Source organism: Marinitoga lauensis (assembly GCF_004135675.1).
Lineage (GTDB): Bacteria > Thermotogota > Thermotogae > Petrotogales > Petrotogaceae > Marinitoga > Marinitoga lauensis.
Genome location: NZ_QHLX01000006.1, coordinates 1 through 57,671 on the forward strand (window position 1 = coordinate 1; position 57,671 = coordinate 57,671).

Below are 57,671 nucleotides of genomic sequence, written 5' to 3' on the forward strand. Positions count from 1 at the left end.
AAATCACCTTCTTAATTGAAAATTCCTATTTATATTTATATACTCATTTTAAACATATTTTCTAATATGAAATATATTAAAAATGTTATTAATCCAGAAGAAATAGGTGTATTTACCCATGCACTTAATATTTTTAATAATATTTTTTTATTTGTTAGTTTCGATCCTCTTGCGTATCCAGCACCTATAACAGCTCCCACTGTCGCCTGAGAAACAGAAACAGGAATCCCCAATAAAGCATAAATCCAAACAGTTGTTGCTTCACCTAATACAGCAATAGCTGCTGAGAAATAATCAAGATCTATTATTTGTTTTCCTACTGTCATCATAATTTTCTGACTAAAAGTTAATCCTCCAAAAGCAATTGCCAATCCTCCTACCAATGCTGCTGTACTTACTCCAATCGTTTTTGCAAAAACACCTGTTATATTTGCAACATTGTTTGCCCCTAATGAATAAGCACCATATGCACTTACAATTATTGTAGCTATTTGTATAAATCTTTCTTTAGCATATATTGACTTTATTTTATTAAAGGGATAGAAAGAAACTTATAATATACAAATCCAAATATTATTCCACCAATTGGAGTACCTATCCACGCTAAAATTAATTTTAATATAATTCCCCATTGTACTCCACCTTTAATCAAACCAACAGATATTATAGAACCCACTATTGCTTGAGAAGAAGATACAGGAATACCTATAGATATCATAATTGTCATTGTTAAAGCCGCAGATAATACTGATATAGAGCCCGAAAGCATATTTTGCGTGGTAACACTGCTAATTGTTTCTATTCCTTTTGCTCCCCCCATAACTGCACCTAATAGGATAAAAATCGCAGATATTATTGTAGCTATTCTATATTTAACTATCCTATTTGAAACTGCTGTTCCAAATATATTAGCAGCATCATTTGCTCCTAAGGACCATCCAAAAAATATAGCCGGTAATAAATAAAAAAACATCAAACCACCTTCTTTGCTATGACTCAGAAATATTTATAGTATTATATTTTATAATATTTTTCTCTTTTTAAAAAAGCTGAAAATATTCACTAAGAATAGATTACAAATATTTAAATTTAAATATAGTAGTAATACTTCGTTTTATTAAAAAAAATGAGGAATATAAAAATTCCTCATTTAAATCCTTTAATATCTGGTAATTCTTCTTTTTTATTGAAAAAGTTTTTAAGATTTGTAAGTTCGGTATCCAATATATCCGGGTTAACAATTATCTTAAAACTCAACCCTATCAAAAATGTTTTTATCAATTCAGAATTATCCTCAATATTTTCAAGTCCAATTTCATGCATTTTTAAAAATTCTTTTATAGTATTGGTAAAATTCATATCTAAAAGTCTGGCTTTCCTGGAAACCTCTTTTTGTCTGAAAGGATATGTTAATATTTGAGAAAAAGCGATCATATACTTTGGGGGACTATAAATCCTTCTTATTTTTTCTTCTGCTGTCAATGTTCGTTTTTTAAAAATTTCATTTATCCAATCTTCTAAAATACTTTCTCCTGTGGCAACAAGAGCACCGTCTTTTGAACCAAAATAATAATGTAACGATGCAATTGTTAAATTGGACATTTCTGAAATATGCCTTGTGGTTGCTTCTGCTATTGATTCTTCGGTTATAATTTTTATTATAGAATCCATTAAATTTTCTTTTCTTTTTGCTCTTAAAGTTGGGTTTGGCCTTCTTGCCATAAAAATTAACCTCCTTTTTATCATTTTATAAACAAATTATATCATCATTTTATATCATTGTCAAATCACCCGATATATTTTATCAGTTAATTTTTTGTAACAAAATTTCTTCGCTGCGCGAAAGGGTTTTGGTTTTTTTATTACAATAAAAAAATAACCTTAAATCTTTTATTTATGGACTCTTCAAAAATAGCGTCCAGCAGGAAGTAAAAAAGAGATGAAAGAAGTTAATAACATATTACACGAAGAGATGGGATGGGAAAAATAAAAGAAATTCTGGAGAAATAACAAAAGAAAAAAAGGAAATGTAAGAAAAGGTAAAAAATAAAAAGAAATAGATTGAATTTAAATCAACTCAGCGGATAAAAAATATTAAATTTAATTGTAGTAAAAAATTATAAAATACTGAATAATTAAATTCTAATATAATAAGACTTAGTTTTGCTAACAGAGCCAGTAAATAAAAGAGAATTTTTTTACGAAGCGAAAAAAATCTTCCTCAGAGAGGAAGATTTTAGATTAAATATTATTTAATAATAATTTTTATTCCAAAAACCCTTCACGAAGTGAAGAGTTTTTGCGAAACAAAAGTTGAGGTGCTTTCGCACCTCATTTTATAAATATTATTCAGCTAATTCTTCATTTTCAACCAATAAATTCTTTATTTCTTCAATCATTCTATTATAGGCATCTTCAGCTGTAATTTTATCATATAAGAAATCACTTGTGATTGTTCCCAAAGCATTTCTAATGTCATACCATGCTGCTGGTTTTGGATCAGGAACTGCTGTTTTTAATGAATTTAAGGCTATTGTTGGTTTTTCATCATTTGCAACATATGACTTCCATTGTGAAGTTTCAACTACATCTTTTCTAACCGGTACATATCCTGTGTTTACTGCCCAATAAGCTTGATTTACTTTATCTAATAAGAATTTCATAAACATCCATGCTGCCTGTTTTTGTGCTTTATCTGCCCATGCAAACATTATTAAATCTGTTCCTGCTATTGGTGAATGTGGTACTCCATCTACTGATGGTAATGGAGCCCATGTCCATTCATATTTCCCTTTTATTGATTTTTCCACATATGGTTTTCCTGCTATTGTTCCCATGTACATGGCAATTTGTCCATTACCAAATGGATCATTTAAGTATCCACCTTGAACAAAAGCTACTTCGTCTGCTTTTAATTTGTGCATAAAGTTTAATGTTTTTATTGTTGTTTCTTTATCTAATACAATTTTCCATTTTCCATTTCCTGCATATTCCAATACTTTTCCATTCATTGCATACAAGAATGTTTGGAAGTCATCAACTGTTGTTCTAAAACCTAAACCGTATTGATCAATTTGACCATCACCGTCAATATCTTCTGTTAATTGTTTTGCAACATCATATAATTCATCTAATGTTTTTGGCGGTTCTACTCCGTATAAGTCGAATAAATCTACATTATAATAATTGGTATACACACTTTTATTAAATGGTATTGAATAAATTGTATCTCCCATGTACACATATCTTTAAATACTTTGTATATTTGATTTTCCCATACTTCTTTGAATTCAGAATCACCGTAAATAAACTTATTTAATGGTTCTACTATTCCTTTACTTTGTAAGTATTTTGATGTCCAGTTTGAATATGCTTGTGCTATAACTGGTAAATTATCTCTTGTACCTTCATTATAAGCAACAACTGTACTCAATAATTTTCTCGATAATGCACCATAATTTCCTACATAAACTGGAACAATTTCAACATAAGGATTTTCTCTATTAAATGCTGCTACTAATTCTTCTAATGCCTTTCCATGTCCCCCACCCATGGCATGCCAAAATTCCACTTTAATTTTTTCACCAAAAGAAAAAACCATAACAAACAACAACAATGTTACCAAAAGTAGTTTCTTCACCGATAACACCTCCTGAATAGATTTGTTTAACATAATATTATACTACATAAAATGATGTAAAATCAAATTAAATTTTTTTAAGTATTTTTAATAATTCTTTTTTAATTGCATCTAATCCATTATTATTAACTATTTTAAAGTTATATTTATACTTTATATTCCTTTGAGAATTTATGATATTTTTTGCTTTTTCAAAAGGTATTTTTCGCAATTTTACAAGACGTTCTAACCTTTTCTCTTCTGAGGAATCTATAAAAATAATATAATCACAGATTTCATCCAACCCTATTTTTTCAATTAAGGCACCATCAATAAAAATTATTTCTTCATCCATATTTTCTATTTTTCTTTTCACCCTTTTTTTTATCATTGGATGTAATATTGAATTTAATAATTCTAATTTATTTTTATTTTCAAACACAATTTTTGCTAATTTATCTCTTCTTATTTCATCGTTTTCAAAAATATCCTTACCAAAAAAATTTTCCAATTTATTTTTAGCTTCTTCTTCTTTAAGTATTTCATGCCCCTCAATATCCAAATCTATAACAACATAGCCAACATCCCTGAGAATCCTGGCTATTGTACTTTTTCCACTACCAGCATATCCTGTTATGCCTACTATTTTCATAGTATAAACTTTTCCTTTTTTTCTACTTTTTCTTTTACTTCTTTAGAAAATTCTTCATATCCTTCTCTTCCCATTAAAGCATAAGTAACCTTTTTACCCAATTCTACTCCCGGCTGATCGTATGCATTTATCTCTAATAATTTACCCATTATCGCTGTTTGAAATTCGTATACAAAGAAAAATTGACCAACATTAAAAGCATTAATTTCTGGAAAGATTACTTTCATATTTGGCTTTCCATGCTCTGTTAAAGCATATTCTGTTCCAAATAATTCAGTATTCAACAACTCTGATAACGTCTTTCCACCTAAATAAGATAATGCAGAATACTCTTCATGTATTTTAGGAATTTTTATATCCCTTTCAAACTTTTCTAATTTAATAAATGTAATAATTTTATCATCTGGTCCTTCATTATATAACTGAACTTGAGAATGCTGATCGGTGGCTCCTAATGCTTTTACAGGTGTTTGACCAACATTTACAACTTCTCCATTTATATTGTATTTTTTTCCTAAACTCTCTGCCCATAATTGCCTATACCAATCAGCTAATAATAACAATTTATTGGAATATGGCATCATTACTGATATGTTATAACCTTTTTTATAATAAAGAAAATGAAGTAAAGCATTTAATGCTGCAGGATTTTCATATATATTTTTATTTGATACTTTTTCAAACATGGCTTTTGCACCATTTAATAAATCAATTATATCTATACCACCTGCCAATGCAGATAATAATCCCACCGGAGTTAAAACGCTAAATCTTCCACCTACTTCAGGTGGAATTTCTAAAGTTTCTATTCCCTCTTCCTGAGCAATTTTTCTTAAAATACCATTTTTCGGATCAGTTGTAAATATTATATGCTTTTTAGGATCCAACCCATAACTTTCTATTATACCTCTTGCTATTAAATAATTAGACATAGCTTCTGCTGTCGTTCCAGATTTTGATATAACATTGAACAATGTAGTATGTGGATCTATCTGGTCTAAAACAGATGCAACAAAATCCGGATCCACATTATCCACAATAAATATTTTTGGGGTTTTTCTGCTCTTCGTATAATTATAATTTAAAGGATTTAATGTTGTTTGTAAAGCAATATTGCCTAACGCTGAACCCCTATACCTAACACTACAAAGTTTTCAAACGATTGAATCCATTCCTGAATGTCCAATATTTTATCTAAATATTTTGTATTTTTAAGAAGTTTCAAAAAACCTGGTTCTTCCTCTAAAATTTCAGAGATTATTTTTTCTATCTTTTCTTTATATTCATTTATTTCTTCATATTTTATTCCTTTTTCAATATTGGGATAAAACATATTTGTAAAATCAAATTTTATTCCTTTCATATTACCCCTCCCATTCACTAAAATTTAAAGTGAAAAATTAATATACCAATACACTTTCTACTTTAACTTCAGATAATTTTTCACGTGGATTCAAAAAGCTCAATTCAATTAAACATAAAACGCCAGAAACTTCTGCCTCTAATTTTTTTACTAAAGTTTCTATTGCTTTTATTGTTCCCCTGTGGCTAATACATCATCCACAATTAAAACTTTTTCACCTTTTGCTAATGCATCTTTATGCATTTGTATCTTAGCTTCACCATATTCTAAAGAATAAGATACTTCTACAACATCATAAGGAAGTTTTCCTGGCTTTCTTACTGGAACTAATTTTTTCCCTAATTTATAAGCTAATGCTGAACCAAATAAAAAACCTCTAGCTTCTGGAACTAATATCGTGTCAAAATCTAAATCTTTTACTTTTTCAGCCATAACATCTATTACTTCTCTAAAAGCTTCTGGTGTTGCCAATAAAGGCGTAATATCTTTAAATATAATACCTGGTTTTGGAAAGTCAGGAATATCTCTAATATACTTTTCAAAGTTCATTTTTTTTCCTCCTTCGATTTTATTGACAGGATTATTTTACCATATTTTTTTTAAAAAACAATAACCTATTCTCAAATACAAAAAAACATAATAAAACAAAAAAAGATCCCACTAATATTTTAGTGAGATCTTTTTTTATTAAGATTATATGAATAATTCAAAAATAATACTATTTTTCTTTCTAATTCTACTAATGTTACTTTATTTCCCTCTTTTAGCGTTTCAAATGCAGCTTTCAGCACAAGAACTCTTGGGTATTTATTTAATGTTATTTTAATTGGATCTGTATTATTAAAATTTTCTTTACTTTTAACATCTAATGTTTTCATTTTTTTATCACTCCCTTCAAAAAAACACTTGACAAAAATAAAATTAGATGTTATAATCTAATCGCTTAAGTTGTTTGGGCTCGTAGCTCAGTTGGTGAGAGCTTCCGGCTCATAACCGGGAGGTCGGTGGTTCGAATCCACCCGAGCCCACCAATGCGGGGTATTATTACCCGTTTTTTTATTCTCTTTTAATATTTTAATATATTTTATTTTTTTGTCAAGTTTTTTTGTTTTTAATGTTAAATTTTTAACTCTTCAATCGCACAAATATTCTTGCTTATCTTAATTCACGAATATGTAATTGAATCTTAAATTAAATTTCACTTTCTTCCCCTGCTAATAAATTTAACTTTTGATATTATACTTCATTTTTATATATAGCTATGATATAATATTAATTAATCAGGTGATATATTAATAAAAGGAGGATTAGTATGAAAAAAATATTGATATTTGTTTTACTCCTGATAAACTTAACGATTCTATTTGGAATTAAAATAGTGTCTTTCTCAGACGAAATTTTAAATGGCGAATTTCTTTCAATGAACAATACACAACTTTTTTTTAAGATTGATAAAAAGTTTTCAAATTACCAATTCAGGAGATTAAAAATATTGAATTCAATCAAGATGAAAAAGAAAATATGTTTTTTTCATTAGTAAATAATTATACATTTAAAGGTGCGCTGGAAAAAATAGAACGTGATTATTTTGTTTTTAAAAATTTAGAAAAAATATATAGAATTTCAAAAAAAGATTTAAAGATTATCGTATCAAAAAAAGAATAGAATCAAATATTCTGGCTACTAATTTTGGAAGATTTCATTTTACTCCTCTCGAAATCATTTCTGATAAACTCTGGAAAATAAAAACAGATTATGGTATTTTAACTTTACCTCCAGAAGCTATATTGTCATCTTTTAGGCCAAATATTTCAAGCGAAAATAAAAATATTCTTTATTTAATCAATGGTGATTATTTCTTTTATGATTCTGTATTTATAAAAAATTCTTTATTTAATTTTTATATATATAATTTTTCCATCCAAATTCCAAAAAATAATATTTTATTTTTAAAAAATCATTCTTTTACTCCTTTAAAAATTAAATCAAAAAAAATCTTCAGACTTAATGTTAATAATAAAAACTATTTTTTAGATGATTATGAAATTAAAAATAATAAAATCATCTTAGATAATATAGTTATAGAAGATCCGGATATCAAATTTATTTCAAATTCTATAATAAATTTATTTATTTTATCTGATGTTTTTTACAGTGGAATTTCTGTATATAATGAAAAATTATACGTATCTGGCTATTCCAAAAATTTATATGAACTATCCTATTCTGGAAAAATTATAAATAAATATAATATAGGCTCATATTCATTTGACTTCCCTGTAATTTATAATAATAACATTTATATTTCAACTTTTAGAAAAAATTTAATAATCGTAGATTTAAATTCTAAAAAAATAGGAAAAATTAATATTTCAAATCTCTATTCAGGCATAACTGTTTTAAATAAAAATCAATATTTAATACACTTATGGAGTAATTATCTTCATCTTATGGAAAAAGAAAATATTGTTTCATCCCTTAATACAAAAACATCTAAAAGAAGTCCTTTAATAGATTATGAAGGAAATATTATAGATTTAGATATTAACGGTAACCTAAAAAAATTGGATAGAAATTTTAATATTATTTTTGAAATTTCTTTGAAAGGGAGAACAGATTTTTATAATATAGATATTGATAATAATATATATATTAATGGCCCTAATAAAACTTTCACAGTACTTGATAAAAATGGAAATTTATTATATTCTTATAAAATGAGTGATATTCCATATTCTTTTCCATTAATTGATAACAATACTCGCATTATTTATCTTGCTTCAAAAGATTTATATCTTTACTCTCTAAAAAATGGGAAAGTGCTCTGGAAAACCAAAGTTGGATATGTTCCAGGAGTTGGTATTTTAACAAATAAGTATATTATTCTTAATAACTTAGCACATAAGATTTTATTCATTAATAAAAATACTGGAAAAATAGAAAAAGAATTTCGTCTGGGATATTCAACAAATTTGTCTATGGATAAAAATGGCTTTTTATATAGTGCATCTTCAAATGGTGTAATAACAATTCTCGATGTCGACGACAATCCTATTAACCAATATAAATTTAATGTTCAACATACCGGAAATCCTAATATAAAATAAAAGCTCGCACAGCTGCGAGCTTTTTAAAATATCAATCCACTATTTCCTTTATTATTTGTTTTTTTCATCTGATCCAATTGATTTAATAAATCTGGAGGCGCTACACTAATATCTGGTGTTTCTGCTTGTTGCATCAATTGCTTTAATTGCTCTTCATATTCTTTCATTTTTTTCTTCATTTCTTCTAAATCAATTTTAATCCAGTTTAAAATATCTTTAGACATTTCTTTTGCTTTTTCTTCAGGTAATTCCACCCCTTTTCCTTCCAATTCTGTATGTGCTTTAAATTCATCTTTTATAGCTTCTATTAAATTTTCTTCTGTAAGTAATTCACTCTTGTATAATACCCTTAAAGCTATATTTGTTCTAAACTTTAAATCTTCTACCGACATTTCCAAACCTTCTAATTTTGCCATAATCACATTTATAAGTTGATCCAATGATACTTGCATTTTGTAACCTCCCTTTCTCTTTCTTAGAGAATTATATAAATTGTTTTTTAAATTATAGTTTCATTTATTTCATTAAGAATAACTTTATTTATCTTTTTATGTTATAATTAAGACATACAAAAAACAAATTCAAATTTAAATAAAAAATTTTAGGTTGAAGAAATCTTAGGAGAGTTTTCAAAGAATAATGATATAGAATATAATTTCCCAAATCAAACTATATATTTAAAATAGCCTGGACAAATAATCCAGGCTTATTTTATAATATAACCTAATCCTGCAGATTTGTTTGATTTAATTTTTTTTATCATTTCTTTATAATTTAAATTATGTTTTTCAGATAGTGATAAAAGTGTTTTTTCAAGGTCATAATTATTTTTCTTTAATTCTTGAGATACTTCTGTATAACCTAAAATATCTATTAAAGGTGTAATTATTGTAAATGATTTGAGTAAATTTTCTTCGCATTTATTTATATCTGCTTCTATTAATTTTATATAATTCATTAAAGAATAGGATGCTTTTTTCAAAAAATCTATTGATTTTAACGTGTAATGAATTATCGCAGGAGTAAGATGATTTAACTCAAAATTTCCCTGACTTGATGCATGAGTTATTATATTATCAAATGAAGTTACACTTAAAGAAAGTTGTATTACATATTCTGGAATAACAGGATTTACCTTTCCCGGCATTATAGAACTCCCTGCTTGCAATTTAGGTAATATTATTTCATGAATTGCATTAGAACCAATAATCTAATATCATTAGATATTTTTATTAAATTTACAGCAAGAGATTTCAATAAACCACTAACTTCAGAAAATACATCTAAATTTTGTGTATTATCTATTAAATTCTCTGCTTTAGCTATTCCAATCCTGGTTATTTCTCTGACTTTACTTGCTATTTTTAAAATATATTGTTTTGGAGCTGCAATTCCTGTTCCTATAGCTGTTCCACCTATATTAACACTTCTTATTCTTTCCTCAACTTTATATAATCTCCATCTATCCCTACTCAATGCATCAGCCCATGCACCAAATTCTTGTCCTAACAAAATGGGAACTGCATTCATTAATTGCGTTCTACCAATCTTCTTTATACCGATAAATTCTTTTTCTTTTTTTTGTATTTCATCCTGCAATTTAATTATATTTTCAATTAATTCTCTTAACTCCTTTATAATAGCAATTTTTCCCGCTGTTGGAAATACATCATTTGTCGACTGATGTAAATTGACATGTTCCAATGGTTTAACTATATATTCTGATTTTTTCCCTTCTAAGAATTCAGTAGCTTTATTAGCAACAACTTCATTAACATTCATATTAATTGATGTTCCTGCACCACCACTTAATGGATCCACTACAATTTCCTTTTTTAAAATTTCCCATTCATCACATGCATTTACTATGGCATCACAAATCTTTTTATCAATATATCCTAATTCATAATTCAATAACGCTGCTGATTTCTTTATCATAAACATTGCCCATATAAAACTTTCATTTATGATTTCCCCTGTTTTAGGAAAATTTTTCAATGCCCTATATGTATGTATCCCATAATATACATCATCAGGTAATTTAACTTCACCTATAAAATCTTTTTCTACTCTCATTTTTACACCTTCTTCAACTCCGGAAAAATTTCAAGAGCCCTATCTAATACTCCATGCAAATAAGATATAATTACACCATAATTCACAATAGGTATATTATACATTTTTGATATGTGTATTCTTCTTAACATACTTTTTCTGGTCAATGTGCAACCTCCGCAATGTATAATTAACTTAGCATCTTTTACTATTTCATAATCTGGAAATTCGGTTCCAGCAAAAAAATCTATATTTAATTTTATACCTAAATGGTTTGTCAACCATCTCGGTATTTTAATTCTTCCTATATCTTCAGTTAACGGTCGATGAGAGCATCCTTCCATAATAATAACCTTATCATTTTCTCTTAAATTTTCAATAGCTTTTATTCCGTCAACAAGAACCTGTAGGTCTCCTTTATGACGCGCTTCCAAAATTGAAAACGTAGTTAATGGAATATCAAAATCTATATCTGAAACAACTTTCATAACGCTCTGTGAATCGGTTACAACAAGGTCTGGTTTTTGATTTAACTTTTCTATTGTATGCCTTAACTCCCTTTCTTTAGTAACAATTGCTACTGCTTCCCTATCTAATATCTCCCTAATTGCAGTTACCTGCGGCATTATCAATCTGCCTTTCGGAGCTCCAAGATCTATTGGAACGACTAACATAATCAATTGTCCAGGTTCTATCAGGTCTGCTATTAATGGAATTTCCTCTTCTTTAGGAAGTATTTTTACCATTTTCTCTTTTAATTTCTCAATATTCTTTTTTTCCTTTGCTGAAATTTCTATTATTTCATTTGTATATTCCAAACATGTTTCTTTTATTTTTTCTATATTTTTTATTTCATCAATTTTATTTATGACTATTAGAAATGGAATATCCAATTTTTTAAAATTATTGATTAATTCTCTTTCATAATTGGAAATTATATCTGTTACAACTAACAAGGCTATATCAGCTTTATATAAGGCTTTTGTAGCCTTTTTAATCCTTTTTTCTCCAACTGATCCCTCATCATCTATTCCTGGTGTATCTACAATAGTAACCGGTCCAAATGGAACTAATTCCATTGTTCTATAAACTGGATCCGTTGTAGTTCCAGGCATATTGCTCACAATAGCAATGTCCTGATTCAAAATAGTATTTATTAAAGTTGATTTCCCTACATTCCTTTTTCCTGTTATTGCTATATATTTTCTATAACCTTTCACCGGAGAAGCCATATTATGCCTCCTTAATAAATAAATTTCTCAGTGTATATGGAGGAATTTTTAATCCCATATCCAATATTTTTTGTGCTGTTCCCAATAAATCAACTTTTATTTTTTCATCATATATATTGTAATTTTCCCGATATTCATCAGGCGTTAAATTAACCATAATTACATTACACCCACAATTTAAAGCTTTAAATTGATAATCTCTGTCTATAGTGCCCAGTGCTGTTGTGGCCGGCATTTGCGCAAATGGTATCGTTAACCTTGTTGCTGCATATGCATTTAATGTTAACTCTGCTGAACCATTTTCCAGATTTTCTAAAGGCGTATTATACGTAGAAATAAAAGGACCTATACCTATCATTTTAATATTATGTTCTTTCATAAAGATTATATCTTTCGCTATATCCTCCAATGTTTGATCAGGTAATCCTATTATATTACCAGAACCAGTTATATATCCTAATTTTACAAGATAATCAAGCAATTCTATTCTTAAATCATAATCTTTATCTGGATGTATATTTTCAAATATTTTTCTATTTATTGTCTCGTGTTTTAACAAAACCTTTGAAGCACCTGCTTTTCTAAACCGTTCATATGCTTCTTTACTTCTTTCACCAATAGAAATAGAGACTGCTGTTTTAAGTTCATGATGAATTTTGTATATTAACCTTTCCATATCCTCATCACTATAATAATCGTCTTCACCTGACTGCAAAATTATTGTTGTTAACCCACTCTTCACTCCATTTTTAGCTATTTCAAAAATTTCATCCACAGGTATTCTATACCTTTTTATTTTATCATTTTGAGCCCTGATTCCACAATAATAACAGTTTTTCTTACAATAATTGCTAAATTCAATTACTCCTTTTAAAGTAATAATATCTGTGTTTAATGTTTTGTTTACTACATCTGCTACTTTATATATTTTATCTTTTAATCCCTTTTCATTTAAAGAAAGTATCCATAACACTTTTTCATAATTCAAAGTCATATGTTTTAAAAAATAGTCAATCACTTTATTTATTTCCTCTGGCATTTCTTCTTTTAAGTCAATTAATCTTGCTTTTAATCTCTCTATTCTCTTTGAAATATCTATCACCGCCTAAAAATAAAGATCTCTTTCGCCTTCTTTAACCTTTTTTATTTTTTCAAGTAATTGTTCTTTTAAAGGATTATTATTCATATTTTTCAATTCTTCTTCTATTCTTTTTATACCTATTATTTTTGTCTTTTCTGGTGCATAATCTTCTATATATTCTAAAAATGTCAATATCGCATTAGGTGTACAAAATCTTTTAACAAATCCAGGTATTGCAAATTCCATGAAATGCTCCCCTGTTCTTCCTAATCTATAACATCCTGTACAAAATGATGGTAAATATCCTTCTTCAGCCAATTCTTCAATTATCTGATCCAGAGTTCTATTATCGCCTAACAAAAACTGACTTCTTTTAATTTTTTCATCATCTGTTTCATGGTAACTTCCAACACCAATTGAAGACCCACCATCTATTTGTGAGACCCCAAACTTCATTACTTCATTCCTTATTTCTACAGGTTCTCTTGCTGTTAATATCAAACCCGTATAAGGAACGCTCAATCTTAATATTGCCACTAATTTTTTGAATTCATCATCAGAAACTGCATATGGTGGTCTTTCAGCAAGAGGTGTATCCAATGCAGGTTCCATCCTTGGGAAGGATATTGTATGCGGGCCTACATTAAATCTTTCCTCAAAATGTATTGTGTGATATAATAAACCCATTGCTTCGAATTTCCAATTATATAAACCAAATAATGCACCTATTCCAACATCATCCAATCCAGCTTGAAATGCTCTATCTAATCCATATAATCTCCAATAGTAATTAGACTTTGGACCACTTAAATGATATTTTTTATATGTTTCATAATGATAAGTTTCCTGAAAGATTTGAAATGTTCCTATTCCTACTTCTTTAAATAATTTATAATCTTCTACAGTCTGAGGAGCAGCGTTAACATTAACTCTTCTTATTTCCCTTTACCAGACTTTGTATTATATATAGTTTTAATTGTTTCTGTCATAAATTTCGCATCATATTTCGGGTGTTCTCCAAAAACCACTATCAGTCTTTTATGTCCTTTATTCTCCAATGCTTTCACTTCTTCAACAACTTCATCTAACGATAAACTTCTTCTTTCAATTGTTTTATTTGTAATCCTAAACCCGCAATATTGACAGTTGTTTATACATTCATTACCTATATACAATGGAGCAAATAATACTATTCTATTACCATATATTTTTCTCTTTAGCTCTCTTGCTCCCTCAAAAACTTCTTCGAGTAATTCTTTATCTTCAACATTTAATAATATGGCCATTTCTTCTGGTTCTAATCTATTTTTATCCAAAGACTTTTGTATAATTTCTCTGACTTTTACAGGATCAGGATTTTTTGTTTTTTCTAATAAATCAAATATAGTCTGTTGTGGAATAAAAGATTTTAAATTATCATTATCTTTAATAAAATACATCATAATCTCACCTCATATCTTTAAAGTATTTGTTTTTACTTTGACAGATTCAACCTGACCTAACTTACCTGATAAAGCTCCTAATTCATCAGTTGTCATTTCAACAACTAAAAATATTATTGCTATGCCTTTCTCTTTCATTGGGTATCCTACTCTTAGAAGAATCTTCTTACCATAATCGTGTAAAATATCACTTACTTTTTGGTAAGCTATTTCTCTGTTATAAACCACAATAGAAATAGTGCTAATTTTTTCTTCCATAAAAAAACCCCCTTCCTTTTAATGACCCAAGGAAGGGGAATATCATTATTCCTCATATCTCCCCTCCCTTGATGTCAGGATTTTTCCCTTCACCTCAGGAGAATTTATTCACTTTATTTGTGATTATTATAACATTATCATTTTACAAAAATATTAAAAATTAAAAAATATTAAACGCAATAAAATAAGCGAGCTAATCGCCCGCTTATTTTATTCAACGTCTATTTCTTTTTCTGATTCCCATAAACCGTGTATATTACAATAAGAATGAGCAATTAATGTTCCTTTTTTATCAAGTTTTATATGAGTAATTACATGTGGTTCTGTAACTGATGGACCAAATTCAAATCTTCCTAAATGAATAGTATTTGGATTACCTTCGTAATGAACATATAAATCTATCCAGGCAATATGATGTTCTACAGTGTTAGGATGTGGAATATCCTTTCCTACCTGAACTTCAACCTTAAATAATTCCCCAGATTTCACTTTTTCTGGAGCATCTATTACAGGAACATGTTTCTCATTTTTGAAATCTGCACTTTTAATTACATCTCCTAATTTCATGCTTTCCCTCCTCAAAATTCTTTAAATTTGTCTGCTGGAGCCCCACATACAGGACATTTTTCAGGCACTTCATCAAATGTTGTATACCCACAAATCGCGCATATAAATATTTTTTTATCTTCTAAATCTTCATTTGACTTCAAATATTCTCTTGCATCATTATACATTTTTTCATGAATTTTCTCAGCTTCTAATGCAAAATGTGCACTTCTTACTGCCTCTTTTTCTTCCTGAAATTCAGATGCATTTTTATATACAGGATACATTTCTTCAATTTCGAAATGTTCTCCTGCTGCTGAATCCTCTAAATTAGCATCAACTGCACCTAAATATCCCAATGCTTTAAAATGATTTCTTGCATGAACAAACTCAGCATAAGCTATAGCTTTCCACAATCTTGCTAAATTCTTTTTTCCTTGTGCTTCTGCATCTTCTGCATAAATAGAATATTTCATATGAGCTTTGGATTCCCCACAAAATGCATCTTCTAAAAATTTTCTTGTCATTTCTTTCTTAACCATAGTTCCACCCCCTAAAAAGATTTTAAAATTAGAATTATTACAAAAAAATTCTATAGTTTTTTCTTTAAAATAAAGTTACGAGTATTTTTAATATTTTTTACAAAACAAAATAAAAAATAATGTATGCAAAGATTAATTTGAGATTTTTGTTTTGTATATTATCTACAACAATTATTTATGTTATAATTACTACGGTATTATAAACTTAACTATAAAAGGAGGATATAATGGACAAAAAATACAAGGATTTGCAATTTTATAAATTTTGTGCATATGGATTTTTAAAAAATCTTCGATTTTTTGAACCATTTCTGATATTATTTTTCCTTGAAAAAGGATTAACTTATCTTCAAATAGGAGTTTTATACTCTATTATGAAAGTAGCTACAAATATTTTTGAAATTCCAACAGGAATCATTGCAGATACTATTGGAAGACGGCGTTCTATGGTATTTTCTTTTTCAAATTATATTGTATCTTTCTTTATTTTTTATATTTCAAAAAGTTTTTATTTGTTCGCCTTTTCCATGGTATTATATGCCATAGGCGATGCTTTCAGGTCCGGGACTCATAAAGCTATGATATTAGAATATTTGAAAATTAAAGGCTGGACTAATTTGAAGGTTCATTATTATGGTAATACACGCTCCTGTTCTCAATTGGGATCTGCTATATCATCTTTGTTAGCTGCCGGTATAGTTTTTTATTCTGGAAATTATCAAATTATATTCCTGGCTTCAATAATACCATATATTTTAGATCTTATATTAATGCTTACATATCCAAAAGAATTAGATGGAGAATTAAAAAAACTAAATATGAAAACTCTTAAAAAATCGTTTATTACAGTATTAGGTGAGTTCAAATTAGCTTTTAAAAATCTTAGTTTGTTTCGAAGTATTATGTTAACTACTTCATATAGTGGTTATCATTCAGCAGTTAAAGACTTTCTTCAACCAGTATTAAATTCTTTTGCTTTATCTTTACCTGTTTTTGTTTATTTAGAAAACGAAAAACGTTCAGCTATAGTCATAGGTATTGTTTATTCTATAATTTATTTTTTAACCTCTTTCTTTTCCAGAAACTCTGGAAGGTTTTCAGAGAAATTCAAAAACCATTTTACACCTTTAATAATTACAATGAATTTAGGATTTCTTTTTGGTATAATTAGTGGTTTTTCATATAATCATAACTGGTTAACTGTTTCCATCCTTTTCTATATGGGTATATACTTAATAGAAAACCTAAGGAGACCTATAGGCGTTGCTTATATTTCCGAAAATATTAATAGCAATATTTTAGCCTCAGTTTTATCTGTTGAATCACAATTAAAAACTATTTTAGCAGCTGTTATAGCACCAACTATCGGTTATTTTGCAGATAAATACAATGTTGGTATTGCCATTATAATAATTTCATCCCTTATGCTGCTATTTAACCTTTCTTTTATAACCAGAAATAAGAAAAAATAATTACAAATAATTTCAGCTGAAAGCTAAAATTATAATTTATCATTTATTATTTTTAATATTTTTCCAAATTTTGTTATATCATCGATAAAAAACAAATTAGATTCAACTTTCAAATCTGTAGCTCCAAAACCTTTAATTGATTTAAAATATTTAGATAATAAAACAGATATTTCTTCTTCCATTCTATTTGCACTCGGAAAAAGAAATATCTGTTTTATATTACCTATTTCTAAAAGATTGTCTATATGCCAGTGTTTTTTATATTTTCCATTTTTAAAATTCATATGCCTATTTACTCTTTGAATTAAATTTTTCATTGCAGAACCACAATAGGCATATAGCCCTTTTTCAATATTTGATTTTTTCTTAGAAATACTTAAATTCACACTTTTTTCTATTTCTATTAATAATATATAACTGCCTTTATTCATTAAGTATTCCCAATTTTAAATTTAAATTATTTTTCTTTTTCAATACTTCTACAACTGATGGTTTATATTTTTTCTTAAATACGGTTCTGTCTAAGTAAGCTATAATTCCATATGCTCCACCTAATCCTAAAACTCCGAATAAAAATGCCTGCATATCATTTTTCGTAATAAAATATGCTATTAATAAAAAAACTAAAAAGGATAATAGAGGGAATCCATAAATTATAAAAGAAATTTTAGATGCGGAAAAATCAGGAATCTCAACTATTACATAATCTCCAATCTCAGGTGTTTTCTCAAACTGTTCTATTTCAATTCCCATTACTCTTTCGCTATTACTTCCTGTTAAATTACAAGCACCATTCAACGCACAACTTTCGCAACTTGAACTTCTCGTACTTATCAAACTAACCTTTTTTTCATCTACAGAATTAACAATAAAAACTTCTCTCATATTATTCCTCCATATCTATATCGATAATAATTTTTGAAATTATTGTTTTTTTGCATTTATTAATAATAGCATAACTTTCCTGAGAAAGGAAATATGCTTTTATATATGTTTTATATTTTTCAACTTCCTTTTCTAATGATTTATCTATCTGTTCCATATATTCTCCATCCAGAACTTTATTTAATAAATCATATTTTTTTTCATCAATCATGCGAGGTTCTCCTCCTTTAATAACTTTTGGAACTTTTTTCTTGCATAATGCAAACGACTTTTTACACTTCCTAATGGTTTATTCAATTTTTCTGCAATTTCATCATAACTTAAACCGTCTATATCTCTTAATTTTATTAAAATCCTATCCTCTTCAGACAACCTTTCCATAATTTTAGTTATTTTATCCATTTCCATTTCATCTAACACTTCATTTGAAACATTAACATCTGCCTCAGGCTGTATCCCTATTCCTTCTGTATAATTCTCCGTTAAATCTATATTCTCAACAACATTCTTCTTTTTCTTACGAATATAATCTTTTCCAACATTAATAGTAATCTGATATATCCAGGTAGATAATTTTGAATCTCCTCTAAATGTGTGTATACCCTTAAATATCTTAAAAAAGACCTCTTGTAACGCATCTTCTATTTCACTCAAATCAACAAATCTTTTCAGCGTTACATATATTTTAGGTGCATATTGATTGTATAATTCTTCAAATGCCTCTTTATCTTTCTTTTTTAACTTTTCAATTAATCTTTTTTCATTCAAGAAAAATCACCTCTTTGTGGTTTTTTTTTATTATACCACAAAAGAGGCTGTTACATTGCTTTAGACTGTAATTATTATATTTTGTTCAAATTTATTTAACTTCTAAAATTATGTTTTGTAAATATAAATTTTTTAAATTAGATAGTAATACAGGATTTTGTGGATCTGAAATATCGTATATAAGAAGTCCATTTTCTCCATCTGCAACATACAAATAATTCTCTCTAATATATCCTCCATAACAAAAACCCTTTGTATCAATAGTAGATAACAATATTGGATTCGATTTATCAGATACATCGATCAGGGAAAATCCATTTTCTCCTTCTGAATAAAAAACTATATTATTATCTAGGAAAACCCTTCCCCATTTTGAATTTATATCTAATTTAGAAATCAATTTAGGATGTTTTTTATCTTTCACATTTACTATTTTTAATCCTTTTCCACCATCAGCAAGATAAGCTATATTATCTTTTACAAATACATTATATGCAAATCCTTCTGCATCATAATAACTTAGCAATTTCGGTATTTTAGGGTCTGAAACATCAACTATTACAAAACCATCATATCCCATTGGTACGTATGCATAATTATCCTCAACAAATATTCTTCCAGATGAACCCCTTAATTCAAGATAACTCATAGTCTTTAATGAATAATCTTTATTGATCTTTACAACTTCCATACCAGAATTTCCTTCAAGAATATACGCTATATTATCTTTTACAAAAATAGAATATACTTTTCCAAATGTCTTAAGTTTTGCTATTTTTTCAGGTTTTTTTACATCGCTAACATCAGCAACAACTACTCCATTTATCCAATCAGCTATATATGCATGCTTGTCTCTTACATATAATCCGACAGCCCATCCTTCAGTATATACATGATTTATAATTTTAGGATTTTCAGGATCTGTAACATCTATAATATACATGCCAATTCCACTACCTGTAGTATAAATATATTTTTTATTTGTTTTTATAGTTTCTTCCAAATAAATTGTTGGTGTAATTTCTGTTGTTATTGTAGGCTCTATAGATATAACACTACTTTCAACTGTTAGTTCCGTTGATGGTTCGGAAATTTCTTCCTTTATTAATAATTTTTTTGTAGAGAAATTCCATATAGAGCTTTCTTTCTTTTCATTCCCTGATTTTGCCACTACTTTCCAGTAATAATCTTTCCCATAATCAACTGATATATCATAAAATTGATATCCTAAATTTTGTGCTACTAAAGTCATATCTTTTGGATCAAGTCCAAGATAAATATCAAATAATGCTTCTTTTCCTTCATACTTCCACTCTAAAGTAATTTTTGTTTCTAAATTTGTTGCTCCATTTGTAGGTGTTGGATTAAATGGCTTCCCAAGTTCTTTTACCGATTTTGTTTGAAAAGCCCATATTTCACCATATCTAATTCCGCCGTGCCCATCTTTTGCCACTACTTTCCAATAATATCTTGCATCTTCTTTTAAGTTAACCTCAATAGAAGTTGCTTCCATTCCTGTAGCTATAGGTTTCATAGTATCTATAGAACGTCCTAAATAAACATCATAAAATATCTTATCTCCATCAAGATCTTCACATTGCCAGTTTAATGTTGTTATTAACGGAACATTGATTTCTCCATCTGACGGTTTAGGTGAATGTGGCTTTAATGGTATTGCATTTTCTGTACTAAAAAGCCATATATCACTATCTGTTTTATGTTTTTTATCCTTTGCCACTACTTTCCAATAATAAGTTTTATTGTATTTTAAAATTTTGGTAAAAGAGGTTTCTGTCAAATTCGACGCAATAGGTGTGAGATTATACCTATCTGTGGATAAGTATAAATCATATGTTAATGTATCTCCATCAGGATCTGTTGCATTCCATGTAAATACTGTATTTACAGGAATACCAACAGCTCCATTTTTAGGAGTATATAAATCTGGTATTGATGGCGGTTCATTTTTATATATAATAGGTAAAATGACAACTCCTGTCATTACAACTATAAATGCTGATATTGCAAGTATTATAAATTTTAATTTCAAACCCATCACCTCTGTATTATCTTATTCAATCTGTTATTCTACAAATAAAATTCTCTTTCCTAATTCATATAAAAAAAGCCAACCAAATAAGGTTGGCTTTGGTCGGGCGACTGGACTTGAACCAGCGACCTTTTGCGCCCATGCAAACGCGCTCCCATCTGCGCCACGCCCGAACTGCACATTATTATATCATATTTTATATTATCAGTCAATAGATTATTTATATGATTTGACAATTATTTTTTAACATTATATAATTACGTCAAATGTTGTATTTTTAGTTCTATCAAAAATAAATATTGATTATCACATAACTAAAATTGGAGTGAATAATATGAATGAACGTTCTAATAAAATGAGAATAAAGGCATTGGGATATCTTTTACTTCCCATAATTTTCCTTGTTTTTGTTTATATATCTTATGGTGTAATCATTCAAGGTTTTGTTTCTACAGAACTACAGGACTATTTTAATCTTAATTTAAACATGATATCTTTATTAAATATTCCAATTTTTGCGGGAATGTGTTTTGGTGTATATATTTCACATTATAAAATTAAAAACAAAAAGCTCTTTTATTCATTTCTTTTATTTTCAATTATTGTAAATTTTTTTAATTTTTTTATAAAAAATTATATTTATTTTCTTATTATTAGATTTATTTCAGGAATAGGATTCGGTTATCTTTTTGGATACCTCAGCATTTATTATTATTTTTATAAAACAAAATTAAACATAAAAAATATATCTTTAGAATGGGGAAAGGCGTTCGGTATTTTATTTGCAGCTCTTTTTACTTACTTTTTCGTGCCTTTTTTAGGGTGGAAATTTGCTTTTTTTATTCTTTTATCTGGAGTATTTATTATTATTCTACTCAGTTTTTTACCAGAAATTGAAAATATTTCAAATTTAGAGTTAAAATCACTCTCGAAAGGAAAAAAATCATTGTTATATTTATTCATGTTTATATATTTTATTATTGGAAATAATTATTATATCTTAATGATGAATATAAAAAATTTATTCGCTCATTTTTCCCCAAAATATATCACTGTACATTTTTATTTAATACTGTTCTCAATTACCATAATATTTGGTTATCTTGCATCAATATATTTATATGATAAATTCAATAAAATTTTTTTGATTTTTTCTTTAAATTTACTATTAATATTTATTTCTTTTATAAGCATTTTTGTCTTTTCTGAAATCCAAATAACTTATTTTTTATCGTTAAATATAACCATTCAAATTATAATCTGGAATATCCTTTTAGTATATAGTTTAACTTTTTTTGATTCACAAAATTATTACATCGTTATAAAATCAATGTTTTTTATGATCTCACTTGGAGGCATTTGTTCTTCAATATTTTCTTTTTTCTTTAATGCAAAATTATCTACAAACATATTTATATTTATTGGATTTACATCTTTAATACTTTTAATATTGACATATATTTTATCCAAAAAATATAACAGGCACGATCATTTCATGAAAAGATAATCCACCATGTTTCCCTTTCAGATGAACAAACGAACCACCATATTTATACACAAAACTATAATTACTCTTTGAAATCATAATATAATCTCCAACTCTTTCTTTATATCTTGGATTTAATTTAGCACCAAATAAATTTATCTTTTCTGCTTCTACAATATCAATAAGGTTTCCATAATCTCTATAATTTGAATTAAAAAAATCATAAAATCCTTTTTGTTTTTTGTATAAAAATACATCATTCTCATTTCTCCACCCGGTGGAATCCATAAGTGTTTTGATATTTCATTTTCATTAGAAAATCTTATTTCTTTTGTCAATGGGATTCTAACATACCGTGATCTGCAGTAATTATTATTACTGTATCTTTCAATATTTTATCATTTATTTTTTCCAAAAATTCATTCTCCAACATTTTCAAAAACCAATATATTTGTGCCTTATATTTATAATCTTTAGCGCCATACTTATGTCCTATGCCATCAACATAACCATAATATGAAAATTGAAATGATCTTTCATCCTTATTTATAAAATCAATAAGTTTATCATATACCATACCAAACATCTCAACTAATGATTTATATCCTTTTATATTGCTCCCTTTATTATGAATTTTACTTAATCCACTTCCAACTATATCAGAATGCGTATGAGTAAATGTTTTAACACCAAGTTTTCCTAAAACCTCATTTATCGTTTCAACTTCTAATATATCATTTACTAAATAAGGTTCAAAAATTCCTTTTCCACCAAATAATGGCGAAAATTCTATCATATTAACTAATGCACCCAATTCTTTTAAAAATAATATATAACCTAAAATGCCATGTTCAGCTGGTGGCTTTGCTGTCATAAAAGTTGTAATTGCATTGGCTGTAGTAGAAGGAAATATTGAAGTAGCCGGAAAAAATTGATTCCTTCCTAAAAATTTAAATTCATTTTTTTTCTCTTTTAATACCAATTTGAATGTATTATAACTCATTGCATCAACTAAAAATAAAACCACATGTTTTTTTCCTTTAAAAGGCAATGGATACGATTTATAAAAAGGAACTCCACCAAAATTTTCAATAATCCAATTTGCAATATTCAATATAGAATACTCTTCATAATGCGGTAAAATGCCCAATCCTTCGATTTTATTTTCATAGATCTTTTTAAAGATATCTTCCCACATATATTACACCTGCTTTCAATTAAACTATTATTTTTTATCTAATATTTAATTTGAAAATATGTATATCCCTCAGGGATACAATTTCTTCTTCAATATTCTCAACATCTGAAAAACCATTTCCTTTAATTAAATATTCTTTTAATATTTCGTGCTTTTCTGTTTCCCTTCTGCCCATATTTCAACACTTCCGTCTGGCATATTCATCACATATCCATTCAATCCAAGAGATTCGGCAATTTTATTCACAAACCATCTAAACCCTACTCCCTGAACTCTTCCATATATTCTATACCTTTTTGCTACCATTCTTTCACTCCTTATTTGTTTTATTTTATTTTACCATTTTTAATCTTATATCGTCAAATTTTAGTCTTTTTCTGGTATACTATAGATAAGAAAATAAAATTTTGAAAGGGGAAGTATTTAAATATGAAAATAAAATCATACTTCTTAGCAGTATTTTTATTGTTTGCTGTATTAATAATAGCAAACCAATCTTTGTTTATCAATAGTTACGAAGAGGGTGTTAGTCTAATTAATTTTGAAAATCCGGTAGTTCCAAAATTAATAGCTTCATATCCTAATATATTAGACATAAAAAATGTACCGGTGTTTTTTGATTCTAGGGTTACTTCTTTTTATACAAATAACACTTTTATGGTAATTGGTTTAAAGTCAAACAAAGTTTATTTTATCAATTTAAAAACTCATAAATCTCAAATGTTCACTTTAAAAAATTATCCTACTCAAATAAAACAATACGATAAAATAATATATGTATCTGTATATAACAGTGAAATTATCCCATTTAAAATAACCGAAGATAAAGTAATCAAAAAACAAGAATTAATTCTATAGGCGAAACTTTTGATTTTGAATTTTCAGATAATTACTTATATGTTGCTGATGGAATTAAAGGATTAGCTATTTATTCAAAATCAAATGGTTCATATAAATATATGAGGCATTTAAAAACAGGAGGCGAGGTTCAAAAAATATATATTGACGGAACCCATCTATACACTCTGGATGGTGCAAAAGGTATATCCATATTCGACATTTCATTTAAATTACTCCCTTTCTTAGTAAAAACTGTTGATACTGGTGGAGGAGTAAATGCTATTCTAAAAAATGGGAACTATTTATATGTAACTGATAAATGGTATGGATTAGAAGTATTTGATATGAAAGATATAAATAAACCAGCAAAAAACAAAAATGAAAAAATCAATCCTATTTTTAAACATTATACTCTTAATACTCCTATTGACTTAAAATTAATAAATGAAAATTATCTTGTAGTTACAGATAATTGGGCGGTTTGGAAATTTTTAATATCTCAAATCCTAAAAAACCAGAATTGGTAAAAATATTTAATTATCATACAGATTTGCAGGGATTATATGTAAAAGGAAATTATCTATATGCTGCTGATAAAAAAGATGGATTAATAATTTTTGACATCAGTAATCCTGAAAATCCGTTAGAAATTTCGTCCAAAAAGACTTTAAATTTAAAATTGTTACCTAAAAAATTAGAAAAGACTTTAAATGATGCTGTTAGTGTTTATATCAGTAACAATACTGCATATATTGCTGATAGACAAAATGGGTTTACGATATTTGATATATCAAACATTGAAAAACCAAAAGTATTATCAAATTACGTTGATGTAAAAGAAAATAATAATGTTATTTTAGGATATACCAATAATTTTATAGTAGAAGATAATAAAGCATATATTGCTGATGGATATAAAGATCTTGTTATTTTGGATATTTCTAATAAATCAAAACCTAAAATTTTATCAATAAATAGAGTATCTGGAAGAACCATGGATGTTGCTAAAAAAGGCAATTATATTTTCCTAGTAACTGATGACGTTGGCTTTGAAACTTTCAAACTTTCAGACTCAACTATAAGTCATTTGCCACCCAAATTTAGAATTAATGGATTTGCAAAAGATATTGAAATAAATGGAGATTATGCATATGTTTCGGTTGACTGGAAATATACTGTGCTGAAAAAGCAAACAATTCCTGTTGGAAAACCAGGCATATATGTAATTAACATAAAAGATAAAAATAATCCTTTTATTGAAAAATAATAAATTTAAATAACGATGGTGTTTTAAAATTACATATTTTTAATAACCTTGGTTTTGCTGCTCTTGGAGAAAACGGATTTGCAATAATTGATTTAAAAACAGAAAAAATTTTATCCCATATAAATACACCTGGAAATACAAAAGATTTATATGTAAAAGATAATTATCTTTATGTTGCTGATGGGAAAAATGGCATGATGATATTTAACATACAGAATCCAGAAAAACCAATTTTCGTAAAAAAAATATTCTGGATGACATTCGGGAGAATACAATAGGATTTTATGGATTGGTTTAAAAATTTGGAATGTGGTGAAGATATTATAGAAAAAACTTATTATAACTGGGAGGGTAATATGTCTAATTCCATTATTTTATTCGAAAATGATAATCACAAATTTATTTACCTTGGTGTAGAAAAAAATAATCTTGAAGGAATTTTTACAAATCAATTCTTAGTTATTCACAATAATGAAGGAATACTGTTAGATCCAGGAGGTGTTCATGTTTTTCCTAGAGTACTCGCAAATGTTTCAGAACACATAGATACAAAAAATATAAAGGCTATTTTTTATACTCATCAAGATCCTGATGTTTCTTCAGGTGTGGCTTTGTGGAGTTCAACTCTGGAAAATGCAAAAATTTATATCTCCGGATTATGGGAAAGATTCTTACCCCATTTTGGTGTTTTTGATCCTTCTATACTTGTTCCTATTGAAGATAAGGGAGGTAAAATAGAATTTTCAGATGGAACAAATTTAGAAATAATTCCTGCACATTTTCTACATTCTCTTGGAAATTTTTCTTTGTATGATCCTATATCAAAAATATTATTTTCAGGAGATATTGGAGTTGGAGTTGTTCAACCTTCAGAAAATAATATCTTCGTTGAAAATTTTAATGATTACAAAAAACATATGGAAGGATTTCATAAAAGATATATGGCATCAAATGCTGCTGCTAAAAAATGGGTAGAAAGAGTTTCAAGGTTGGATGTTGAAATAATGGTTCCACAACATGGATTATTATTCAAAAAAATGAGTATTTGAAATTTCTAGATTGGTTTAAAGAATTAAAATGTGGGTCGATATTATAGACAAAATTTATTAGGAAGTGAGAAAATGAGCGAAAATATATCCAAAAGAATTATAGAAAAAATCGCTGAAAGTATTTATCATGAAAATATTCTTACATCTTTTATAGAAAATCTTGATGAAATTTTAGGAGAAAGATTTGAAGAGGCTAATTCTTTAACCGATAATGTTGGTAATAAAATAATTAGTGCTATCGATAATACGGAAATTATTACCAAAGAAATTGAAAACATGTCTCTTCAAAGCCAGGAGAAAAAAAATGAACTTTCACAACTTAATGAAAATATAATAAAAAAATTAAAAAATATAGGAAATAATCTCAGCGAAGTTAAAAACGATGTTAATGAATCAATAAATATGGTTTCAGATGCCCTCAATAACTTTGATGAAGTAATAGAAATTACAAAAAATATAAACAAAATAGCCCGTAAAACAAATATGTTATCGATTAATGCATCAATTGAAGCAGCGAAAGCTAAAGAACATGGAAGAGGCTTCGCTGTTGTTGCTGAAGAAATACAAAAGTTATCTTCAGAAACAAATGATAGTGCAAAACAAATTAATGAAAAAATAAATATGTTATCAAATGAAATTAAAAATGTGCTGGATAAGATAAATTATATTTCAAAACTTTTTAATGTAGTAGCAGATGTTACTGAAGATTCTTTAGTTGTTCTTGAAAAAAATGAAACTTTCCTTGATGATTTAATAGAATCATTACATTCAAATTCATTATTATTGGAAGATAATATAGGAAATTTGTCCTTATCAAAAGAGGAAATGATGGAATTAATTAATACTATATCTACTTTAAATTCAGTTGTAAAAAATGTGTTGAAAATGCAAAAAACAATAAAAAATATAAAAATTTAATTTTCATTTTTTATAAATTCTAAAGTATTAAATAATTATAAAAAACAACGGCCATTTCGGCCGTTGTTTTTTATTTATTTATTTCCAGCTTACAAAAAAAGTTTTCTTACTATTTTAAATTTATTTTTTGTGTATTTTAGGTTAAAAATATGATATAATTAATATATGCTTTTCATAATATTAATTTTAAAGGGGTATTTTCATGAAAAAATTTTTTATTTTGTTAATGGTGACGTTGTTTTCTTTAGTATTATTTTCTGAGAATATCATATTACAATTAAAGTGGTTTCATCAATTCCAATTCGCAGGATTTTATGTTGCAAAAGAAAAAAAATTTTATTCTGATTATGGACTAAATGTTACTATTAAACAAGGCGGTCCTACTGTAAGCCCTTTAAAAGAGGTTTTAACTGGAAAAGCTCAATTTGGTCTTGAAGGGCCAAACGTTATACAAACTAAAGCTGGGGTAAAAGAATTAAAGTTGTAATGGTCATATTACAGCAGGAACCTGTTTCTTTTATGTCATTAAAATCTTCAGGAATCACAAAGCCAGAAGATTTTAAAGGCAAAGTATTGGGGAGTGCTGGTTTTGCGTATCTTGAATCTCAGCTTTTATTAAAAAAAGCTCAATTATCAAAGAAAGATGTAACCTTTAAACGCTGGACTTTTAATATGGATTCTTTTTATAAAGGAGATTTTGACGTAATACCTATTTATATAACAAATGAACCAGATTTGGCAAGATCAGCGGGTATGCCGTCAATATTATCAAACCATCTGATTATAATATTCACTTTTTTGGTGATACCTTATTTGTCTCTGAAGAATATCTGAAAAATCATCCTGATAACGTACAAAAATTTATTGCGGCTACTTATAAAGGGTGGCTTTATGCCATTAATCATCCAGAAGAAGCCGTAAACTTAATATTAGATAAATATAACACTCAAAAACTTTCAAAAGATCATTTAATGTATGAAGCTAAAGAAATAATAAAATTAGTAAAATCTGGACTTCCTTCTGAAAAGAAAATAGGAACATTTAATAAAAAAGTATGGGAAGAAGTAAACAAAACCATGTTTGAATACAAGGTATCAAAAAAACTTATTGATATTAATGATTTAATTTATGATGAATATATAAATGAAATTGCAAAATAGATTTATAGGAGATGATATTTGTGTTTCACACTTTAAAAAGTAAAATTATAACCTCTATAATATTGGTAATAGCTTTCATGGTTACATTCATTTTATTCATAAATAATAATTCATTTGAAAAAATAATAGAAATTACCAATAACTCTTTTGATTCTATACTTTCCAATGTTTCAAAGAGTTTTGAATCAATGAAAAACGAAACTAATAACATATTAAACACTGCTGTAAAATCCGAAACAGAGAATATGATTACAAATACTGAAAACTTTGTTCAAAAAAGCCTTAATGATTTTAATAAAAAAATTATTAATGAATTAGCGTTAGAAGCGAGGAAATCAGCTATATCCGAAATTACAAAAAAGATTAATTCCAAAGAATCTTTTATTAAAAATAATATTCAAACATATATTTATAATTATGTAAAAAGCATTTCTATGCTACCTTCAATAAAAAATTTCTATGATCTATATGAATACGATCTTGGCTCTGCCGAATCTATTGCCAATGATATTGGAACATTTTTATATCAACAAATAATAGTAATAATAAAGTTTTTAGCAAGTTCATTTTAACTTCTTACGATGGGGCAATATTAATAGATGTCGACTCAAATGGAGATATCTTATTTGATACTGGAGAATATATTGATGAAAAACTTTTTAATAAATTATCTTCTTTAAAAGAAAATCAAATTTCTATAGAAAATATTAATTACAAGGATTATTCTTTTATTATTGGAATTCCTGTATATATTTCTGGTGATTTCAATGGTATCATCTTAATGAAAGGCAATTTTTTAAAACCTATAAAGTCCTTATTAACTGCTCCATCGAAAAATAGTTCTATATTTTTATTAAATGGCAATAATGATATTATTTATCCAGAATATGAAAAATCAAATTTGAATTTCAATTATGGAGTATTTGAAAAAGAGAATAATATTTATGCATTTAAAAAAATAGTAGTTAATGATATTGAATTTACATTATATATGAAGGCTCCTGTTTCTGATTTTAAAAGCAATATTGATATAACAATTTCCAACTTATTATCAGAAAATTTAAAAGATATGAATAATAATTTCAAAGTTCAAAAAGAGCAAAGTTTGAAGAACTTTCAAAAAAGTTTAGACAATATAATACAAAAATATGAAAAAACTATTATTAATGTGGAAAAAGATATTAAATCTGAAACAATTACCGCAAAAGAACATATAAAAAAGCAAAAGAGCGATATTTTTCAATTTATGTTATTTATTGGTATTGGATTTATCTTAATAGGAATATTTATTTCAATTATTCTTGGCAATATTTTATCTAAAGGTATATTAACATTGAATACAACCCTTGATAAAGTAAAAAATGGTGATCTTAGAATTAATACTTCTCACACAGAAGACAAATCTGAAATTGGAAAGATTAAAATTGCTGTAAATACAACTATTGGAGCTTTAAGAAATCTTGTAGGAAAGATTATTGAAACATCTAAAAATTTATCCTCTATTATCAGCTCATTGGGAAATATATCAAATATATTAACCAAAACATCAAATCAAATCCAGAACAACGTCGATAAAATCTCAGAAGATATTAATACAACTTCTGCTGCTATTGAAGAGGTTTTAGCGGGTGCTGAAGATGTTGCTTCTCTTTCTAAAAATGTTTCCGATTTAACAAATGAAGTTGCTCAAAACTCTACAGAAGTCAGTAAAGATGCATCAAATGGAAAAGAGGATATTAAAAAAATCATTTCAGCTATCAATCTAATTACTGATGGGGTAATGGAAACAGCTACAAAAGTAAAGGACTTAAATATATTCACACAAAATATAGAAGAAATTGTCAATGATATCCTATCCATAGCAGAGCAAACCAATTTACTTGCATTAAATGCTGCAATTGAAGCAGCAAGAGCTGGAGAAGCCGGAAAGGGCTTTGCAGTGGTTGCCGATGAAATAAGAACGCTTGCTGAAGAAAGTAAAAATACTACTGATAAAATTGCAGAAATATTGCATTCAAACAAAGAATATGTCAGTGAAATAGATAAAAAAGTCGAACATGTAGTTAATGTATCTAAAGAAGCTAAATTAAATGTAGAAACTGTCGGAAACAGACTTGAATCTATTTTAAATCAAATTGAAAATATTAACAACATGATTAACGATGTTGCTGAAATGTCTAATCATCAGAGTTCATCTGCAAATGAAATTTCAGATGCTGTTGCAAATGTTCACAATTTAATAGAAAATGTTGTAGAAAATATTAATAATATTTTCACTGATATAAATAAATTAGTAGATATCTCAGCAGAAGTTAATAATGATACTGCATCTCTTGAAAGTGTTGACAAAGAATTAACTTCTTTAATAAAAAAATTCAAAGTTTAAAAAAGCAACGGCCGTTTTTGGCCGTTGCTTTTTACATTATTATATCTCTCATTATATCTGCTAATTCTATAAATGATTCCTTCAATGAAGCTCCACCAACTAATCCACCATCTATATTTGGTTTTGTGAACAATCCAAAATAATTATTTGGTTTTACACTTCCCCCATATAAGATAGTAATTGATTCTGCTGTTTCTTCATCATAAATTTCTGACAATAATTTTCTTATATATGCATGAACTTCTTCAGCTTGCTCTGGTGTTGCTACTTTACCTGTTCCAATTGCCCATACAGGTTCATAAGCAATAATCATTTTCTTAGCTTCATCTTTATCTAAACCGTTAAATCCTTCCTTTATCTGTCTTTCTATAACATTAAAGGTTAAATCTTTTTCTCTTTCTTCCAATTTTTCACCTATACAGAAAATCGGTGTTAATCCTTTTTCCAATGCTTTTTTTATTTTCTTGTTTATTATTTCATCTGTTTCACCAAAAATGTTTCTTCTTTCAGAATGACCTAATATAACATATTCAACGCCTATAGCTTTTAACATATCAGCTGAAATTTCACCGGTATAAGCACCACTATCTTCAAAATACATATTTTGTGCGGATACTTTTATATTGGTGCTTGTTGTTAAATCTACTGCTTTTTCTAAAGCCAAGAATGTAGGTGCAATTACAACTTCAAATTTCTTTTCTTTTCCAATATTAGCTGTTAATTTTGAAATAAATTCTGCAGCTTCAATATTTGTTTTATTCATTTTCCAATTACCAGCTAATATATATTTTCTACTATTTATTTTTTTTTTAGATGCAATACTTGCTATTCCTGGTAATTCTTTACCTTCTAAAAATTCCAATGAAGCTCCTCCACCTGTTGAAACGTGAGAAACCTTTCTTTCAAGTCCAAATAACTCTATTGCTGCGGCACTATCTCCACCACCAATTATTGTTGTTGCACCTTCTTCTGTAATATCTGCAACCATCATTGCAACTTCCTTTGTTCCTGTTGCAAAATCTTCTATTTCAAAAACGCCCATAGGACCATTCCATACTACTGTTTTTGCTCCATTTAATTCATCTTTAAATAATTCTATACTTTCTGGACCAATATCTAAACCCATCCAACCATTTTCTATTCCATCATCTATCTTTACAACTTTCTTTTCAACACCAGCTTCTAATTTTTGTGCAATAATTGCATCAACTGGAAGAACGATTTCTACTCCTTTTTCATTTGCTTTTTCTAATAATTCTTTTGCTAAATCAACCTTATCTTCTTCAAATCTTGAAGAACCAATTTCTTTACCTAAAGCTTTTAAAAAAGTAAACATCATAGCTCCGCCAATTAAAATTTTATCTGCTTTTTCTAATAAATTATTTATAACTCCAATTTTATCAGAAACTTTAGCTCCCCTAAAATTACAACATATGGTTTTTCTGGATTTGCTGTTGCTTTTGATAGGAATTTAATTTCTTTTTCCATTAAAAATCCTGCTACACTTGGTATAAATTGAGCAACACCAACATTTGAAGCATGTGCTCTATGAGCTGTTCCAAAAGCATCATTAACATGAATATCTGCTAATTCTGCCCATTGTTTTGCTAATTCTGGATCATTCTTTGTTTCACCCTTCATATATCTTGTATTTTCTAATAACAACACTTCACCTTCATTTAATTCTTCTACTGCCTTTTTTACATTTTCTCCAACTACTTCTGGAACAAATTTTACTTCTTGATTCAACAACTCCCCTAATCTTTCTGCTACTGGCTTTAAAGAGAATTCTGGCTTTGGCTCGCCTTTTGGTCTTCCTAAATGAGATAATAGGATAACTTTTGCACCTTCATTTAAAACATGTTTTATTGTTGGTAATGCTGCTTTTATCCTTTTATCATTTGTAATAACTCCGTCTTTCATTGGAACATTAAAATCTACTCTCATTATTACCTTTTTTCCTTTTAAATTTAAATCCTTAATTGTCATTTTTTCCATTGTTTTTCTCCCCCTTTATCAAATTATTTTCATTTCAAAAAAGGGGACTAAAAAGCCCCCTTTACTATTTTATTAAAGTAATTCTGCCATTCTTGCTGCTAAATCAACAACTCTTGATGAATAACCATATTCATTGTCGTACCAGGAAGCAACTTTTACTAATGTTCCACCCATAACTTTAGTTAATGTTGCATCAAAAATACCTGAGTATGTTGTTCCAATAATATCTGAAGAAACAATCATTTCTTCATTGTATCCTAATATACCTTTTAAGTATGTTTCTGCTGCTTCTTTCATAACTGCATTTACTTCTTCTGCTGTTGTTTCTTTTTCAACTGTAACTGTTAAATCTGTTATTGATCCATCTGGTGTTGGAACTCTCATTGCAATACCATCTAATTTACCCTGTAATTCTGGAATAACAACTCCTACAGCTTTTGCAGCACCTGTTGTAGTTGGAATAATATTAACTGCAGCTGCTCTTGCTCTTCTTAAATCTGAATGTGGTAAATCTAAAACTCTTTGGTCGTTTGTAAATGAATGAACTGTTGTTAATAAACCAGTTTTTACACCAAATTTATCATTTAATACTTTTATTACAGGAGCTATTGAGTTTGTTGTACATGAAGCATTTGAAACTACTACATGTTCTTTTGATAATAATTCGTCATTAACTCCTAAAACAACTGTTAAATCTACTTCTCCTTTAGCTGGAGCAGTTATAATTACTTTTTTTGCTCCTGCTTCGATATGTGGCATTGCTTTTTCTTTGTTTCTGAAAACTCCTGTTGACTCGATAACAATATCAACACCTAAATCTTTCCATGGTAAATTTGCAGGATTTTTTTCTGCAAATACTTTTATTTCTTTTCCATTAACAACAAATCCTGTTTCTGAAACTTCTACTGTACCATCAAATTTTCCATGAACACTATCGTATTTTAATAAGTGAGCCAAAGTTTTTGGATCTGTTAAATCATTTATAGCTACAACATCAAAATTTCCTCTTTTCATCATTTCTCTAAATACTACTCTCCCAATTCTCCCAAAACCGTTAATAGCAATCTTTATACCCATTTAACAACACCTCCTGATTTATGATAAATTGTTATTTTTTTCTCTAAGTATATTATATACCTCATATTTAAAGGTTATATTTTGCATTTTTAAAGTTTTATAGTTGATTATATTTAAATATTGTTAATTATATACCTAAATTTAATCCGCCTAAATATTTTTGTGATATTTTTTCTGTTTCTTCTTCCTTATATTTTTTAGCCTTTTCTATAGCTTCATTTGTTGCGGCAATAATCATATCTTTTATTATCTCAAATTCCTCATCTGCTAGCTCTTCAGAAATAACGATATCTTTTACTCTTAAATCACCTGTCACTATTACTTTAACAACACCGCCACCGCTTGTTGCGTCAAATTCTTTTATTGAAAGTTCTGCTTCAAAGGATTTTAATTCCTGTTCCATTAATTCTTGAGTTTTCTGTGCTTCTTGCATTAATTTCATTATGTCATTTTTTTTACCGCCAGAAGATTTTAAACTTCTTCCGCCTAAACCTCTTATTTTTTTAGCCATTTCTTTCCCCTCTCTTTTTTTATTTATTTTATTAAATATAGTCTATTACCTGTTATCAGTTATATTATACCATAAATCTCAAATTTTAACGATTATGTCTAAATAAATTAAAAAATCGCTTTCTCTTATGAAAAATTTTTCATATTTTATTTATAACAAAAAAGCTGCCTCGCAAGAGGCAGCCTGGATTATTTTTTATTAATATGCTGGCATATCTGGCATTTCTGGTGCTTTTTCTTCCTTTGGTTCATCAACAACTAAAACTTCTGTTGTTAATAACATTGAAGCAATTGATGCTGCATTTTGAACTGCACTTCTTGTAACTTTTGCAGGATCAATAATTCCTTTTTCAAACATATCTACAAATTCGTCATTTAATGCATCATAACCATATGATGGTTCATCTTTAGCTAATACTCTGTCGATTATAATAGCTCCATCCACTCCAGCATTTAATGCAATTTGTCTAATTGGTGCTTCTAATGCATTATATACAACTTTTGCACCTATTAACTCGTCACCTTCTAATTCATCTAATAATGGAGCTACTGCTTTTTTAGCTCTTAATAATGTTACTCCACCACCAGGAACAATACCTTCTTCAACAGCTGCTCTTGTTGCTGATAATGCATCTTCAATTCTGTGTTTCTTTTCTTTTAATTCAGTTTCTGTTGCAGCACCAACTTTAATTACCGCTACACCGCCAGCCATTTTTGCAAGTCTTTCCTGTAATGTTTCTTTTTCATATTCTGATGTTGTATTTTCAATTTGTGCTTTGATTTGTTTGATTCTTTCTTTTATATTTTCTTCGTCGCCTTTTCCACCAACGATAATTGTATCGTCTTTTCTTACTTTAACCATGTCTGCTCTACCTAAGTCATTTAATGTGATGTTTTCTAATGTTAATCCAACTTCTTCACTAATTACAACTCCACCTGTTAATATTGCAATATCCTGTAACATAGCTTTTCTTCTGTCACCGAAACCTGGTGCTTTTACAGCAACTGATTCTAATGTTCCTCTTAATTTATTTAATACTAATGTTGATAATGCTTCACCTTCAACATCTTCAGCAATGATTACTAATGGTTTTCCAGCTTGTGCAACTTTTTCTAATACTGGAATTAATGGTTTTACTGTTGAGATTTTTTTATCTGTAATTAAGATATATGGCTCTTTCATTATTGCTTCCATTTTTTCTGTATCTGTTACAAAATATGGTGAAATATAACCTCTATCAAATTGCATACCTTCTGTGAAATCAACAAATGTTTCCATTGTTTTTGAATCTTCTACTGTGATAACTCCATCTTCACCAACTTTATCCATTGCATCTGCTATTAGATTTCCGATTTGTTCATTATTTGCTGAAATTGAAGCAACATGTGCGATATCTTCTTTACTTGATAATTTTTTGCTCATGTTACCTATTTCTTCTACAGCTTTTTCTGCTGCTTTTTGAATTCCATTTTTCATTAACATTGGGTTAGCACCAGCTGCAACATTTTTCAAACCTTCTCTTATCATTGCTTGAGCTAATACTGTAGCTGTTGTTGTACCATCACCTGCAACATCATTTGTTTTTGATGCTACTTCTTTAACTAATTGTGCACCTAAATTTTCAAATTTATCTTTTAATTCGATTTCTTTTGCTATAGAAACACCATCGTTTGTTATTGTTGGTGAACCCAGCTTTTTTCTAATACTACATTTCTTCCTTTAGGTCCTAATGTTATTTTAACAGCATTTGCTACTTTATCTACACCTCTTTCAAGAGCTCTTCTTGCTTCTTCTGAAAACATCATCATTTTAGCCATTTCACAACACCTCCTCAGTCTTCATATTTTGCTAAAATATCGTCTACGTCAATTAAAATATAATCTTCGTCGTCTATCTTAATTTCTGTTCCAGAATATTTTGCAAAGATTACATGATCACCTACATTAATTTCTACATCATCATCTATATTTCCAACTGCAACAACTTCAGCTCTCATAGGTTTTTCTTTTGCAGTATCTGGTAAAACAATACGCCTTCTGTTTTTTTCTCTTCAATAACAGGTTTTATTAATAATCTGTTACCTAATGGTTTTACATTCATTCAAATCACCTCCTTATTTAATTTTTAATTTTTATTTTTTAGCAGTCAATATACCCGAGTGCTAATTTCCATTGATATGATACCCTTTCTTGAAAAAATATTCAAGTTTGATTATTACTAATTATAACTTATTAATGAAAATTATTTGCATTTATAGCTTAAATTCTCATTTTTTCTTTATATTTATTTTTTTGTCCAAATTATTTCATTATTTCTATCATCATATATTTCATTTATATCTTCTGGAACAGTTAAGTCCTCAGAATATTTCTTTAAAACTTCAATAATTAAATCTTTAGGTAATGATGATATTACCCATAAATCACTTAATAAAATTCTCTTGTCATTTTTCACTGGAGCTTTTATTATTGAACTTTCTATAGCTTTTAAGAATATCGATAAATCTTCTTCTTTATAAAATCCTTTACCAGTATCTGCACCATAATTAATAGGCATTCTTTCTCCCTCCTTTTTTCCTTATAGAATTTATTTATTACTATCAGTTACATTATATCATTGATAAATTTCTATTTAATTAAAAATAATTATAAACACACAAAAACCAGGGAGGATTCCCTGGTTTTTGTATTTAAAATACTATCTTGTACTCTTTCTTTTTACAAATTCAGTATATAAAGAAATTCTTACTGGATGCGTATTTTCATTTAACATCAACTCATATAATCTTTTAAAAGCCATATTTCCCATTTCTTGCTTAAAAACTTTTACTGTAGTTAAAGATGGTTTATATTTTTTCGCCCTTGGTATATCATCAAATCCTATAATAGATATATCATCTGGTATTTTTATATTATATTTTTTCAATTCGTCCATTATTCTAATTGCAGTCATATCATTCGATGCGAATATTGCCTCTGGAATTTCAGTTTCTATTATCTTTTTCAATACGATATCTATATTATTATTGATATCATCATATTCATAATATACAGGAGTTAATCCAGCAGAAATCATCGCCTCTGTATAACCATTATATCTGCTTTTAAACCCATATGAATTCAATGGACCATGGATGTGAACTATATGCTTCATACCTTTTTTAATCAAATAATTTACAGCATAAAAAGCACCCGTAAAACTATCGGGAGAAATACTATCTATCTTTTCACCTAAAATATAATGATCCAATAAAATTATGGGTTTTTTAAAAATTTTATAATTATTCAAAATTTCTTTTGTAACATCACCACCAATAAGAATATATCCATCATATCCTTTTTCTGGACTCTCTAATAAAATTTCTTTTACATTTATCCCATAAATAGTTGCCATACCTTTTATCTCTTTTAGAATAATTCCATAAAATTGGCCTATTTCATCGTTAGAATCCTTTATTAATTCCATTCTTTTACTAAGACTTATAGCTATTCTAAATTGTTTTTTACTATGAGCTAAAGCTTTAGCTGAAAATTGTGGTCTAAATCCTAGTTTTTCTATTGCGTATAAAACTTTCGCTCTTGTTTCTTCGTTAACTTTTGCACTATTATTAATAACCCTCGATACAGTTGCTTTAGATACTCCAGCTAATCTGGCAACATCATTTATTGTCGCCATCATTCCACTCCTCACGAACTGAATATAATTTCCTTTATTATTCTTTTTAATGTTTCAAAACTAAATTCCTTTTTTCCAATTTCAAAATTTTTATTTACAATGTTATAATATTTTTCTCTATCAAATAAAATTTCAATACTCTTTTCTGACGCTTTTTCTAAAACACTTTCATTTATTTCTATAAAACTTCCATTTCTATTATATTTATTCCCTAAATTTACATATTCCAAACCTGAAGACTTAATATCACTTAAAAATATTTCATATTCGAATAAAATCACAGGTCTTTTAACTATAATTGCTTCAAGTAATTGATTCCCCACCCTTCCAATATTGATGGATATGTAATTATATCAGAAATATTATACAAATCCCAAAAACTCCAAATTCCTTTTTCTACAGATTTATACATATCAATTATTTTAACATTCATATTTTTTGCCTTTTCATAAAGCTCATTTTTATATTTCTCATCTTCACACATACCTGAAAAAACTAAATAAATATTTCCATCAAATATCTTTCCATTATATAATTTTTTTCCAATAAAATCTCTTATTTTTAATTGTACTTTATTTATAAGATCTATTGCCAATTCAATAGCTTTTCGTCTTGTTATCCGCGTTGCTTGAAGGAATACCACACTTCCTTCAGAAATACCAAATTGTTTCCTTATTCTTTCATTTAATTTTTCACTCATTTCAAAAGGTTTATCAAAATCCATAACATTAGGAACTACTATAGCTTTTATGTTTTTCCTTTTTAAAACTTCTTCTTTAGCAATTGTATTAATTACCATATGTTTAATGTTTTCACCTGTCGGAGGACAGTATTCCCATAACAAATTCATAATTTTTTTCGATGTTGCGTTCAAAAAATATTCTCTTTCCCACCAGAAATCATGATGATGGGAAATAAATATTTTATCTGGATGTGCTTTTGAAAATTCATATAAAGCTATAGCAACAGGCAAATATGCTCCTAATGACCAGATATTATTTGGAAATATTACATCGTAATTAATTAGTTTTTGATTAAATATTTCCACTATCTCTTTACTTTTTTCCATTATGAAATTTAGTAATTCATCTTCAGTAAAATTTTCTAATTTTTCAAATGCATTCTTATTAATCAATCTAAATTCTGGAATTTCAAATCCTATTTTTTTAATATTTAAATCTACTCCTTTATTGTTATTGCCAGCTACAATATCCACTTTATGCCCCATTTCTTCTAATACTTTTTTCCATTTTTCCATTTCAAGCGAAACACCATCCATTAACCCTCCACGATAATGTAATAACGCCATATTCATATTTTCATCCCCTAATTCTTTTTTCTGTTTCTATATCAAAAAGCATAATTCTATCCTCATCAAAACTAATGTTAATAACATCATTTGCTTTGTATTTAGGAAATGATGGAGCAACTATTTTAACTATTTGATCACCAATTTCAAGGGCTACTATTTGATGCGATCCCTGTGGCTCAACAACTAATATTTTTTCAGTGAAATATGAGTTTTCTCTATTTTCAACTATTTCAAAACTTTCTGGTCTAATCCCCAATATCACCTGATTCTTATTATAATTATTTAATAAATTTTTTATTTTATTTGGCAATGCAAATTCTAAATTTTCATTAAATACTTTAAGTTGATTATTTTCATGTTTTATATTCATTTTAAAAAAATTAGTAGGGGGTGTTCCAATAAAACCCGCAACAAAAACATTTTCACTATCAAAATATACTTCATCTGGCGTACCAACCTGTTCGATATGCCCATTTCTCATTACAACAATTCTATCTGCCATCGATAATGCTTCTGATTGATCATGCGTAACAAAAATTGTAGTTGCTCCTGTTTTACTATGAATTGCTTTTAATTCCGTTCTCATTTTCACTCTAAGTTTTGCATCAAGATTTGAAAGTGGCTCATCCATAAGGAATATTTTTGGTTTAACAGCTAATGCACGGGCTAATGCAACTCTTTGCCTTTGCCCTCCTGATAATTGTCTGGGATATCTCTCAAGATATTCTTCTATTTTAACCATAGCTGCAACTTCTCTAACCACAGTATCTATATTTTCTTTTGGCTCTTTTTTTAATCTTAATGGAAAAGCTATATTTTCATAAACAGTCATATGCGGCCATACAGCATAACTTTGAAAAACCATACTAACTTCTCTTTTTCTTGGCTCCAAATAGGTTACATCATTACCATCTATTATTACCTGTCCTTCTGTAACTTCTTCTAACCCAGCAATCATACGCAATGTTGTTGTTTTTCCACAACCTGATGGTCCAAGAAAAACAATAAATTCTCCCTCATTTACTTTTAAATTTACATTCTTTGCGCCCCATATATTTTTCCCATATCTTTTAGAAAGTTTAATAAGTTCTAATGTGGCCATATCTCATCTCTCCTTATTTTTATTCTTATTTTCATACTCTCACTCCACCCCACATCTGAAGTATATAACGTCTTATTATAAGCGTAAAAATTACTGCTGGTAATGCCAGAGAGACTCCACCTGCTGCACTTAAGTTTATTAAACCTTTAGCCCTACTAAAGTCTGATAAACAACTACTGGAAAAGTTGGATTAAATTGAGTTAGAACTATTGCCTGTGCTGTTTCTGCCCAACTACCAATAAATGCATACATAGCACTTGCAGCAAGACCAGGTAATGCTAAAGGAAGTGTTATTTTTATAAATGCACCAAATCTCGAAGTGCCAAATATCATAGCTGCTTCTTCCAATTCAACAGAAATTCCCATAAATATACTTGCAGTAATCCAGATAGTCATTCCTATTTGTCCAACAGAATATACAAGAGATAAGCCTATTGGTTTATCATAAAACCCATGTTTATTAATATGATAACCATTGGCATTGCTATAGAAATACCTGGAAACATACGTACAAATAAAACACTTAACTTGAGCCAATTTTTACCTTTAAAATAATATCTTGCAAAGGCATATCCAGCCATTCCGCCTATTGTTAAAGATATTAAAACAGTAAGAACTGCCACTTCAATACTTCTTATTAAAGCTGGAATAGCATCACTGGTTACCCTAAAAAATGTCACGTAATTATCAAATAACTTTTTAGGAACAGTAAAATGCACAGTACCAAGTTTATCAAAATCTTTTTCAACCTCTTCAATCCTTTTTTCCACTTTTTCTATTTCTTCGTTCTTCTCATTAATAGTTTCTTTTATTTGTTTTATTAAATCATCCATGCCACCTATTTTCTGAGCCATTTCAAGCTTTTCCATCAATCGTCCTACTTCAACATTCAAAGTATTTTGCTTTTTTATCAATTCAGTTTTTTCTGAAATTATTTGTCTTAATTTATCAGAATTTTTTCTGAAATTTCTTTTAATTTTTTAACTGTTTTTCAAATAATTCTTCTTTTATTACACTATTTGTTTTTCTTCTTATAAACGTTTGAAGTTCTTCGAATTTATTCGTTTCAAGTAAAGTTACATATATTTTTTTCGAAGGACTATAAACCCTATAATATATTTATTATCATTTGAAGCCTCAAGGCGAAAATGATTGAAGAATGATGGTATTAATCGAGTAGGCCAATCATACGCTTCTTGATCAGACATTAAAGATATAGTAACAAGAAAATATATAGGAGTAATTATAATCAAAATTATTCCTGTAACTACTATATAAAATAATGTTGTATATAGTATTTTTTTATATGATTTACTTTTGTACATTTATATTTCCTCCCTTTCGAAGGCCCAGAAACTTTTAAATAAATTATTGAAACTATGGACACTATTATAGAAACTATAACCGAATAAGCAAGAGCTACTCTATAAAAACCAAGAACCTGTTTTTTATAAAAAACAACTTCTTCTAAAAGAACTGGTATTCTTCTATAACCATATATCATTACAATAATTAACCACACTTGAATGGCTGAAATTATTCTTAAAATTAATGCTGTTTGAATGCTGGATTTTAACATTGGCATTGTTATTTTTTTCAAAACTGTAAATTTTGTACCACCAAAAATATATCCCGCTTCAATTGAATCTTTCGGAATACTCTGTAATCCAGCCAATAATATAACCATCATAAAAGGGATAACCTGCCAGGCATCAATCAATATAATTAACATTAATGACTGAAAATCATTTCCAGCTAAAAATAAAATTTTATGATTGGCATCAATTATACCAAAATGATATAAAATACTATTTATCCAACCATACGAAGCAAAACCACTTGACCACATGGCACCAACAGCTACTGCTGGTAATGCCATAGGAATAAGTGATATAGATAATAAAATTTGAGATCCTTTAAATTTTTTATTTATAATTAGCGCCAGAGATAGTGCTATAAGAAATTCTAAAGTTACTGAAATTACAACAAAAATAGTAGTATTAAATACAGCTTGTTTAAAAAATGGATCTTTAAAAATATATATATAATTATTTAAAGTAAAAATATTACTTTCATCAAAAAAACTATATATTATTGCTGTTAAAACAGGTCTAAACCAAAAAATTATATAAAATAATATAGTCGGAGTAATCAAAAGATATGGAACCCATTTTTTTTCCAGTGTATTTTTCAAAATCATCACTCCTTTACTAAAGGGGCGCTCCTAGAACGCCCCTACCTCAAAAAATATTTATTTTCTCATTGCATCAATTTTAAATTGATACAATTCCATTAAATCTGGTTCAAATTTTTTATCTTCTAATATCATCTTCTTAAATAAGTCATCATAAACAAGCTTTACCTGTCCCCAATCTTTCCACATTGGAGCAATATAAGATAAAACTCCTTCATTCATAACTTTAACTGCATTTTTTATAATTATATCTTTTGGATCATTCCCAAGATATTTAATAGCTTCATCAACAGGTGGAATGAATCCTCCAGTTCCTTTACTTGCTTTCAACATAATATCTGGTCTTGTCATATATTCTACAAATTTTAATGCTAAATCAAAATGTTTTGTTCCTTTAACAATTGCAAATCCACTTGTACCTGCAACAGAACCTCTACCTGCTGGACCTTTTGGTGCAGGAGCAACAATAAATTGAGTTGGATTGCTATTATATACTTCACCTACACGAGCACAATGTGCTACTGTCATCCATGTTTCTTCTCTTTTCATTGGAGGTCTGGTATCATCATAAGTCTTTATAGCTGGTGAAAATGCATCTTTCATTTTATATACTAAATACCATGCTGCCATAGAACCAGGATTGTCTAAATTTGGCCAGTCTGCTCCATAAGATAATGCTATTGCACCGATTTGATATATCAAAGATTTCATAGGAACACCTGTAACTGCAAACTTTCCTTCACCTTCTGCTTTAGCTACTAAATTTGCCCATTCTGCTAATTCTTCCCATGTAATATTGTTTATATCTATATCTTCTGGTTTATACTTCAAAGCCTTCTTGTTTATCAATGTTAGGTAAACATCTGCTCCTACTGGTAAGAAATATCTATGACCATTAAATACTGTCATTGAATCAAAACCCTTTGAAAAATGTCTGTCTGTCCATTTTTTTACATATGGTGTTAAATCATATACATAACCATTGTTTACTGCTTTTGGCATATTTGATGCATATAAGATAATTACATCTGTTGTAACTTTATTTGTTTCTGTTTGCACTTTTAATTGATCTAAAATACTCTGATCATCCATGGTTTGAAACTTTACTTTTACTCCATACATATCTTCAAATGGTTTGATAATTTCATTAATAATATACTCTTTTTCTGTAGGTGGTGTCCATAATCTTGAAGTTACTACTAGAGTTTCAATACTAAATCCTATTACCATAAGTGAAATAATTAAAAAAGTGATAATAAACTTTTTCATATCCATTCCCCCTCTTAAAATTTTGGCATTTTTATGCCTCTATATTATATAATATCACTTTATGAAACCGCTTTCAAATCTAATAATACAGATTTACATTTAATAAAACCCTTTTAAGGTAAAATATTAATTTTTTATTCACATTTCTGCGATTTTATGATACAAAAAAAATATGTTAATATTAATATAAAAAGGAGGGATTTCATGAATTTTATCAATTATGTGAATTATCAAAAAGATTTAAACGAAAAATCTAAAATTTTTTTAATAAAAAACTGGAAAATTGGAGAAGGAATTTTTAAAAAAGTTGATATTCAAGGAAATTATATTGATTTTTTTGGAAATACTGTTCTCATATTTTTAGAAAAAGAAGAAATTGATCTTATTGAAAAAATTCAAAATAAGTTATATTCTAAAATTGGTAATTTATTAGCTAGACCATTGACCCCTCGACATTTCATGTTACTATTCATGATTTATGTAATCCTTTTACTTCAAAAAATAATGTTCCATGCATAAACGATACTAAAAAGAAAATTCAAAAACTTTTTATAGATGATTTTAAAAAATATATAAATGCAACGATTAAACTTGAGTCTATTGGATTATTTCACGGAGGTTCAGCAATAGGAATTCAATTTGTTCCTTCTTCAAATAGGGATTTCAACATTTTAATGGATATATACAATAAAATAGATAAAATATTCCCGTTAAATTCAATTTTAATTCCGCATGTAACTCTTGGATATTATAAACCTATAAATTATTCTTTAGAAGAAAAACAAAAAATAAAAAAAGCTATAGAAAATATATCCTCTAATATATCTTTAAATCTTAAAATAGAAAACTTAACTCTACAAAATTTTTATACAATGAATGATTATAGAGAAGTTTTCACATTAAAAAAATTGTAGTGCACACTTTCTGTGTGCACTACTTATTAAAATATAGGGATAAGTAATCATCGACAAAATTTATCCACAACTTTTCCACATCAATAGATTTTGCATCTCCTGCCTTTGACAGCAATTTGGCGATTTTAAGGAAATGGAACGGTAGAATGCGGGTTTGAGGCGTGTATTTTTCAGGAAGTCGAAAAATTGTGTGGCTAACTTTTGTTACAGAGAATTAACTATAATTAGTAATATATTAGTCCTTTTGGTGGTATAATATATATGACAACCACTGAAAGGAGATGTTTTAAAATGTATCCTAAAATATCAAAAGTGAAAGGAAAAAGATATTTAAGGATAATGGAAAGCAAAAGAGAAAATGGAAAAGTGAAACAGCATACAGTAATAAATTTTGGAAATATAGATAAGTATAGTAAAAAAGATATAACAAAACTTGTAGATAGTCTTTTTAAAATATTTGAAATAGATGAATATGAAAAAATAGAAGATGATTTAATGGAAGAAATAGCAAGAAGAAATTACGGAGCCAAAGTAATAGTAAATAAGATATTTGAAAGATATGAGATGAAAAGATATTTTGAAAGACTGGATAAAGAAATAAAATACAATGCAGAAGAAATGTTAAAAATAATGGTGATGAATAGAATAGTAGAACCGAAGAGTAAATTGGGAATATTTAATAATTTAGAGTATTTTGGATATAACAAAGTGGAAGTTAAAAAAGAAAAAGACCTGGAAGAAAAAGATGTAATGTTGCACTGGTTATACAGAACATTGGATATATTAGCAGATAATAAAGAGTCGATAGAAAAACATATGTATAATCAAAGGATAAGTTTGTTTAATACAACGGTAGATTTAGTATTTTACGATGTAACAACATTAGCGTTTGAAACACAACAAACAAATGAAATATTACAAATGGATATTCAAAGGATAAGAAATTTAATGAGTCGCAAGTAGTATTAGGGATGTCAATAGATCAGGATAGAATGCCAGTTAGTTTTGATATATATGCAGGAAATACATTTGAAGGGCATACATTTAAAGATTCAATAGAAAAAATGAAAAAAGAATATCAATTAGGAAAAGTAATAGTAGTAGCAGATAGAGGAATGATGAGTAAAAAAAATATAGAAGTAGTAGAAAATTCTAATTATGAATTCATAGTAGGAAAATCAATAAAACAGTTAAAAAAAGTAAATATATTTGAAGGAGAATTCATAGAAATAGCAAAAGGAATAAAATATAGAGAAGTAGAATATGAAAATAAAAGATTACTCATAATATATTCAGAAGAAAGAGCCAAAAAAGACAGAGCAGATAGACTACGATTAATAGAAAAAGCGAAAAAAATGTTAGAAGAAGGAAATATAGATTCAAAAAGTAAAAGAGGAGCGAAAAAATATTTAAAAGAACAGAACAAACAAAATTATATATTGGACATAGAAAAAATAGAAAATGATGAAAAATACGATGGATACTATGGAATAATAACAAACACAAAACTATCTCCAAAAGAAATATTAGAACAATATCATACATTATGGAAAGTAGAAGAAACATTCAGAACATTAAAAAATTATCTTGAAACAAGACCGGTATTTCATTGGACACCGAAAAGAATAAAAGGACATATTGTAATGAGTTTCATATCTTACATAATTCAAAGAACATTAGAATTAGAACTGGAAAAAAATAATATTGAATACTCTCATGAAAAAATAAGAGAAGCTATAAAAAAAATGGAATACTCTGAAATAAGATTAAAAGACAAATTATTTGCATTAAGAGCCAATTTAAACGATTTTCAAAAGCCATATTAAAAACATTAAAATAGAAAAACCGAAAAAATGATGGAATTAGATGAATTTAAAAAATAATCTCCTAAAACACGCATGAAAAGCCAAAAAGGAGGAGGTGTGTGGCTAATTTCTCTTTTATAAAAAGTTAACAATAGCTATTTTTTGAATAATTCTACTTTTTAGAATTTTGTTGATAATAATAGTGTCAAACTCAGGAAAAATTGTAGTGCACACTTTCTGTGTGCACTACTTATTAAAATATAGGGATAAGTAATCATCGACAAAATTTATCCACAACTTTTCCACATCAATAGATTTTGCATCTATAGAAATATACATTCCCAATGAATCAAGAGTTATAAAATCTTTTGTGCTATAAGATTACTATTTGCATTTCTATTTACAATTCCTTCTTTTTCATTTCGTCAATTTTTTTTTGAATAAAAAAATTGACTTTTCTAAAAATTCATTCATAATTTTTTTATTTTTTATTTTTCATTGCTTGAAAAAAGAAATCCAATAAAAAATTCTGCATTTGCCTATTATCTTTATATTCTTTAATAAACTGCAATCCTATTTCCTTTATCATATTGAGGTTAAAAGTTTGCATTTTTGCCATTTTTATGTCAATTTCATTTATAAAATATCCCAATACACTCAAATATAATTCTTCTTTACTTTTAAAATAATGATAAATTGCACCTTTAGATACTCCTGCTTTATCTTTTATTTTATTTATACTTGCATTTTGATACCCCTCTGTCGAAAACAATTCATATGCAGCTTTTATTATTTTTTCATATGTTTCCTCCATAATTATTCCCCAAATTTGTCTTCTTTTTATATCATTAATTGTACATATTTTTATTTTCCCTGACTCTTTTCATCATCCATATAACTTAATATTGAAGTTACAACAAAAATGGTTATTAGATAACTGAAAATTACCCCAACAATAATAATAGCCCAAAACCAACAAAACCTCTATATTTAGCTAATATAAACGACCCAAATGCTGCTCCTGTAGTTAATGTTGTCATAGTAATTGCCTTACCTGTGCTCTTTAAAGCATCATTTATATTTTTTTCTCTTCGGTATCTATGTATTAAATGAATTCCGTCATCAACACCAATACCTATTATTAGAGGTAATGCAATAATATTTACAACGTTAAACTTAATATCAAACCATCCCATTACTCCTAACATTAATATTATTGATAAAACCATTGGTAGCATTGCTAAAATTGCATATTTAATATTTTTCATATCAAATAACAATACAACAAATATGAATATTATCGTTAAAAGTAATATTTTTCTTCCTTCACTGGCAGAAATTTGTATAAGTCTTAAAAATATAAGTGCAGTTCCACTTACATTGTTAACATTTAATTTATTTAATGCCTCAAAATATTTTTTCTGATAATCTGATTTCCACATATCTCCATTCGAGTATGCTGTAGTTAATATCATACCTTGTTTCCCTAAATAATTCTGTTTTATTTCAGCAGGTAAGTTATCCATACTAATTAAAGTATTATCATTTATATTTTTTCTCCATTCAGAAATTTTAGTTATAATAATATTTTGAATATTTTTAATTCATTTTCAGATTTATTCGATATTTTCAATAATATCCCACTTTTTATAACATTCCTTAATTGAGCAGCTAGTTCCTTTTCCCTATTAAACTCAACGATAATGCCGCTTTAGATAGCGAAAAATTAATTTTATTTATTTCAGATTTTAATTTTTTCAAATCGAACTCACTTTTCCTGAATTTTAAATTTTTCATCTCATTCGCATTTTTCAATCTTTCTATTTGAAATTCCGTTTCAGGTATATAGGCAATTATGCTATCCACTTCTGAAAATATATTAAGGCTTTTAAGCTTATTATATAACCCTTTGGCTTCAACCAAATTATCACTAATAAAAATTGTGTTATCTGGAGAAAATTCAAATTCATCCAATATTTTTTGATTTAATCTTATACTTTCAAGGCCTTTAGCCTCAATATTCATCATATTCTTATCAAATTCCACTTCAGAAATTTTAAAAAAGGATAATATAATTAATATGATTAAAACAACAAGAGGATAAATTTTATGTTTTCCAACATCAAAATTAATTACAAATGCGTTACCTGGATTTTTATATTTTTCGCCATATTTTTTCAATAATATTGTTAATCCAAAAATAGCTGCTAATACTGTAAATATTATACCCGAAGATAAAACTATCCCAAATTCTCTAAACCCGGAAAAGAACTAATTGAAAAAATACCAATACCTATAGCTGTAGTAAGAGCACCTGCTATAATTCCTCTAATATTTTTTCAAAAACCCCTTTTAAAGCACTTGAGGTAGAAAATCCTTTGCTTTTCAATTCGATAAATAATGAAATAATGTGTATAGAATAATCAATACCTAAACCTGCAAGGATAGCTCCCATCATAATAGTCATAATATTCAATGAACCAATAGTAATTTTTGTAAATCCCAAAGCCCATATTATACCTAAAATAAGTGGAATTACGGATAAAATCATATATTTTAAACTTCTAAAACCTAATATAAATATAATTAAAATCAATATCATAGATACAATTGTAGCAACCGTCATATCCCTTTCAGAAACAACCATTTCATCTCTTGCTATAACCAGAGTTCCTGTTAATCCTGCATTTACATTATATTTTCTACTCCTCTCTTTAACAATCTCTTCAATATTATTAACAAGTTTCACTACTTTTTCTATATCATTTGAGCTTATTGTGGGTCTAATAATAATCATCCCAAATTTTCCATCCTTAGAAATTAGATATTTCTGACCAAATAACATATTTTCAAGATTATCTATAATTAATTCAGGATCATTTGAATTAATTCCATTAAGAAAATCACTAAAACTTTTTAATATATATTCATACTGTTTTCTATCCTGTTCAGTTATATTATAACCACTTTTCGGTTCTTCAAACATATTTTTTAATGCTTTAAAAAATTCTTCTAAATTATTAGATGAATATATTTTTTTTAAAAATTCTTGTTCATAATCAGGAGTTAAAATAAAAATATTTTTCGATATAAATTCCATTGGATTTTTATAATAAATTGTATCAATATATTCTACTTTTTGAAGTTTCTTTGAAATATCTTCAATATATTTAATTATATTTTTTTATCTCCTTCAATACCGATAATTATACTATCAACACTTTTAAAATTTTCAGTAGCTTTCCGATAAACTTTTACATAAGAGTCATTATCAGGCAATAAATCTAAAAAACCTGGTCTAATTTTTAAAAAAGGTATTAAAATCATTGAAATAATTGTAATGGTCAAAAGGACCCAAAATATAATTCTAGAATTTTTCATAATAAATTTTCCCAGTTTTTCCATATTACCACCCCAATATAATAAATATACCGACTGGTCGGTATATTTATTATATCTTCTACATGTTACAATATTATTTCTTATAAAAAAGAACTAAATTTTATATAAAATACAAAACATAATTTTTCTTATTTTAAGACTATATGTTGCTAAAATAAAGAATTTATTTTATTAAATGCTCCAGGTATATCTAAAACCTTCTCAACTTTCTTTATTGAATTTTTTATAGCTTTTTTGATAGAATAATCATTTAACATATAATGAATAAAAAATCCATCAAAAATATCTCCCAATCCTGTTTTATATTTTGCCAGTATTTCATTTGACTTATAAATATTACCTTTAAACATTATTCCTTTATTCCCAAGTTTTATTATATCGCATTCTCGAACTATACATTCATTGTTTGTTCCTAAAATAAAAGCGTTTTTGAACATATTGTTGACAATATTTGGTCTTGGACCAATGTCCAGAAATATTTTTGAATAATTTAATTTTTCTATTCTTTTAAGCTCCCTTTTTGAAATTTCTGTAGTAATTATAGCTATTTCTGATGTTTTTTTTAAATTTTCATATTTTGAATCATTAATTTCTCTTTCTATACCAATGGGATATCATTCTTAGATATAAACGTTGCTGTTTTCTTCTCTTTCACTTGAATATTTTTAAATGGAATTATATCTTTTAAATATTTACCTTTTAAATCATTTCCTATAAAGCCATTAAATGAAATATTATATCCAAGCTTATATAACAAATACGCTATATTAAAACCCGATCCACCTGGTATTTCTATTATTTGAGATTCATGAGGTTTTTCTCCATAAATATAAATATCATAAAATAAAGCTCCATACACATCTATATTCATATTCTCACTCCAATTTTTCCTATATTTATTAAATAAAAATTCCCCTAAAAAGGGGAATTATATTATTGTTCTGGCCATTTAGTAATAACTGATTTTCTTGCTTTGCTCTTTTCTTCAGGACTTAAACCCCAATTTCCATTATATATTGCACCTTCCCAATCTCCATAAATTGGATTTGGTAATAAAATGAATTTTACTCCATATTCATTCTTGAATTGATCTACTAAAGCATTTCTTTCATTTAATCCTTTATGTCTAAATACAGATGTGAAATCATTTAAATTATCTCCCATCAATAATACAATTCTATGATCTTTTTCCACCATTTTTCTTCTTGGTTCTTTATCTGAAGTATCTGTTCTTAATAATACGTGATCATCAGTTACCTGTGGGAAACCTAAAGCTTTTAAGTTCTTCATTGTTCCTTCTTTTACAGCAACTTTTCTATTAGAAATATAATATACATCTGCACCTTTTTCAACTACATAATTTAAGAATTCAACTGCTCCAGGTAGTGCTTTTGCTTGAGCTGCATTACACCAATCATTCCAACCAGTTGGATAAGCATGATTTGTATCTATATGTCCTGCATCATAAGGACTATTATTTAAAATTGTTTCATCAATATCCACAATTATTGCTCTTTTAGTTGGATCGTTATTATTTGCTAAATCATTGTCAAAAACCATTTTTGCAACATTAAATGCTTGATAAGCTAATGCTTTCATTTCACCTGATGTTTGATACCAATCCATTGCTAAAACCATTTGTTCATTTAAATCTCTTTGTGTATACTCTGGCATTAATCTTAATCTTTGTCCAACTTTAATAAAATCAGGATTTTCAATTTTATTATACTTTACTAAATCTTCAATGCTTACACCTGTAATTTCAGAAATTTTTGATAAACTATCCCCACTTTTTACTACATAATATTCAGCATTTGCAAAAATCAAAGCAGAAAATAAAACTGCTAATAATACAACAAGAACTTTTCTCATACTTCACCCTCCTCATAATTTTTTTGCATAAATATAATATCAAAAAATAAACAAAAATGCAACACTTATATTAAATTATAAAAAGCCATAATAACTAAAAAAATAGAATTATCTATATTTTTAGGCAAATATGTTATAATTAACATGAGGTGAAAGCATGACAAGATATGATTTAATTGCAAAGTATTATGATAAAATTCTTAAATCTTTAGAAAGCACAACAATGAATGAATTTAGAAAAAAATTTGTTCCTAAAATAGAAGGATATACATTAGATTTAGCTGTTGGTACAGGAAATAATATTCAATATTATCCTCCAAATTCACATGTTATTCTTATTGATAAAAGTGAAAAAATGCTGGAAATCGCAAAAGAAAAAGCAAAAAAAAGGAAAGACTTAAAACTGGAATTTGTAAATTCATCTGTTGAACATTTACCTTTTGAAGATAACACATTTGACACTATTTTATCGATAGATGTATTTTGCTCTGTAAAAATCCTTACTCTTCAATGGAGAAAGTTAAAAAAGTTTTAAAACATGGTGGAAAAGGTATTTTTGTAGAACACGGATTAACTGGAAATATTTTAAAAGATGGTTTATTGTATTTGGTAAATATTCTTACTTACCCAACAGTAGGTTCATCTATGACAAGAAAACCTTTAGAGTATATTCAACATGCTGGTTTTAATTTACTGGAATATGGCCATTTAAAAAATTCATTTTATTATTTTATAGTTAGAAAGGAGTAAAATATGAAATACGAAATAGTGTATTTTGATCTTGACCACACTTTGCTTGATTTTGGAAAATCTGAAAAAATTGCTTTATTTAATATGCTAAAGCATTTTTCAATTGAACCTGAGGAAAAATATTTAGAAATTTATAAACCATTAACGAAAAATGGTGGAAATTATTTTCCGAAAAAAATATCCCAAAGAAGTTATTGTTATTGAAAGATTCAAAGAATTCTTTGAAAAAATCGGTTTAGATTCAAAATATGATATAAAAGAAGCTTCAAATATCTATTTAGAAAATCTCTCACACCTGGGTTTTTTCTTTGAAGGTGCAGAAAACTTATTAAATAAACTTAAACAGCGTGGACAACGAATGGCGGCTATTACTAATGGCGTGGAAAAGGTTCAACAGGGAAGAAGTAAAGCTTTAAATTTACAAAATTATTTTGAATTCATTCTAACTTCAGAGAAAGTAGGAAAACCGAAACCAGATCCTCTAATCTTTTATGAAGCAGCAAAATTATCTGGAGTTCCTATTGAAAATTCTGTTTATATAGGAGATAATCCTGATTCAGATTATTTAGGAGCTAAAAATGCTGGAATGGATTTTATTCTATATGACCCTAAATCTATACATACCCATCTTGATTGTAAAAAGGCTACTGATTACAGTGATTTACTCTCGACGTTAATAAAATAAAAAGGAAGAGCTCCGCTCTTTCTTTCAGACTGTTGACAAAGTATAAAAAAATAATATGAGAGAAGGCTTGAATTTTTCCGAAAAAAATATGAATGAAATTAGCCAATTTTGCATGGATGCAAAATTGAGCGAAACCGAGCATGGATGTGAGTTTGAGCGGCTAATGAGAACGAATATTTTTTGAGGATAAAAAAATTCACCGCCTGAGCGAATATTATTTTTCCTGAGTTTGACAGTATTTTTTTCAATAAAATTCTAAAAAGCAGAATTATTCTAAAAAACAACAATTGTTAATTTTTTATTAAATACAAAAGTGTCATTACACCCCTAAATTTTATATTTTTCTTTGAATTCTGTATAGGGTGAAATTATTTTTGGTACAGGAATATTTAATGTATTTAATATTCTTTGTCCTAATTTATTTAAATTCATTCTCGCTACAAGATGTTGCTTTTGTGTTTTAAATTCAATGTATTCCATATTTTTAATAGCTTCTCTTATTTTTTCATGAGAGTATTCAACATTATTTTTTTCCAGTTCTAATTCTAGTGTTCTTTGAATTATGTAAGATATGAAACTCATTACAATATGTCCTTTTATTCTTTTTGGTGTCCAATGAAATACCGGTCTTGTTTCAAGATAATTTTTTAATGTTCTAAATGTTTCTTCTACTTTCCATAATGTATGATATTGTTCTAATATTTCTTTTGGAGATAGTTTTGTGTTTGTTATTATTCCATAGTATCCATCGTATTTTTCATCATTTTCTATTTTTTCTATGTCCAGTATATAATTTTGTTTATTCTGTTCTTTTAAATATTTTTTCGCTCCTCTTTTACTTTTTGAATCTATATTTCCTTCTTCTAACATTTTTTTCGCTTTTTCTATTAATCGTAGTCTATCTGCTCTGTCTTTTTTGGCTCTTTCTTCTGAATATATTATGAGTAATCTTTTATTTTCATATTCTACTTCTCTATATTTTATTCCTTTTGCTAGTTCTATGAATTCTCCTTCAAATATATTTACTTTTTTATTTGTTTTATTGATTTTCCTACTATGAATTCATAATTAGAATTTTCTACTACTTCTATATTTTTTTACTCATCATTCCTCTATCTGCTACTACTATTACTTTTCCTAATTGATATTCTTTTTTCATTTTTTCTATTGAATCTTTAAATGTATGCCCTTCAAATGTATTTCCTGCATATATATCAAAACTAACTGGCATTCTATCCTGATCTATTGACATCCCTAATACTATTTGTGATTCATTAAATTTCTTATCTTTTGAATATCCCATTTGTAATATTTCATTTGTTTGTTGTGTTTCAAACGCTAATGTCGTTACATCGTAAAATACTAAATCTACCGTTGTATTAAACAAACTTATCCTTTGATTATACATATGTTTTTCTATCGACTCTTTATTATCTGCCAATATATCCAATGTTCTGTATAACCAGTGCAGCATTACATCTTTTTCTTCCAGGTCTTTTTCTTTTTTAACTTCCACTTTGTTATATCCAAAATACTCTAAATTATTAAATATTCCCAATTTACTTTTCGGTTCTACTATTCTATTCATCACCATTATTTTTAGCATCTCTTCTGCATTGTATTTTATTTCTTTATCCAGTCTTTCAAAATATCTTTTCATCTCATATCTTTCGAATATCTTATTTACTATTACTTTGGCTCCGTAATTCTTTTTATCCGGTGCCTTTTTTATATCTTCTGTATCAATATAATTTTTTAAATCAAATATTTGTATGAGTTTATTTACTATATTTTTCGCTTCATTTTCGCTAAAAGAGTCAATCCTTCCTAAGTTTGCAACAGTTCTTTGCTTTATCTTACCATTTTCCCTATAACTTTCAACAATTCTTAAATATTCAACACCTTTGTTATTTTTAACTACTCTCAAAACACAAAAATCACCTCTTGATTTCATAATACCATTACTTATTATACCACAAAAATATTATGAAATCAAGAATATAACGCTATTGTTAAAAATATTTGTGTCACTACAAAAATTTTTCAACCCCAATTTTCACCCTTTTCATCGTCGCAAACCCGCATTCTACCGTTTCGATTTTTCAAAAATCATGAAATCGCTGTCAAACTCAGGAGCGAAACCGAGCATGGATGTGAGTTTGAGCGGCTAATGAGAACGAATATTTTTTGAGGATAAAAAAATTCACCGCCTGAGCGAATATTATTTTTAAATACTTTATAAGTAAATAAGTTTGTCTACAAACCAAAAGGAAGAGCTTCGCTCTTCCTTTTTTATTTTATTAAATTTTAAATTGCTTTATTAAATCATTAAGTTCTTCACTTAAATTTGATAATTCTTTTGATGCTCTTGCAACATTTTCAAAATCTTTATTTTGTTCTGCTATTTCGTTTTTAAAGTTTACAACATCTTCAGAAACGCTTAAAACTGCTTTATTAGCTGTATCAGTTGCAGCAGCTATCTCTTCTGTTGAAGCAGTTTGTTCTTCTGCTGAGGCTGCAGTGTTATCAACCATCATAGAAATTTGTTCTATCTTATCTGTAATGCTTTCAAACTGTTCTGCTATTTCAAAAATCATTTCATTAGTTTCTGATATACTTTCCACAACATTTTCTGTTTCTTTATCAACCTGTTTTGCACTTTCCTGAATTTTTCCTAATATAACAGCAATTTCTTCTGTTGCTTTTTTACTTTCTTCTGCTAATTTTCTAATTTCATCCGCAACTACTGCAAATCCTTTACCTGCTTCTCCTGCCCTTGCCGCTTCTATAGCTGCATTTAAAGCCAATAAATTTGTCTGCTCTGTAATAGAATTTATTGTTTCAACAATTTCTTGAATATTTGCTGTTTCATTAGCCAACGATTTTACTGTTTTAGCATTTTCTTTAGCTTTTTCATTCACATCGTTTATTTTTACCTTTACATCTTCTACGTTTTTAGCCCTTCTTTTGCTAACTTTGAAGTTTCTGTTGTTCTTTCCATAACTTCCTGGGTAGATTTAGAAACACTTTGTGCAGCTGCAGCTATCTCTTCAACACCTGCTGTTGTTTCTTCTAATGATGATGATGCATCTTGAACCTTAGCATTTATTTCCTCTATCTCAGCATATATATGTTCATTTACACTTGCACTCTTATTTATTGAAGAAGATACATTTTCCGAGGTTTCAATAAGCGTTTCAGATGATTTTTTAACTTTTTCAACCAAACTCCTCAATGACATTATTGTTTTATTCATAATTTCAGCTAATTTACCTAACTCATTTTTAGCTGTAACGTTTACTTTTACATTTAAATGCCCTTTCCCAACTTCTTCCATATCTTTAGACATAGTAATTATTGGTTTTACTACTGCATTGTTTACAAACATTAAACCTATAATAAATGCTATAACAATAATAATGATACCTACTATGATATACATATATGTTTGTTTCCAAACTTGATTTTGAATAACTACTTTTGGAATTGCTGTATATACAGTCCATCCTAATTCTGGTATTTTATAATAAAAAGCAAGCTTATCTACATTGTTATATGTATATTCAACAACCCCACTTTGAGAAGTTGCATTTGTGAAAAATTCCATTGAACTAACATCTACACCCCATTTATCAGGATCTTCATGAATTAAAGTTATTCCTTTGTCGTTTACTATATATGGGGTCTCTTCATCAAAAAGTTGATCTCTTAAAAAGGATTCTACAAGTT

General features: G+C 27.6%; 57 protein-coding genes, 2 tRNA genes and 15 pseudogenes (1 of these 74 running past the window's edge). 24 read left to right on the forward strand and 50 right to left on the reverse strand.

Annotated elements, in window-relative coordinates; all coding sequences use genetic code 11:
* Nucleotides 1–35: 35 nt before the first annotated feature.
* The 8 genes and pseudogenes from DJ007_RS20405 to DJ007_RS10700 all read right to left on the reverse strand — a co-directional run bounded on the left by DJ007_RS20405 (nucleotide 36) and on the right by DJ007_RS10700 (nucleotide 6,512).
* Nucleotides 36–973 (reverse strand): annotated as a pseudogene (locus DJ007_RS20405) (inorganic phosphate transporter).
* 173 nt (nucleotides 974–1,146) lie between these two features.
* Entirely contained in the window at nucleotides 1,147–1,722 is a 576-nt protein-coding gene (locus DJ007_RS10675; RefSeq protein ID WP_165974127.1) for a TetR/AcrR family transcriptional regulator, read from the reverse strand.
* 623 nt (nucleotides 1,723–2,345) lie between these two features.
* A complete protein-coding gene (locus DJ007_RS10680) occupies nucleotides 2,346–3,236 on the reverse strand; it encodes an extracellular solute-binding protein (RefSeq protein WP_240739528.1) in 891 nt (296 codons plus the stop codon).
* Entirely contained in the window at nucleotides 3,173–3,640 is a 468-nt protein-coding gene (locus DJ007_RS18015) for a type 2 periplasmic-binding domain-containing protein (protein ID WP_240739529.1), read from the reverse strand. Before DJ007_RS18015 ends, DJ007_RS10680 begins: the two co-directional genes overlap by 64 nt.
* 67 nt (nucleotides 3,641–3,707) lie before the next feature.
* Nucleotides 3,708–4,271, reverse strand: coding sequence for a dephospho-CoA kinase (gene coaE, locus DJ007_RS10685; protein ID WP_129409545.1), 564 nt, complete (start codon nucleotides 4,269–4,271; stop codon nucleotides 3,708–3,710).
* Nucleotides 4,268–5,634, reverse strand: a pseudogene (locus tag DJ007_RS10690) (glucose-6-phosphate isomerase). Before DJ007_RS10690 ends, coaE begins: the two are co-directional and overlap by 4 nt.
* A gap of 37 nt (nucleotides 5,635–5,671) precedes the next feature.
* Nucleotides 5,672–6,183, reverse strand: a pseudogene (locus DJ007_RS10695) (adenine phosphoribosyltransferase).
* A gap of 119 nt (nucleotides 6,184–6,302) precedes the next feature.
* Nucleotides 6,303–6,512, reverse strand: a complete 210-nt coding sequence (locus tag DJ007_RS10700; RefSeq protein WP_129409546.1) for a hypothetical protein — start codon at nucleotides 6,510–6,512, stop codon at nucleotides 6,303–6,305.
* 76 nt (nucleotides 6,513–6,588) lie between these two features.
* Between DJ007_RS10700 and DJ007_RS10705 the strand changes: the two genes are divergently transcribed.
* The 3 genes from DJ007_RS10705 to DJ007_RS10710 all read left to right on the forward strand — a co-directional run bounded on the left by DJ007_RS10705 (nucleotide 6,589) and on the right by DJ007_RS10710 (nucleotide 8,741).
* Nucleotides 6,589–6,665: transfer RNA gene (locus tag DJ007_RS10705), tRNA-Ile, on the forward strand.
* Between the two features lie 490 nt (nucleotides 6,666–7,155).
* Nucleotides 7,156–7,299 (forward strand): hypothetical protein, encoded by a 144-nt coding sequence (locus tag DJ007_RS14820; protein WP_165974128.1) that lies wholly within the window; start codon nucleotides 7,156–7,158, stop codon nucleotides 7,297–7,299.
* A 122-nt stretch (nucleotides 7,300–7,421) separates the two neighbouring features.
* The gene (locus tag DJ007_RS10710; RefSeq protein ID WP_129409547.1) at nucleotides 7,422–8,741 is read left to right on the forward strand and encodes a hypothetical protein; all 1,320 of its coding nucleotides are present in this window, start codon (nucleotides 7,422–7,424) and stop codon (nucleotides 8,739–8,741) included.
* 23 nt (nucleotides 8,742–8,764) lie between these two features.
* Here DJ007_RS10710 and DJ007_RS10715 read toward each other — a convergent pair whose 3' ends face one another.
* The 8 genes and pseudogenes from DJ007_RS10715 to DJ007_RS10750 all read right to left on the reverse strand — a co-directional run bounded on the left by DJ007_RS10715 (nucleotide 8,765) and on the right by DJ007_RS10750 (nucleotide 15,897).
* Nucleotides 8,765–9,193 carry a hypothetical protein gene (locus DJ007_RS10715; protein ID WP_129409548.1) on the reverse strand — a complete coding sequence of 143 codons (429 nt, stop codon included), beginning with the start codon at nucleotides 9,191–9,193 and terminating at the stop codon, nucleotides 8,765–8,767.
* A gap of 254 nt (nucleotides 9,194–9,447) precedes the next feature.
* A pseudogene (locus DJ007_RS10720) lies at nucleotides 9,448–10,817 on the reverse strand (aspartate ammonia-lyase).
* A 2-nt stretch (nucleotides 10,818–10,819) separates the two neighbouring features.
* The gene (gene hydF, locus DJ007_RS10725; protein ID WP_129409549.1) at nucleotides 10,820–12,028 is read right to left on the reverse strand and encodes a [FeFe] hydrogenase H-cluster maturation GTPase HydF; all 1,209 of its coding nucleotides are present in this window, start codon (nucleotides 12,026–12,028) and stop codon (nucleotides 10,820–10,822) included.
* A gap of 1 nt (nucleotide 12,029) precedes the next feature.
* On the reverse strand, nucleotides 12,030–13,130 hold the full coding sequence (gene hydE / locus DJ007_RS10730) for a [FeFe] hydrogenase H-cluster radical SAM maturase HydE (RefSeq protein ID WP_129409550.1): 1,101 nt from the start codon (nucleotides 13,128–13,130) through the stop codon (nucleotides 12,030–12,032).
* Between the two features lie 3 nt (nucleotides 13,131–13,133).
* A pseudogene (gene hydG, locus DJ007_RS20410) lies at nucleotides 13,134–14,551 on the reverse strand ([FeFe] hydrogenase H-cluster radical SAM maturase HydG).
* 9 nt (nucleotides 14,552–14,560) lie between these two features.
* Nucleotides 14,561–14,809: a TM1266 family iron-only hydrogenase system putative regulator gene (locus DJ007_RS10740; RefSeq protein ID WP_129409551.1), complete on the reverse strand. Its 249-nt coding sequence runs from the start codon at nucleotides 14,807–14,809 to the stop codon at nucleotides 14,561–14,563.
* Between the two features lie 210 nt (nucleotides 14,810–15,019).
* Nucleotides 15,020–15,376: a class II SORL domain-containing protein gene (locus DJ007_RS10745; protein WP_129409552.1), complete on the reverse strand. Its 357-nt coding sequence runs from the start codon at nucleotides 15,374–15,376 to the stop codon at nucleotides 15,020–15,022.
* A gap of 11 nt (nucleotides 15,377–15,387) precedes the next feature.
* The gene (locus DJ007_RS10750) at nucleotides 15,388–15,897 is read right to left on the reverse strand and encodes a rubrerythrin family protein (protein ID WP_129409553.1); all 510 of its coding nucleotides are present in this window, start codon (nucleotides 15,895–15,897) and stop codon (nucleotides 15,388–15,390) included.
* Nucleotides 15,898–16,124: 227 nt separating this feature from the next.
* Between DJ007_RS10750 and DJ007_RS10755 the strand changes: the two genes are divergently transcribed.
* On the forward strand, nucleotides 16,125–17,369 hold the full coding sequence (locus tag DJ007_RS10755) for an MFS transporter (protein WP_129409554.1): 1,245 nt from the start codon (nucleotides 16,125–16,127) through the stop codon (nucleotides 17,367–17,369).
* 29 nt (nucleotides 17,370–17,398) lie between these two features.
* On the opposite strand, the gene DJ007_RS10760 is transcribed toward DJ007_RS10755, so the two are convergent.
* The 10 genes from DJ007_RS10760 to DJ007_RS20860 form a co-directional block, all read right to left on the reverse strand.
* On the reverse strand, nucleotides 17,399–17,800 hold the full coding sequence (locus DJ007_RS10760) for a GIY-YIG nuclease family protein (RefSeq protein ID WP_129409555.1): 402 nt from the start codon (nucleotides 17,798–17,800) through the stop codon (nucleotides 17,399–17,401).
* Nucleotides 17,793–18,254 (reverse strand): SoxR reducing system RseC family protein, encoded by a 462-nt coding sequence (locus DJ007_RS10765; RefSeq protein ID WP_129409556.1) that lies wholly within the window; start codon nucleotides 18,252–18,254, stop codon nucleotides 17,793–17,795. The genes DJ007_RS10760 and DJ007_RS10765 overlap by 8 nt, the downstream gene beginning before the upstream one ends.
* A 1-nt stretch (nucleotide 18,255) precedes the next feature.
* Complete coding sequence (locus DJ007_RS10770; RefSeq protein ID WP_129409557.1) at nucleotides 18,256–18,465, reverse strand: hypothetical protein; 210 nt, start codon at nucleotides 18,463–18,465, stop codon at nucleotides 18,256–18,258.
* Nucleotides 18,462–19,022, reverse strand: coding sequence for an RNA polymerase sigma factor (locus DJ007_RS10775; protein ID WP_129409558.1), 561 nt, complete (start codon nucleotides 19,020–19,022; stop codon nucleotides 18,462–18,464). Before DJ007_RS10775 ends, DJ007_RS10770 begins: the two co-directional genes overlap by 4 nt.
* A 91-nt stretch (nucleotides 19,023–19,113) precedes the next feature.
* Nucleotides 19,114–21,072 (reverse strand): LVIVD repeat-containing protein, encoded by a 1,959-nt coding sequence (locus DJ007_RS10780; protein WP_165974129.1) that lies wholly within the window; start codon nucleotides 21,070–21,072, stop codon nucleotides 19,114–19,116.
* A gap of 101 nt (nucleotides 21,073–21,173) precedes the next feature.
* A tRNA-OTHER gene (locus DJ007_RS10785) sits at nucleotides 21,174–21,245 on the reverse strand.
* A gap of 1,289 nt (nucleotides 21,246–22,534) precedes the next feature.
* The gene (locus tag DJ007_RS10790; RefSeq protein WP_129409560.1) at nucleotides 22,535–22,846 is read right to left on the reverse strand and encodes a hypothetical protein; all 312 of its coding nucleotides are present in this window, start codon (nucleotides 22,844–22,846) and stop codon (nucleotides 22,535–22,537) included.
* A gap of 46 nt (nucleotides 22,847–22,892) precedes the next feature.
* A complete protein-coding gene (locus tag DJ007_RS10795) occupies nucleotides 22,893–23,756 on the reverse strand; it encodes an alkaline phosphatase family protein (RefSeq protein WP_129409561.1) in 864 nt (287 codons plus the stop codon).
* Between the two features lie 34 nt (nucleotides 23,757–23,790).
* Nucleotides 23,791–23,931: a hypothetical protein gene (locus tag DJ007_RS20855; RefSeq protein WP_165974126.1), complete on the reverse strand. Its 141-nt coding sequence runs from the start codon at nucleotides 23,929–23,931 to the stop codon at nucleotides 23,791–23,793.
* The gene (locus DJ007_RS20860) at nucleotides 23,895–24,062 is read right to left on the reverse strand and encodes an acylphosphatase (protein ID WP_129409562.1); all 168 of its coding nucleotides are present in this window, start codon (nucleotides 24,060–24,062) and stop codon (nucleotides 23,895–23,897) included. The genes DJ007_RS20855 and DJ007_RS20860 overlap by 37 nt, the downstream gene beginning before the upstream one ends.
* A gap of 123 nt (nucleotides 24,063–24,185) precedes the next feature.
* On the opposite strand from DJ007_RS20860, the gene DJ007_RS10805 reads away from it, so the two are divergent.
* From DJ007_RS10805 to DJ007_RS10860, 12 genes and pseudogenes are all read left to right on the forward strand, one after another.
* A complete protein-coding gene (locus DJ007_RS10805; protein ID WP_129409563.1) occupies nucleotides 24,186–24,614 on the forward strand; it encodes a hypothetical protein in 429 nt (142 codons plus the stop codon).
* Nucleotides 24,611–24,676, forward strand: a pseudogene (locus tag DJ007_RS20420) (hypothetical protein); the annotation flags it as partial. The gene DJ007_RS10805 and the pseudogene DJ007_RS20420, both read left to right, overlap by 4 nt.
* Nucleotides 24,677–24,715: 39 nt before the next feature.
* Nucleotides 24,716–25,123: an LVIVD repeat-containing protein gene (locus DJ007_RS10815; RefSeq protein WP_129409564.1), complete on the forward strand. Its 408-nt coding sequence runs from the start codon at nucleotides 24,716–24,718 to the stop codon at nucleotides 25,121–25,123.
* Nucleotides 25,078–25,863, forward strand: a complete 786-nt coding sequence (locus DJ007_RS10820) for an LVIVD repeat-containing protein (protein ID WP_165974131.1) — start codon at nucleotides 25,078–25,080, stop codon at nucleotides 25,861–25,863. Before DJ007_RS10815 ends, DJ007_RS10820 begins: the two co-directional genes overlap by 46 nt.
* A 119-nt stretch (nucleotides 25,864–25,982) precedes the next feature.
* Nucleotides 25,983–26,141, forward strand: a complete 159-nt coding sequence (locus DJ007_RS20425; protein WP_368359836.1) for a hypothetical protein — start codon at nucleotides 25,983–25,985, stop codon at nucleotides 26,139–26,141.
* 78 nt (nucleotides 26,142–26,219) lie between these two features.
* Complete coding sequence (locus tag DJ007_RS10830; RefSeq protein WP_240739533.1) at nucleotides 26,220–26,912, forward strand: oxygen-binding di-iron domain-containing protein; 693 nt, start codon at nucleotides 26,220–26,222, stop codon at nucleotides 26,910–26,912.
* A gap of 72 nt (nucleotides 26,913–26,984) precedes the next feature.
* Nucleotides 26,985–27,830 (forward strand): methyl-accepting chemotaxis protein, encoded by an 846-nt coding sequence (locus DJ007_RS10835; RefSeq protein ID WP_129409566.1) that lies wholly within the window; start codon nucleotides 26,985–26,987, stop codon nucleotides 27,828–27,830.
* A gap of 202 nt (nucleotides 27,831–28,032) precedes the next feature.
* A complete protein-coding gene (locus DJ007_RS10840; RefSeq protein ID WP_129409567.1) occupies nucleotides 28,033–28,317 on the forward strand; it encodes an ABC transporter substrate-binding protein in 285 nt (94 codons plus the stop codon).
* Between the two features lie 32 nt (nucleotides 28,318–28,349).
* A pseudogene (locus DJ007_RS10845) lies at nucleotides 28,350–28,687 on the forward strand (ABC transporter substrate-binding protein); the annotation flags it as partial.
* 114 nt (nucleotides 28,688–28,801) lie between these two features.
* Complete coding sequence (locus DJ007_RS14835) at nucleotides 28,802–28,990, forward strand: hypothetical protein (protein ID WP_165974132.1); 189 nt, start codon at nucleotides 28,802–28,804, stop codon at nucleotides 28,988–28,990.
* A gap of 20 nt (nucleotides 28,991–29,010) precedes the next feature.
* Entirely contained in the window at nucleotides 29,011–29,562 is a 552-nt protein-coding gene (locus DJ007_RS10855; RefSeq protein WP_129409569.1) for a hypothetical protein, read from the forward strand.
* Between the two features lie 209 nt (nucleotides 29,563–29,771).
* On the forward strand, nucleotides 29,772–31,376 hold the full coding sequence (locus tag DJ007_RS10860; protein ID WP_129409570.1) for a methyl-accepting chemotaxis protein: 1,605 nt from the start codon (nucleotides 29,772–29,774) through the stop codon (nucleotides 31,374–31,376).
* A 31-nt stretch (nucleotides 31,377–31,407) separates the two neighbouring features.
* On the opposite strand, the gene tpiA is transcribed toward DJ007_RS10860, so the two are convergent.
* The 14 genes and pseudogenes from tpiA to DJ007_RS10920 all read right to left on the reverse strand — a co-directional run bounded on the left by tpiA (nucleotide 31,408) and on the right by DJ007_RS10920 (nucleotide 44,514).
* Nucleotides 31,408–32,139, reverse strand: a complete 732-nt coding sequence (tpiA, locus tag DJ007_RS20430) for a triose-phosphate isomerase (RefSeq protein ID WP_206076369.1) — start codon at nucleotides 32,137–32,139, stop codon at nucleotides 31,408–31,410.
* A 138-nt stretch (nucleotides 32,140–32,277) separates the two neighbouring features.
* A pseudogene (locus tag DJ007_RS20435) lies at nucleotides 32,278–33,374 on the reverse strand (phosphoglycerate kinase); the annotation flags it as partial.
* A gap of 72 nt (nucleotides 33,375–33,446) precedes the next feature.
* Nucleotides 33,447–34,451, reverse strand: coding sequence for a type I glyceraldehyde-3-phosphate dehydrogenase (gene gap, locus DJ007_RS10870; protein ID WP_129409571.1), 1,005 nt, complete (start codon nucleotides 34,449–34,451; stop codon nucleotides 33,447–33,449).
* A gap of 127 nt (nucleotides 34,452–34,578) precedes the next feature.
* Entirely contained in the window at nucleotides 34,579–34,962 is a 384-nt protein-coding gene (locus DJ007_RS10875; RefSeq protein WP_129409572.1) for a YbaB/EbfC family nucleoid-associated protein, read from the reverse strand.
* Nucleotides 34,963–35,160: 198 nt separating this feature from the next.
* Nucleotides 35,161–36,779: pseudogene (gene groL, locus DJ007_RS10880) on the reverse strand (chaperonin GroEL).
* A 14-nt stretch (nucleotides 36,780–36,793) separates the two neighbouring features.
* Nucleotides 36,794–37,062, reverse strand: a pseudogene (gene groES / locus DJ007_RS10885) (co-chaperone GroES).
* A 183-nt stretch (nucleotides 37,063–37,245) separates the two neighbouring features.
* On the reverse strand, nucleotides 37,246–37,518 hold the full coding sequence (locus DJ007_RS10890; protein ID WP_129409573.1) for a hypothetical protein: 273 nt from the start codon (nucleotides 37,516–37,518) through the stop codon (nucleotides 37,246–37,248).
* A 141-nt stretch (nucleotides 37,519–37,659) separates the two neighbouring features.
* Nucleotides 37,660–38,640: a LacI family DNA-binding transcriptional regulator gene (locus tag DJ007_RS10895; RefSeq protein ID WP_240739534.1), complete on the reverse strand. Its 981-nt coding sequence runs from the start codon at nucleotides 38,638–38,640 to the stop codon at nucleotides 37,660–37,662.
* 8 nt (nucleotides 38,641–38,648) lie between these two features.
* Nucleotides 38,649–38,960, reverse strand: coding sequence for a hypothetical protein (locus DJ007_RS16230; protein WP_206076333.1), 312 nt, complete (start codon nucleotides 38,958–38,960; stop codon nucleotides 38,649–38,651).
* Entirely contained in the window at nucleotides 38,930–39,952 is a 1,023-nt protein-coding gene (locus tag DJ007_RS10900) for a glycosyltransferase (protein WP_206076334.1), read from the reverse strand. The genes DJ007_RS16230 and DJ007_RS10900 overlap by 31 nt, the downstream gene beginning before the upstream one ends.
* A 4-nt stretch (nucleotides 39,953–39,956) precedes the next feature.
* Nucleotides 39,957–41,051 (reverse strand): ABC transporter ATP-binding protein, encoded by a 1,095-nt coding sequence (locus DJ007_RS10905; protein ID WP_129409574.1) that lies wholly within the window; start codon nucleotides 41,049–41,051, stop codon nucleotides 39,957–39,959.
* Nucleotides 41,052–41,082: 31 nt separating this feature from the next.
* A pseudogene (locus tag DJ007_RS20865) lies at nucleotides 41,083–42,376 on the reverse strand (carbohydrate ABC transporter permease).
* A complete protein-coding gene (locus tag DJ007_RS10915; protein WP_240739537.1) occupies nucleotides 42,322–43,245 on the reverse strand; it encodes a carbohydrate ABC transporter permease in 924 nt (307 codons plus the stop codon). Before DJ007_RS10915 ends, DJ007_RS20865 begins: the two are co-directional and overlap by 55 nt.
* A gap of 57 nt (nucleotides 43,246–43,302) precedes the next feature.
* Nucleotides 43,303–44,514, reverse strand: coding sequence for an ABC transporter substrate-binding protein (locus DJ007_RS10920; protein WP_129409576.1), 1,212 nt, complete (start codon nucleotides 44,512–44,514; stop codon nucleotides 43,303–43,305).
* A 204-nt stretch (nucleotides 44,515–44,718) separates the two neighbouring features.
* Between DJ007_RS10920 and DJ007_RS10925 the strand changes: the two genes are divergently transcribed.
* The 4 genes and pseudogenes from DJ007_RS10925 to DJ007_RS20870 form a co-directional block, all read left to right on the forward strand.
* A complete protein-coding gene (locus DJ007_RS10925; RefSeq protein WP_129409577.1) occupies nucleotides 44,719–45,033 on the forward strand; it encodes a hypothetical protein in 315 nt (104 codons plus the stop codon).
* A 155-nt stretch (nucleotides 45,034–45,188) separates the two neighbouring features.
* Nucleotides 45,189–45,428, forward strand: a complete 240-nt coding sequence (locus tag DJ007_RS10930) for a hypothetical protein (RefSeq protein ID WP_129409578.1) — start codon at nucleotides 45,189–45,191, stop codon at nucleotides 45,426–45,428.
* A gap of 339 nt (nucleotides 45,429–45,767) precedes the next feature.
* Nucleotides 45,768–45,821, forward strand: a pseudogene (locus DJ007_RS21070) (hypothetical protein); the annotation flags it as partial.
* 117 nt (nucleotides 45,822–45,938) lie between these two features.
* Nucleotides 45,939–47,311 (forward strand): annotated as a pseudogene (locus DJ007_RS20870) (IS1634 family transposase); the annotation flags it as partial.
* A 403-nt stretch (nucleotides 47,312–47,714) separates the two neighbouring features.
* Here DJ007_RS20870 and DJ007_RS10945 read toward each other — a convergent pair.
* The 8 genes from DJ007_RS10945 to DJ007_RS10980 all read right to left on the reverse strand — a co-directional run bounded on the left by DJ007_RS10945 (nucleotide 47,715) and on the right by DJ007_RS10980 (nucleotide 52,507).
* Nucleotides 47,715–48,047, reverse strand: coding sequence for a TetR/AcrR family transcriptional regulator (locus tag DJ007_RS10945; protein WP_129409581.1), 333 nt, complete (start codon nucleotides 48,045–48,047; stop codon nucleotides 47,715–47,717).
* Nucleotides 48,048–48,177: 130 nt separating this feature from the next.
* Nucleotides 48,178–48,759 carry an efflux RND transporter permease subunit gene (locus DJ007_RS10950; RefSeq protein WP_129409582.1) on the reverse strand — a complete coding sequence of 194 codons (582 nt, stop codon included), beginning with the start codon at nucleotides 48,757–48,759 and terminating at the stop codon, nucleotides 48,178–48,180.
* Nucleotides 48,760–48,904: 145 nt separating this feature from the next.
* On the reverse strand, nucleotides 48,905–49,414 hold the full coding sequence (locus DJ007_RS10955) for a hypothetical protein (protein ID WP_129409583.1): 510 nt from the start codon (nucleotides 49,412–49,414) through the stop codon (nucleotides 48,905–48,907).
* Nucleotides 49,415–49,550: 136 nt separating this feature from the next.
* The gene (locus DJ007_RS10960) at nucleotides 49,551–50,333 is read right to left on the reverse strand and encodes an MMPL family transporter (RefSeq protein ID WP_129409584.1); all 783 of its coding nucleotides are present in this window, start codon (nucleotides 50,331–50,333) and stop codon (nucleotides 49,551–49,553) included.
* A gap of 74 nt (nucleotides 50,334–50,407) precedes the next feature.
* The gene (locus DJ007_RS10965; protein ID WP_129409585.1) at nucleotides 50,408–50,638 is read right to left on the reverse strand and encodes a hypothetical protein; all 231 of its coding nucleotides are present in this window, start codon (nucleotides 50,636–50,638) and stop codon (nucleotides 50,408–50,410) included.
* 146 nt (nucleotides 50,639–50,784) lie between these two features.
* Nucleotides 50,785–51,072 carry a carbohydrate kinase family protein gene (locus tag DJ007_RS10970; protein WP_129409586.1) on the reverse strand — a complete coding sequence of 96 codons (288 nt, stop codon included), beginning with the start codon at nucleotides 51,070–51,072 and terminating at the stop codon, nucleotides 50,785–50,787.
* Between the two features lie 161 nt (nucleotides 51,073–51,233).
* Entirely contained in the window at nucleotides 51,234–51,506 is a 273-nt protein-coding gene (locus DJ007_RS10975) for a PfkB family carbohydrate kinase (RefSeq protein ID WP_129409587.1), read from the reverse strand.
* A gap of 62 nt (nucleotides 51,507–51,568) precedes the next feature.
* The gene (locus tag DJ007_RS10980) at nucleotides 51,569–52,507 is read right to left on the reverse strand and encodes a 5'-nucleotidase, lipoprotein e(P4) family (RefSeq protein ID WP_129409588.1); all 939 of its coding nucleotides are present in this window, start codon (nucleotides 52,505–52,507) and stop codon (nucleotides 51,569–51,571) included.
* Nucleotides 52,508–52,664: 157 nt separating this feature from the next.
* Between DJ007_RS10980 and DJ007_RS16250 the strand changes: the two genes are divergently transcribed.
* The 4 genes from DJ007_RS16250 to DJ007_RS10990 are packed head-to-tail and all read left to right on the forward strand — an operon-like array spanning nucleotide 52,665 to nucleotide 53,942.
* On the forward strand, nucleotides 52,665–53,042 hold the full coding sequence (locus DJ007_RS16250; protein ID WP_206076338.1) for a class I SAM-dependent methyltransferase: 378 nt from the start codon (nucleotides 52,665–52,667) through the stop codon (nucleotides 53,040–53,042).
* Nucleotides 53,018–53,257, forward strand: a complete 240-nt coding sequence (locus DJ007_RS16255) for a hypothetical protein (protein WP_206076339.1) — start codon at nucleotides 53,018–53,020, stop codon at nucleotides 53,255–53,257. Before DJ007_RS16250 ends, DJ007_RS16255 begins: the two co-directional genes overlap by 25 nt.
* Nucleotides 53,258–53,260: 3 nt before the next feature.
* Entirely contained in the window at nucleotides 53,261–53,461 is a 201-nt protein-coding gene (locus DJ007_RS16260) for a YjjG family noncanonical pyrimidine nucleotidase (RefSeq protein WP_206076340.1), read from the forward strand.
* A complete protein-coding gene (locus DJ007_RS10990) occupies nucleotides 53,409–53,942 on the forward strand; it encodes an HAD family hydrolase (protein WP_206076341.1) in 534 nt (177 codons plus the stop codon). The genes DJ007_RS16260 and DJ007_RS10990 overlap by 53 nt, the downstream gene beginning before the upstream one ends.
* A 327-nt stretch (nucleotides 53,943–54,269) precedes the next feature.
* Here the strand turns inward: DJ007_RS10990 and DJ007_RS20875 are convergent.
* Nucleotides 54,270–55,896, reverse strand: a pseudogene (locus DJ007_RS20875) (IS1634 family transposase).
* A 346-nt stretch (nucleotides 55,897–56,242) separates the two neighbouring features.
* Nucleotides 56,243–57,671: pseudogene (locus DJ007_RS11010) on the reverse strand (methyl-accepting chemotaxis protein) (it continues 553 nt past the right edge of the window).

Bases quoted from the DNA above. Each gene is read 5' to 3' on its own strand.
- DJ007_RS10675 (WP_165974127.1), bottom strand. From the start codon at position 1,722: ATGGCAAGAAGGCCAAACCCAACTTTAAGAGCAAAAAGAAAAGAAAAT.
- DJ007_RS10680 (WP_240739528.1), bottom strand. From the start codon at position 3,236: ATGGGAGATACAATTTATTCAATACCATTTAATAAAAGTGTGTATACC.
- coaE (WP_129409545.1), bottom strand. From the start codon at position 4,271: ATGAAAATAGTAGGCATAACAGGATATGCTGGTAGTGGAAAAAGTACA.
- DJ007_RS10700 (WP_129409546.1), bottom strand. From the start codon at position 6,512: ATGAAAACATTAGATGTTAAAAGTAAAGAAAATTTTAATAATACAGAT.
- DJ007_RS14820 (WP_165974128.1), top strand. From the start codon at position 7,156: ATGTTTTTTTCATTAGTAAATAATTATACATTTAAAGGTGCGCTGGAA.
- DJ007_RS10715 (WP_129409548.1), bottom strand. From the start codon at position 9,193: ATGCAAGTATCATTGGATCAACTTATAAATGTGATTATGGCAAAATTA.
- hydF (WP_129409549.1), bottom strand. From the start codon at position 12,028: ATGGCTTCTCCGGTGAAAGGTTATAGAAAATATATAGCAATAACAGGA.
- DJ007_RS10740 (WP_129409551.1), bottom strand. From the start codon at position 14,809: ATGGAAGAAAAAATTAGCACTATTTCTATTGTGGTTTATAACAGAGAA.
- DJ007_RS10745 (WP_129409552.1), bottom strand. From the start codon at position 15,376: ATGAAATTAGGAGATGTAATTAAAAGTGCAGATTTCAAAAATGAGAAA.
- DJ007_RS10750 (WP_129409553.1), bottom strand. From the start codon at position 15,897: ATGGTTAAGAAAGAAATGACAAGAAAATTTTTAGAAGATGCATTTTGT.
- DJ007_RS10755 (WP_129409554.1), top strand. From the start codon at position 16,125: ATGGACAAAAAATACAAGGATTTGCAATTTTATAAATTTTGTGCATAT.
- DJ007_RS10760 (WP_129409555.1), bottom strand. From the start codon at position 17,800: ATGAATAAAGGCAGTTATATATTATTAATAGAAATAGAAAAAAGTGTG.
- DJ007_RS10765 (WP_129409556.1), bottom strand. From the start codon at position 18,254: ATGAGAGAAGTTTTTATTGTTAATTCTGTAGATGAAAAAAAGGTTAGT.
- DJ007_RS10770 (WP_129409557.1), bottom strand. From the start codon at position 18,465: ATGATTGATGAAAAAAAATATGATTTATTAAATAAAGTTCTGGATGGA.
- DJ007_RS10790 (WP_129409560.1), bottom strand. From the start codon at position 22,846: ATGGATTCCACCGGGTGGAGAAATGAGAATGATGTATTTTTATACAAA.
- DJ007_RS10795 (WP_129409561.1), bottom strand. From the start codon at position 23,756: ATGTGGGAAGATATCTTTAAAAAGATCTATGAAAATAAAATCGAAGGA.
- DJ007_RS20855 (WP_165974126.1), bottom strand. From the start codon at position 23,931: ATGGGCAGAAGGGAAACAGAAAAGCACGAAATATTAAAAGAATATTTA.
- DJ007_RS20860 (WP_129409562.1), bottom strand. From the start codon at position 24,062: ATGGTAGCAAAAAGGTATAGAATATATGGAAGAGTTCAGGGAGTAGGG.
- DJ007_RS10805 (WP_129409563.1), top strand. From the start codon at position 24,186: ATGAAAATAAAATCATACTTCTTAGCAGTATTTTTATTGTTTGCTGTA.
- DJ007_RS10815 (WP_129409564.1), top strand. From the start codon at position 24,716: ATGAGGCATTTAAAAACAGGAGGCGAGGTTCAAAAAATATATATTGAC.
- DJ007_RS10830 (WP_240739533.1), top strand. From the start codon at position 26,220: ATGTCTAATTCCATTATTTTATTCGAAAATGATAATCACAAATTTATT.
- DJ007_RS10835 (WP_129409566.1), top strand. From the start codon at position 26,985: ATGAGCGAAAATATATCCAAAAGAATTATAGAAAAAATCGCTGAAAGT.
- DJ007_RS10840 (WP_129409567.1), top strand. From the start codon at position 28,033: ATGAAAAAATTTTTTATTTTGTTAATGGTGACGTTGTTTTCTTTAGTA.
- DJ007_RS14835 (WP_165974132.1), top strand. From the start codon at position 28,802: ATGTATGAAGCTAAAGAAATAATAAAATTAGTAAAATCTGGACTTCCT.
- DJ007_RS10860 (WP_129409570.1), top strand. From the start codon at position 29,772: ATGAAAGGCAATTTTTTAAAACCTATAAAGTCCTTATTAACTGCTCCA.
- tpiA (WP_206076369.1), bottom strand. From the start codon at position 32,139: ATGAATAAAACAAATATTGAAGCTGCAGAATTTATTTCAAAATTAACA.
- gap (WP_129409571.1), bottom strand. From the start codon at position 34,451: ATGGGTATAAAGATTGCTATTAACGGTTTTGGGAGAATTGGGAGAGTA.
- DJ007_RS10875 (WP_129409572.1), bottom strand. From the start codon at position 34,962: ATGGCTAAAAAAATAAGAGGTTTAGGCGGAAGAAGTTTAAAATCTTCT.
- DJ007_RS10890 (WP_129409573.1), bottom strand. From the start codon at position 37,518: ATGCCTATTAATTATGGTGCAGATACTGGTAAAGGATTTTATAAAGAA.
- DJ007_RS10895 (WP_240739534.1), bottom strand. From the start codon at position 38,640: ATGATGGCGACAATAAATGATGTTGCCAGATTAGCTGGAGTATCTAAA.
- DJ007_RS10900 (WP_206076334.1), bottom strand. From the start codon at position 39,952: ATGAATATGGCGTTATTACATTATCGTGGAGGGTTAATGGATGGTGTT.
- DJ007_RS10905 (WP_129409574.1), bottom strand. From the start codon at position 41,051: ATGGCCACATTAGAACTTATTAAACTTTCTAAAAGATATGGGAAAAAT.
- DJ007_RS10920 (WP_129409576.1), bottom strand. From the start codon at position 44,514: ATGAAAAAGTTTATTATCACTTTTTTAATTATTTCACTTATGGTAATA.
- DJ007_RS10925 (WP_129409577.1), top strand. From the start codon at position 44,719: ATGAATTTTATCAATTATGTGAATTATCAAAAAGATTTAAACGAAAAA.
- DJ007_RS10930 (WP_129409578.1), top strand. From the start codon at position 45,189: ATGGATATATACAATAAAATAGATAAAATATTCCCGTTAAATTCAATT.
- DJ007_RS10945 (WP_129409581.1), bottom strand. From the start codon at position 48,047: ATGGAGGAAACATATGAAAAAATAATAAAAGCTGCATATGAATTGTTT.
- DJ007_RS10950 (WP_129409582.1), bottom strand. From the start codon at position 48,759: ATGGATAACTTACCTGCTGAAATAAAACAGAATTATTTAGGGAAACAA.
- DJ007_RS10960 (WP_129409584.1), bottom strand. From the start codon at position 50,333: ATGGAATTTATATCGAAAAATATTTTTATTTTAACTCCTGATTATGAA.
- DJ007_RS10965 (WP_129409585.1), bottom strand. From the start codon at position 50,638: ATGGAAAAACTGGGAAAATTTATTATGAAAAATTCTAGAATTATATTT.
- DJ007_RS10970 (WP_129409586.1), bottom strand. From the start codon at position 51,072: ATGTTCAAAAACGCTTTTATTTTAGGAACAAACAATGAATGTATAGTT.
- DJ007_RS10975 (WP_129409587.1), bottom strand. From the start codon at position 51,506: ATGAATATAGATGTGTATGGAGCTTTATTTTATGATATTTATATTTAT.
- DJ007_RS10980 (WP_129409588.1), bottom strand. From the start codon at position 52,507: ATGAGAAAAGTTCTTGTTGTATTATTAGCAGTTTTATTTTCTGCTTTG.
- DJ007_RS16250 (WP_206076338.1), top strand. From the start codon at position 52,665: ATGACAAGATATGATTTAATTGCAAAGTATTATGATAAAATTCTTAAA.
- DJ007_RS16255 (WP_206076339.1), top strand. From the start codon at position 53,018: ATGGAGAAAGTTAAAAAAGTTTTAAAACATGGTGGAAAAGGTATTTTT.
- DJ007_RS16260 (WP_206076340.1), top strand. From the start codon at position 53,261: ATGAAATACGAAATAGTGTATTTTGATCTTGACCACACTTTGCTTGAT.
- DJ007_RS10990 (WP_206076341.1), top strand. From the start codon at position 53,409: ATGGTGGAAATTATTTTCCGAAAAAAATATCCCAAAGAAGTTATTGTT.